The 57,671-nt window shown below is 35.3% G+C and carries 44 protein-coding genes and 2 pseudogenes (1 of these 46 running past the window's edge); 28 read left to right on the top strand and 18 right to left on the bottom strand.

The features are described 5' to 3' along the window. Positions 1-2, top strand: partial view of an RNA-guided endonuclease InsQ/TnpB family protein gene (locus SAGCYANO_RS26595; protein ID WP_375340001.1) — a 2-nt sliver only. 910 nt of this gene lie to the left of the window's left edge; a 2-nt sliver of its 912-nt coding sequence is all that appears in the window; its start codon lies off the left edge, out of view; the stop codon is cut by the window's left edge — 2 of its three bases fall inside, at positions 1-2. Between the two features lie 95 nt (positions 3-97). Then, positions 98-346, top strand: a complete 249-nt coding sequence (locus SAGCYANO_RS50695; RefSeq protein WP_375340000.1) for a zinc ribbon domain-containing protein — start codon at positions 98-100, stop codon at positions 344-346. A gap of 329 nt (positions 347-675) precedes the next feature. Here the strand turns inward: SAGCYANO_RS50695 and SAGCYANO_RS26590 are convergent, their stop codons facing one another. The 3 genes from SAGCYANO_RS26590 to SAGCYANO_RS26580 form a co-directional block, all read right to left on the bottom strand. Continuing rightward, a complete protein-coding gene (locus SAGCYANO_RS26590; protein WP_202222825.1) occupies positions 676-2,079 on the bottom strand; it encodes a carotenoid oxygenase family protein in 1,404 nt (467 codons plus the stop codon). A gap of 366 nt (positions 2,080-2,445) precedes the next feature. Continuing rightward, positions 2,446-3,702, bottom strand: coding sequence for an RNA-guided endonuclease TnpB family protein (locus SAGCYANO_RS26585; protein ID WP_202222824.1), 1,257 nt, complete (start codon positions 3,700-3,702; stop codon positions 2,446-2,448). 664 nt (positions 3,703-4,366) lie between these two features. Further along, positions 4,367-5,032: a class I SAM-dependent methyltransferase gene (locus SAGCYANO_RS26580; RefSeq protein WP_202222823.1), complete on the bottom strand. Its 666-nt coding sequence runs from the start codon at positions 5,030-5,032 to the stop codon at positions 4,367-4,369. A 543-nt stretch (positions 5,033-5,575) separates the two neighbouring features. Here SAGCYANO_RS26580 and SAGCYANO_RS45685 point away from each other — a divergent pair. The 4 genes and pseudogenes from SAGCYANO_RS45685 (at position 5,576) to trxB (ending at position 8,644) form a co-directional block, all read left to right on the top strand. Continuing rightward, positions 5,576-6,016, top strand: coding sequence for a transposase (locus tag SAGCYANO_RS45685; protein ID WP_237396717.1), 441 nt, complete (start codon positions 5,576-5,578; stop codon positions 6,014-6,016). A gap of 158 nt (positions 6,017-6,174) precedes the next feature. After that, positions 6,175-6,300, top strand: a complete 126-nt coding sequence (locus tag SAGCYANO_RS48085) for a hypothetical protein (RefSeq protein WP_255502715.1) — start codon at positions 6,175-6,177, stop codon at positions 6,298-6,300. A gap of 11 nt (positions 6,301-6,311) precedes the next feature. Then, a pseudogene (locus tag SAGCYANO_RS26570) lies at positions 6,312-7,040 on the top strand (IS1 family transposase); the annotation flags it as partial. Positions 7,041-7,294: 254 nt separating this feature from the next. Continuing rightward, a complete protein-coding gene (gene trxB / locus SAGCYANO_RS26565; protein WP_202222822.1) occupies positions 7,295-8,644 on the top strand; it encodes a thioredoxin-disulfide reductase in 1,350 nt (449 codons plus the stop codon). 902 nt (positions 8,645-9,546) lie between these two features. Here the strand turns inward: trxB and SAGCYANO_RS26560 are convergent. Together SAGCYANO_RS26560 and SAGCYANO_RS26555 are read right to left on the bottom strand one after the other, a co-directional pair. Next, positions 9,547-11,532 (bottom strand): ABC transporter ATP-binding protein/permease, encoded by a 1,986-nt coding sequence (locus SAGCYANO_RS26560; RefSeq protein WP_202222821.1) that lies wholly within the window; start codon positions 11,530-11,532, stop codon positions 9,547-9,549. 819 nt (positions 11,533-12,351) lie between these two features. Then, the gene (locus SAGCYANO_RS26555) at positions 12,352-13,179 is read right to left on the bottom strand and encodes a DUF1361 domain-containing protein (protein ID WP_202222820.1); all 828 of its coding nucleotides are present in this window, start codon (positions 13,177-13,179) and stop codon (positions 12,352-12,354) included. Positions 13,180-13,652: 473 nt separating this feature from the next. Between SAGCYANO_RS26555 and SAGCYANO_RS26550 the strand changes: the two genes are divergently transcribed. The 16 genes from SAGCYANO_RS26550 to SAGCYANO_RS26465 all read left to right on the top strand — a co-directional run bounded on the left by SAGCYANO_RS26550 (position 13,653) and on the right by SAGCYANO_RS26465 (position 30,859). Then, on the top strand, positions 13,653-15,050 hold the full coding sequence (locus SAGCYANO_RS26550; RefSeq protein ID WP_202222819.1) for a TldD/PmbA family protein: 1,398 nt from the start codon (positions 13,653-13,655) through the stop codon (positions 15,048-15,050). A gap of 3,571 nt (positions 15,051-18,621) precedes the next feature. Continuing rightward, on the top strand, positions 18,622-19,122 hold the full coding sequence (locus SAGCYANO_RS26545) for an AP2 domain-containing protein (protein WP_202222818.1): 501 nt from the start codon (positions 18,622-18,624) through the stop codon (positions 19,120-19,122). Positions 19,123-19,143: 21 nt separating this feature from the next. After that, positions 19,144-20,325, top strand: coding sequence for an aldo/keto reductase (locus SAGCYANO_RS26540; protein ID WP_202222853.1), 1,182 nt, complete (start codon positions 19,144-19,146; stop codon positions 20,323-20,325). Positions 20,326-21,127: 802 nt separating this feature from the next. Continuing rightward, complete coding sequence (locus SAGCYANO_RS26535; RefSeq protein ID WP_202222817.1) at positions 21,128-21,406, top strand: hypothetical protein; 279 nt, start codon at positions 21,128-21,130, stop codon at positions 21,404-21,406. Between the two features lie 283 nt (positions 21,407-21,689). Beyond that, positions 21,690-22,337, top strand: coding sequence for a tellurite resistance TerB family protein (locus SAGCYANO_RS26530; protein ID WP_202222816.1), 648 nt, complete (start codon positions 21,690-21,692; stop codon positions 22,335-22,337). A gap of 492 nt (positions 22,338-22,829) precedes the next feature. Continuing rightward, the gene (locus tag SAGCYANO_RS26525) at positions 22,830-23,408 is read left to right on the top strand and encodes a 5-formyltetrahydrofolate cyclo-ligase (RefSeq protein WP_202222815.1); all 579 of its coding nucleotides are present in this window, start codon (positions 22,830-22,832) and stop codon (positions 23,406-23,408) included. A gap of 584 nt (positions 23,409-23,992) precedes the next feature. After that, positions 23,993-24,532: a DUF2808 domain-containing protein gene (locus SAGCYANO_RS26520; protein WP_237396715.1), complete on the top strand. Its 540-nt coding sequence runs from the start codon at positions 23,993-23,995 to the stop codon at positions 24,530-24,532. 35 nt (positions 24,533-24,567) lie between these two features. Next, a complete protein-coding gene (queC, locus tag SAGCYANO_RS26515) occupies positions 24,568-25,239 on the top strand; it encodes a 7-cyano-7-deazaguanine synthase QueC (protein WP_202222814.1) in 672 nt (223 codons plus the stop codon). 322 nt (positions 25,240-25,561) lie between these two features. After that, positions 25,562-25,828, top strand: a complete 267-nt coding sequence (locus SAGCYANO_RS26510; RefSeq protein ID WP_202222813.1) for a hypothetical protein — start codon at positions 25,562-25,564, stop codon at positions 25,826-25,828. 358 nt (positions 25,829-26,186) lie between these two features. After that, positions 26,187-26,558, top strand: coding sequence for a hypothetical protein (locus tag SAGCYANO_RS26505; protein ID WP_202222812.1), 372 nt, complete (start codon positions 26,187-26,189; stop codon positions 26,556-26,558). Continuing rightward, positions 26,536-27,162, top strand: coding sequence for an IS200/IS605 family accessory protein TnpB-related protein (locus SAGCYANO_RS26500; protein ID WP_202222811.1), 627 nt, complete (start codon positions 26,536-26,538; stop codon positions 27,160-27,162). The genes SAGCYANO_RS26505 and SAGCYANO_RS26500 overlap by 23 nt, the downstream gene beginning before the upstream one ends. Before the next feature lie 2 nt (positions 27,163-27,164). Beyond that, positions 27,165-27,554, top strand: coding sequence for a transposase (locus tag SAGCYANO_RS26495; RefSeq protein ID WP_237396714.1), 390 nt, complete (start codon positions 27,165-27,167; stop codon positions 27,552-27,554). A 401-nt stretch (positions 27,555-27,955) separates the two neighbouring features. Continuing rightward, entirely contained in the window at positions 27,956-28,549 is a 594-nt protein-coding gene (locus tag SAGCYANO_RS26485) for an IS630 family transposase (protein WP_202222851.1), read from the top strand. Then, the gene (locus tag SAGCYANO_RS26480; RefSeq protein WP_307785972.1) at positions 28,506-28,787 is read left to right on the top strand and encodes a zinc ribbon domain-containing protein; all 282 of its coding nucleotides are present in this window, start codon (positions 28,506-28,508) and stop codon (positions 28,785-28,787) included. The genes SAGCYANO_RS26485 and SAGCYANO_RS26480 overlap by 44 nt, the downstream gene beginning before the upstream one ends. A gap of 663 nt (positions 28,788-29,450) precedes the next feature. Further along, positions 29,451-30,221 carry a DUF1350 family protein gene (locus tag SAGCYANO_RS26470; protein WP_202222808.1) on the top strand — a complete coding sequence of 257 codons (771 nt, stop codon included), beginning with the start codon at positions 29,451-29,453 and terminating at the stop codon, positions 30,219-30,221. Positions 30,222-30,556: 335 nt separating this feature from the next. Next, on the top strand, positions 30,557-30,859 hold the full coding sequence (locus SAGCYANO_RS26465) for a transposase (protein ID WP_237396712.1): 303 nt from the start codon (positions 30,557-30,559) through the stop codon (positions 30,857-30,859). On the opposite strand, the gene SAGCYANO_RS26460 is transcribed toward SAGCYANO_RS26465, so the two are convergent. After that, entirely contained in the window at positions 30,856-31,350 is a 495-nt protein-coding gene (locus SAGCYANO_RS26460; RefSeq protein WP_202222807.1) for an ATP-binding protein, read from the bottom strand. The genes SAGCYANO_RS26465 and SAGCYANO_RS26460 overlap by 4 nt on opposite strands. Positions 31,351-31,701: 351 nt before the next feature. On the opposite strand from SAGCYANO_RS26460, the gene SAGCYANO_RS26455 reads away from it, so the two are divergent. The 3 genes from SAGCYANO_RS26455 (at position 31,702) to SAGCYANO_RS26445 (ending at position 33,841) form a co-directional block, all read left to right on the top strand. After that, a complete protein-coding gene (locus tag SAGCYANO_RS26455; protein ID WP_202222850.1) occupies positions 31,702-32,835 on the top strand; it encodes a PP2C family protein-serine/threonine phosphatase in 1,134 nt (377 codons plus the stop codon). A gap of 136 nt (positions 32,836-32,971) precedes the next feature. Next, positions 32,972-33,244 carry a hypothetical protein gene (locus SAGCYANO_RS26450; RefSeq protein WP_202222806.1) on the top strand — a complete coding sequence of 91 codons (273 nt, stop codon included), beginning with the start codon at positions 32,972-32,974 and terminating at the stop codon, positions 33,242-33,244. Positions 33,245-33,400: 156 nt separating this feature from the next. Next, complete coding sequence (locus SAGCYANO_RS26445) at positions 33,401-33,841, top strand: hypothetical protein (RefSeq protein ID WP_202222805.1); 441 nt, start codon at positions 33,401-33,403, stop codon at positions 33,839-33,841. Positions 33,842-34,512: 671 nt separating this feature from the next. On the opposite strand, the gene SAGCYANO_RS26440 is transcribed toward SAGCYANO_RS26445, so the two are convergent. Together SAGCYANO_RS26440 and SAGCYANO_RS26435 are read right to left on the bottom strand one after the other, a co-directional pair. Then, positions 34,513-36,573, bottom strand: coding sequence for a cation:proton antiporter (locus tag SAGCYANO_RS26440; protein ID WP_237396711.1), 2,061 nt, complete (start codon positions 36,571-36,573; stop codon positions 34,513-34,515). 812 nt (positions 36,574-37,385) lie between these two features. Further along, the gene (locus tag SAGCYANO_RS26435; protein WP_237396710.1) at positions 37,386-39,464 is read right to left on the bottom strand and encodes a cation:proton antiporter; all 2,079 of its coding nucleotides are present in this window, start codon (positions 39,462-39,464) and stop codon (positions 37,386-37,388) included. A 1,785-nt stretch (positions 39,465-41,249) separates the two neighbouring features. Between SAGCYANO_RS26435 and SAGCYANO_RS26425 the strand changes: the two genes are divergently transcribed. After that, positions 41,250-42,332, top strand: a complete 1,083-nt coding sequence (locus tag SAGCYANO_RS26425; protein ID WP_375339999.1) for a formylglycine-generating enzyme family protein — start codon at positions 41,250-41,252, stop codon at positions 42,330-42,332. A 904-nt stretch (positions 42,333-43,236) separates the two neighbouring features. Here the strand turns inward: SAGCYANO_RS26425 and SAGCYANO_RS26420 are convergent. Next, positions 43,237-43,440 (bottom strand): hypothetical protein, encoded by a 204-nt coding sequence (locus tag SAGCYANO_RS26420; RefSeq protein ID WP_202222804.1) that lies wholly within the window; start codon positions 43,438-43,440, stop codon positions 43,237-43,239. 123 nt (positions 43,441-43,563) lie between these two features. Here SAGCYANO_RS26420 and SAGCYANO_RS26415 point away from each other — a divergent pair, with 123 nt between their 5' ends. Next, positions 43,564-43,872: a hypothetical protein gene (locus SAGCYANO_RS26415; RefSeq protein ID WP_202222803.1), complete on the top strand. Its 309-nt coding sequence runs from the start codon at positions 43,564-43,566 to the stop codon at positions 43,870-43,872. 116 nt (positions 43,873-43,988) lie between these two features. Here the strand turns inward: SAGCYANO_RS26415 and SAGCYANO_RS26410 are convergent, their stop codons facing one another. The 7 genes from SAGCYANO_RS26410 to SAGCYANO_RS48075 form a co-directional block, all read right to left on the bottom strand. Continuing rightward, positions 43,989-44,882 carry a hypothetical protein gene (locus SAGCYANO_RS26410; protein WP_202222802.1) on the bottom strand — a complete coding sequence of 298 codons (894 nt, stop codon included), beginning with the start codon at positions 44,880-44,882 and terminating at the stop codon, positions 43,989-43,991. Between the two features lie 368 nt (positions 44,883-45,250). Beyond that, a complete protein-coding gene (locus tag SAGCYANO_RS26405; RefSeq protein ID WP_237396709.1) occupies positions 45,251-46,600 on the bottom strand; it encodes a transposase in 1,350 nt (449 codons plus the stop codon). Positions 46,601-47,223: 623 nt separating this feature from the next. Further along, a complete protein-coding gene (locus tag SAGCYANO_RS26400; protein WP_202222801.1) occupies positions 47,224-48,840 on the bottom strand; it encodes a cyclic peptide export ABC transporter in 1,617 nt (538 codons plus the stop codon). A 391-nt stretch (positions 48,841-49,231) separates the two neighbouring features. Then, positions 49,232-50,098, bottom strand: a complete 867-nt coding sequence (locus SAGCYANO_RS50690) for a WD40 repeat domain-containing protein (protein WP_375340002.1) — start codon at positions 50,096-50,098, stop codon at positions 49,232-49,234. A 2-nt stretch (positions 50,099-50,100) separates the two neighbouring features. Then, positions 50,101-52,878, bottom strand: a complete 2,778-nt coding sequence (locus SAGCYANO_RS26390; protein ID WP_202222800.1) for a WD40 repeat domain-containing protein — start codon at positions 52,876-52,878, stop codon at positions 50,101-50,103. An 816-nt stretch (positions 52,879-53,694) separates the two neighbouring features. Continuing rightward, positions 53,695-53,817, bottom strand: coding sequence for a hypothetical protein (locus tag SAGCYANO_RS48080; protein ID WP_255502711.1), 123 nt, complete (start codon positions 53,815-53,817; stop codon positions 53,695-53,697). Between the two features lie 170 nt (positions 53,818-53,987). Continuing rightward, positions 53,988-54,119: a hypothetical protein gene (locus SAGCYANO_RS48075; protein WP_255502710.1), complete on the bottom strand. Its 132-nt coding sequence runs from the start codon at positions 54,117-54,119 to the stop codon at positions 53,988-53,990. A gap of 604 nt (positions 54,120-54,723) precedes the next feature. Here SAGCYANO_RS48075 and SAGCYANO_RS26385 point away from each other — a divergent pair. Beyond that, complete coding sequence (locus SAGCYANO_RS26385) at positions 54,724-55,536, top strand: SnoaL-like polyketide cyclase (protein ID WP_202222799.1); 813 nt, start codon at positions 54,724-54,726, stop codon at positions 55,534-55,536. 36 nt (positions 55,537-55,572) lie between these two features. Here SAGCYANO_RS26385 and SAGCYANO_RS26380 read toward each other — a convergent pair whose 3' ends face one another. Continuing rightward, entirely contained in the window at positions 55,573-56,793 is a 1,221-nt protein-coding gene (locus SAGCYANO_RS26380; RefSeq protein ID WP_202222798.1) for an RNA-guided endonuclease TnpB family protein, read from the bottom strand. A gap of 504 nt (positions 56,794-57,297) precedes the next feature. After that, a pseudogene (locus tag SAGCYANO_RS26375) lies at positions 57,298-57,671 on the bottom strand (ribosome biogenesis GTPase YlqF); the annotation flags it as partial.

Here is a 57,671-nt window from a genome sequence, read left to right as displayed (position 1 = left end):
AAAGGGCTAGCAAAGACTCGTTTGAGTAAATCAATTAATGATGCTGGCTGGGGACAATTTCTAACTATTTTAACTGTCAAAGCCGAAAATGCTGGAGGTGAAAACTATAGCAGTGAATCCTCAAAATACCAGCCAAGATTGCTCGAATTGCGGTGGAAAAGTCCCGAAAGAATTAAACATACGAACTCATTCTTGCCCACACTGCGGTATTGTCATAGACCGCGACTTAAATGCAGCAATAAATATAAAAAATAGGGCGGTAGGGCATTCCGTCCTTAAAGCTCGTGGAGCCCGACGGGATACCGGGGCTACGAAACGAGAAGCCCACACTATAGCGTCAGCTTAGTGTGGGAGTATGTCACGAAGGACGGAGAATTATAGAGTAGGTGGTAGGAAGAATTGTCAGAGTGATTTTTTGGCTCTTGTCTGCCTCAAATTAGGAGTCAGTAGCCAGAAGTCAGAATTGCTGAATTTAGGAGTCACTTTTGTAGAGCAGGGCTAATTCATTGTCGCCAGAAAATATTTAAAACTCTATCTTTTTGGTTAACTAACTCTAGCAAGATGTACGAAATTTCAAAATTTCAAAGGATACAATTTTTCTCCCTTGACGATAAATTGACCCCACTCCCCTACTCCCTCACTCCCCTAACTCCCCTACTCCTTAAAAAAACTTTTTCAACAAGCCCTATTTATCAATTGCATCTCAGATATCCAAGTGCCATGAAAACCATAAGGAACTCTCTGAGGTAACATAACTCGTGCCACAGGATCTTCTCTCATATTCTGAGCATCTATTACCAATAACTCAGAACGTTTATCTTTCTCATCATACACAAACGTTAGTAACCAACCATCATCCTCATCAATAGCACCTATTCTCGGCGCAAATGTTACAGCACCCCCGTAACGTTGTTCCTGAAAATCATGGGTTATTGACCTACCAGTATAAAAATCATACTTAATAATCCCATCAAACAAGGGTTGCAGTGAAGCCATCCTAGAAGTGTAACCATAACGCATCTCTCGTCCGACAAAACGATGATTAATAGAAGGAAACTCCGATGGTCTTTTATCTAACATTCCCTCTCTCACAGCACCAGTCTTGAGATTAAATGCCCAACCATACATTCGAGGAATATTCTCATCAGGGTCTCTACCTCTAAAGTTACTAGCATAGGAATGAGTTGAACTCATCCGACAACCATACAGTATTACCTCATCCCCATCTTCATAAGCATTCAAAACATGATTGATATAGCAAGGAAGAGCTTCAAACCATTGAATATCTTCATTATTTCCATACCGAGGCAAAATACCAAACCGACTTGGCACTCCCTTCTCAAAAATCCAACCAGGTAAACCTTGCTCTACTCGTTCTGGACGGAATCTCAATGGTAAATCTATCAAAATAGTATAATTTTTTGTAATGGCAAAGTCATGTGGCCCGCTGGCCACGGGTATATTAATAGGTACTATTTGTAGCAACTCACCATTACTAGAAATCACCCCATACTTTAAATAAGGAGGCGCATCAAGAGCGTAACCAAAAAATATTAATTCTCCAGTCATAGGATCGACTTTCGGATGAGAAGTGAAAGTAGAATCCAAGTAACCATCGCACAAATATGGACCAATTGTTTCTAAACTAGGAACTTCAACTGCGTAAGGCAACCCTGCTTCCCAAAAAGCTAATAATTTGCCATTGTGATAACTTACACTACTGTTAGATACATTTTTATACGGCCCGTAAGGATTACAAACTTGAGGCGGTTCTAATCTTCCACTCCAGACCGCATGACCCAAATCTCGTTCAACTTCAAAACCTCCTGTCCGCACATAACGATTTCTATATTCTGCCTTACCACCACTAATTCTCACTCCATGCAGCATTCCATCACCATCCATCCAGTCATATTTACCTAGAGGGGTAAATTGAGGGTTAGGGCCATTACGAACATACATTCCTGACAAATCTCTAGGAAGTTCGCCTTTGATTTCTAAGTTATCAGAGGTAATTTCTTCACTCACTGGGGCGAAGTTGCCCATCAGATAAGAATTAAACCTTGTAGTTGTGGTCATAATCTATTGCTCCTGTGGAAAAAATAAACTTGAAGGAATAAGGAAAAAGGAAGAAGGTTGAGTAACATACTCCCACACTAAGCTGGTGCTATGGTGTGGGCTTCTCATTTCATAGCCTTGCCATTGCATCGGGCAAGCGCTTGCTTTAAGGATGTCTGGGCTGTCGCCCTATTTTTTATATTGACCCCCAAATCGCATCGTTAATTGATTTACTCAAACTGGTCTTTGCTAGCCCTTTATTGAATGGGCATCGAACCAATTCAATTTGCTGCCGATTCATCTGATCGCCAAATCAAAGATTATGGCGTGAGGCTTTGAGGCGATTCAGCTAAATATTTCCAACTTCTGTCGTGACATACTCCCACACTAAGCTGGCGCTATACTGTGGGCTTCTCGTTTCGTAGCCCCGGTATTCCGTCGGGCTCCACGAGCTTTAAGAACGGAATGCCCTGCCGCCCTATTTTTTATATTTATCGCTGCATTCAAGTCGCGGTCTATCACAATACCGCAATGCGGACAAGAATGAGTTCGTATGTTTAATTTTTTGGGAACTTTTTCCCCACAGTTTGAGCAATTTTGGCTGGTATTTTTGGGGTTCACTGCTATAGTTTTCTGTCCAGCATTTCCGGCTTTGACAGTTAAAATAGACAGAAATTGTCCCCATCCTGCATCGTTAATTGATTTACTCAAATGAGTCTTTGCTAGCCCTTTTATATTTAAGTTTGCCTCCGGCACGCCGCGCTCCGCGTCTACATGGGCAATAACTTCGGCTTTTGATAACAATTCATTGGCTGTTTTGAAATGAAAATCTTTACGTTTATCGGCTACTTTTTTATGTTGTTTCGCTACAGCTAAAAGAGCTTTGAGCCACCTTTTACTTCCTTTCTTTTTACGAGATAAACGTTTCTGTAGAATCTTTAATCGCTGCTGAGATTTTCGATAGTATTGAGGGATGGGAATAGATTCTCCTTCACTTGTTACTAAGAATTCCTTCAACCCCATGTCAATTCCCAGAGTATTTTTTAATGTAGGTTCCACTTTAGTTGTTAAAGCTGGAACCGATCTGTCTTCTAGGGATAAAGTCACATAATAACCATCTGCTTTACGACTAATCGTAATAGTTTTTACTTGAAAATCATCCGGTAATGGTCGATGTTTAATTAACTTGATATTGCCTATTTTTGGCAAGTTGATCTTGTTTCCTTCCATGCAGTTTTGCTTGATTTGAGGATAAGTAAAACTGCGATAACGTCCAATTCCTTTAAATCTTGGTTTCCCTAATTTATGTCCATTTTTGTCTGCCTTAAACCACCTATCAAAGGCAAGTTTTACCCGTTTTATGCAATCTTGTAATACTTGAGAATGAATTAGCTTGTAGTCAGGAAACTTGTCTTTGGTATTGACCAAATCTCGTTTTTGAGAGTAATAATCTGGATTATCTCTTAGTTGAGGAATGGGCATCACCAAGGGGCAGGCGTTAACTGGACAACTGTTTTCTGACCACCACGAGAACCGCTCGCCTAACCTATAGTTGTACTGCCGACGCAACAATTCTAACCACATTTCTATTGTGGCTAACTGTTCTTTATTTGGCCTTAATTTATATTGGTAGGCAGTCCGCATGGTGGAAAATTTCCGGGGTTATTGCAAGATAATAATACAAGTTTTTCAACTAGGGCGAAAGCTTCTGCTGGGATGGCATGCAAATTGAATTGGCATCGAACCTATTCAATTGGCCACGAATTCATCTCACACCAAATTTAAAATTATGGTGTGAGGCTTATCGACGGTTTAGCTAAATTCCTTCCTTATGATTTTTTTAACCTTCTATTAACAGCTTATGATCACTTTTCAATTCTGTATAGTGTTATGACAGAAAATTTTTAATGAAAATCATGTATCTTAATTTTTCCAGAAAATCTACTACATACTGTGGCTTTGCTTTTTTATACCAATTTCCTAAACTTCGACTACAGATAATGCCTCAATAATGACATCATATCCTGCATATAGAAGCGATGTCTTTTTGACCGAATCCAGCTAATAGATATCTCAAGATTATTCGTCAGAAATCAAAGTAATCAAAGATACAATTTTTCAATATTTTTTGATTTATAAAAACATCTATCTATTTATAGGTAATGTTCTGAGTTATTTTAGAGTATTAAATTCAAGGTTATTAAATATAGGAATTAATCAGCTATTAAACTAACCTAATCCTCTTATTTTCAAGGAGAGATAATTCTAAATTCGCGCATTCTAAATTCTAAATTCTTGAAGGAGATATCTATTCTGTTTTTGACCATTTTCTTTCTGCAGTCCAATGCCTATCTGATGATTGATATATTTTTACTTCTTTAATACCAGCATCTTTAACTATTTTCTCTACTTCAACAATAGTCAGAGCAGCTTGCAAAGAATCTCTAAATAATTTCTGTTGATGTTGATTACAATCTCTAGCGTATTTGTCTACAAGTTCCTCTTTTAATTCTGGAGTTTCTGGACGAAGTAAGTCTCGTATAAATATTCCACCTTGAGGCTGCAAAACTCTTTTAACTTCTTGAAATAATAGTAATGGCTCTGATAAATGGTGAACAATACTGTTAGAAATTACCATCTCAAAACTATGTTCTGAATAGGGTAATTTTTTGGCATCTACTAACTCTAATTTGACCTGGGATTGTAATTGTGCTTTTTCAATATTTCTCTCTCCAATAGTCAGCATATTTTTTGATAAATCAATACCAATTATTTGCCATTCTGGTTGTTGCTGACATATTAATATCGGTATTCTGGCAGTACCAGTACCAACATCAAGAACCAATCCTTTTTTTGGGCCGATTTCTATAGAACTTTCTGCAAAGGCTTGATTGACTTCCAAAAAGTCCATTGAGTCATATTCTTCTGCTTCTTCCCATGTGTCCATGACTTCTGGTTCTAATATTCTTTCCATAATTTTTCTGTTTCATTGAAATTTCTACCAATAACCAAAACGAAAATACACAAATCTAGTTTTTTGTCAAATTTTCGGCTTTTATTGTTAAGCTGTCTCTAGAAAAATTGTTTTTTCCTCCAACAAATGAAAATTAAAATTACTTAACATAATACGATTTCAATATAGTTTCCAGAGTTTTTACAAATTAATTACACCAATCCTGTGACTTTAAAAATCATATCATGGACTGCAAATTAAGTAAATTCGTCAAATAATTGAGAATAATGTCAATAAATGCCAAATTTTACATTTATTCATAATTTACTTAACATGACAATTTTAAAATTATCTCTTCATAAATATTTGTTTTAATAATATAAACAACAGTAAGTCGGCAAAATTAAACGTAAACCAGAAAACATATAGCACTTTACGCTGGTCGTCAAAATAAGTACAAAAGACAGAGGTTAAACAAAAAAATTAATAGCTTGTTGATTAGGATAAAAAACCTCATAGATGAAGTCCATAAAAAAGTAGCAAAATGGTTAACAACTGAGTATCGTGTCATCTTTCTCCCTACTTTTGAGTCATCCCAAATGGTTGCCTAGTCAGGGAAAAAGAAACGCAAACTTAACTCGTGCGTCAGTTCGCCAAATGTTAAATTGGGCACATTACCGTTTCAAACAAACTCTTAAGTTTCAGGCTTTAAAACGAGGGGCAACCGTAATAGATGTAACTGAGGAATATACTTCCAAAACTTGTACTCATTGCGGTAATGTTCATCAAAACTTAGGAGGGTCAAAGCATTTTAAATGTCCGCATTGCGGTCATTCAATGCCGAGAGATTGGAATGGCGCTTTGGGCATTTTTCTCAAAGCATTGCGTAAGCGTTGCGGCGCGTTAGCGCGATACCGCCAATGTCGATGGTTCTGCCGTCACGTTGCTATGAACAGTTTTCCCGACTTTTGCCGGGAATTGCCGGGCTTGATGTATCTGCTATAGATTAAGATGTAAGTAGCTTTGCGTAAATTTGGTATAACTTCATGAGCAAGTATAGCAAAAGTTCTACATAGATATAATCATATAGAACCCCTGATCGTATCTTTTAGCTCTCTCCAGAAAAGAGGGAGTAGGGAGTAGGGAGTAGAGGGAAATAATTGATGACACGCTCTAGGATAATTGATTTTATTTTTAATGATTGGAGATGTCTTTTGAGGATAAAGGGCGTTGCTGAATTAGGGTATGATTTGGGAAAAGAGCGATCGCCAAAAAAGTCAACTTATTAGAATTCAAAATTATGCAATGTCCTGAATGTAAATCAGATCATATCAATAAAAATGGTCATAAAAAAGGAAAGCAAAACTATATTTGTGTCCATTGTGGCCGACAATTCATAGAATGTTATGAACCTGGTAGAGGTTACTCTCAAGCTCTTAAACAAGAATGTCTAAAAATGTATGTCAATGGTATGGGATGAGCGAGGTATTGAAAGAGTTAAGAAAGTGCATCATACCACAATTATTAATTGGGTCAAACAAGTAGGGAAACTCTTACCTGATTGTTATGATCCACTGGAAACTCCTGAAGTAGGAGAATTAGATGAATTAGAAACTATGGTATGCTCAAAAAAAACAAAATTTGGCACAGGAGCTGCAGTAGACCACTTTAAACAGGGTATTTTGGGATGGGTTTTAGGAGACCATAGTGCCAAAACTTTTGCTCCCAGGGTGGGAAGTTATTAGTAAATGGAAATGTTATTTTTATGTGACAGATGGATGGAAAGTTTACCCAAATTTTAAACAGTGATGGAGATCAAATTATTAGTAAAACATACATGGTTCGATTTTGTTGGTGAAAATACGCTTATTAAGACATGATTTAGCAAGGTTACATCGTCAAACTCTTTGCTATTCTAAGTCTGAAGAAATGCTCAAATATTCTATTCAATTATTAATTCACGCTTCTAAAATTTAGAGATGTGCCAACTCCTTATTCAAATAATATAAATTATTTTATAGTGAGCGCGATCGCTCTTTTTCCAAATCATACCTTAATTCAGCAACGCCCAAATTTTGTAGTAAGACGATTAAATAAAGCTTTTATCCTAAACTAAAAGTAATAGCTAATAGCTGACTGCTGAATGCTTATGCAAAGAGAGAAATTTTAACCAAGCTTTAGTACGATTGAACAAGCAAACAATGTCTACAAAAAATCAGGAACTTTTAACTGGAAGAAAGTACAGTACAAAAACGTTACTATCTACCACGAAATCTTAATATTATGACAAAACAAAGAATAGAAAACTTAGTAATTATAGGTTCAGGACCAGCAGGCTATACTGCGGCGATCTATGCAGGACGTGCTAACCTCAAACCAGTAGTCTTTGAAGGTTATCAAATAGGAGGTATACCAGGGGGTCAATTAATGACAACGACTGAAGTAGAGAACTTTCCTGGTTTTCCCGAAGGTATTACTGGACCGCAATTAATGGAACGAATGAAAAATCAAGCAGTTCGCTGGGGGACAGAACTATACACAGAAGATGTTACTTTTGTAGACCTAACTCAGTACCCATTTACTATTAAGTCAGAGGAACGAGAAATTAAAACTTATAGCATCATCATTGCTACTGGGGCGACTGCCAAGAAACTCAAACTACCTAGTGAAGAAAAATTTTGGAATAGTGGTATTTCTGCTTGTGCTGTCTGCGATGGAGCCAACCCAGCTTTTAAGGGAGTGGAATTAGCAGTTATTGGTGGTGGGGATACTGCAGCGGAGGAGTCTCTTTATTTAACTAAGTATGGTTCTCATATTCATTTATTGGTACGTCGAGACCGGATGCGGGCGAGTAAGACTATGCAGCAGAGAGTGTTAGAAAATCCGAAAATTACTGTTCATTGGCAAACTGAAGTTATAGATGTATATGGTAATGGTGTGTTGGAAGGTGTGAAACTGAGAAATAATCAGACTGGTACACAGCAGGACTTACCAGTGGAAGGTTTGTTTTATGCTATTGGTCATACCCCAAATACTCAAATTTTTCAAGGACAGTTGGAGTTGGATGAGAAGGGTTATGTGCTTACTCGAGATATGGTGAAAACTAGCGTTGAAGGTGTCTATGCTGTAGGTGATGTCCAAGATAGTGAGTTTCGTCAGGCAATAACTGCTGCTGGTAGTGGTTGTATGGGGGCAATGTTGGTAGAGAAATGGTTGTCGGAAAAAGGTTTGGTACAGGAGTTTGCTCAGGAAAAAGCAACTAAGAAGTCGGATGAGGAGATAGTTGTTGATACTGTTGAGAGTTTTGACCAGAATTCTACTCACCATCTTGGCGGTTATGCTTTGCGGAAACTCTACCACCAGAGCGATCGCCTAATTATAGTTAAGTATTCTGCTCCTACCTGTGCTCCATGTCATACTTTGAAGCCTATTTTGGAGAAGGTTCTACAAGAGTTTGAGGGAAAAATTCATTATGTAGAGATTGATATTGAGCAAGATCCCGAAATTGCTCAGAATGCAGGGGTAATGTCTACACCAACGATTCAGTTTTTTAAGAATAAGGGTTTGGTCGAACAGTTGAAAGGAGTGAAGCGTAAGAGTGAATATCGGCAAGTTATTCAAAATAATATATAGCGTTTTTACCTGGGATGTGGAGACCAAGTGGCATGAAAAATGTATGGAGGGAATAGTCATTTCAGTTAGCCTCCTTATTCCCCTGATTTAAATAAAAAGGACTATATAGCAATATGATTTGAGTTGTGAGATATTGAAAACTTTTAGGGAATAGGGAACAGGGAACAGAGAAGAATAAAAAAACGCATCATATGAATATAATAATTGCTATATTCTATACTTTTAAGGAACACCTCAATTCTCACAACTGATTCCTGATTGCTATATATTAATACTAACTATCTCTAAATATTAATACTAACTATCTCTAATAGACATCTCCAGAAAAGAGGGAATAGGTATGGAGGGAATAGGTATGGAGGGAATAGGGAATAGGTATGGAGGGGGAAATAATTGATAATTTCTGTAGTATAATTGATTTTATTTTTGATTTTTGGAGATGTCTAATATCTATGAGACTGTAGAAATTAACCATCTTGGTAGAATAGCGATCGCTCCTTAAAAGATAGTTATAGTATTTGTTTGACTATTTTCGGAGAAGTCTAATATCATGTTCGGTTGAATACTTATAATATCTGCGGACCGAAGGCAGAAGGCAGAGGGCAGAAGGCAGAAGGTTTTTTATAACTGATTATCCGAACATGATATAATAACTATCTCCAAAAATCAAAAATTACAGCAGTTTCGGAGTTAGTGAGGTACAAAATTTTAGGACTTTAGGCAACAGCTCCGGAAAGCAACAGGCAACAGAGAATTAATAAACTGTACCTCACCCTTCCTAAAAAGTGCTGTAAATCAATTATTATCCATTATTCCTCCTTCCTGTTCCCTATAACCTTTATCTGTCAATGCTTTGATAGTTAATCAGCAAGCCCTAATTATTAATTATTAATTATTAATTATTAATTATAAGAACTAGCTTCTGCTTGATAATCTTCTGCTGATAATACTCGCCAATTAGCATTACCTGTTAATTCTAAAACTTGTTGATGATATTTCAACAAACTTAAACGATGTCCTACACTTACAAATGTTGTTTGAGTTGCTTGTAATTTTTGATAAAGTTCCGCTTCATTTTGTAGGTCTAAAGCGCTGGTAGCTTCATCTAAAATTGCATAATTAGGCTTAATTAATAATAGTCTTGCAAAAGCTAAACGTTGTTGTTCCCCCAAAGATAAAACATTTTCCCATGGTAACTCCACATCAAAACCATCTAATCTATCTGGTAAATCTTCTAAGTTAACCAGTTTCAAAATTTTTCTTAATTCATACTCATCAAAATCTTGGTTAACTTGAGGGTATAACAACTGTTCTCGTAAACTTCCTAAAATCATATAAGGGCGCTGAGGTAGAAATAACATTTTCTCCAAATTAGGGCGTACTAAACGACCCGTACCCGATGTCCATAGACCTGCTATTGCTCTTAATAAAGAACTTTTTCCTGCTCCACTTTTTCCAACAATTAATAATCCTTGACCTGAATTTACTACTACTGATAAATTTTCTACCAAAGTCTTTTGACTTTCATTAATTTCTTCGTGGTTTAGAGGAGTATTTAAAGTAATCTTTTCTAAGGCTAATCTAGAACTTTCTGTGATGTCAATTTCCCTATTTCCTTCTTCTGATACTTTTGTGGTCTCTTCTAATGTTTCTCTAAATTTATCCAAACGGTTAATACCAGCCGCAAAATTAGTTAAGTTGTCAATTTGACTAACTACTAAAGAAAAAGCTCCTAAAACTTGACTAAAAGCAAAACCTGCCTGACTAATATCTCCAAATTTAATCTCACCTGCAAAGTAAATAGGAGCCATAATTAAAGAAGGCAAAATAATTACTGCATATCGATAACCTGTGGTAAAGTAATCTACATTTCTTTGCCAGCCAATCAGTAAATTAAAGTTATTAAAAACCTGAGTAAATCTTTGCCTAATTTGAGATAATTCTTGCTCTTCTCCTCGGTAAAAAGCAATTGATTCAGCATGGTCGCGGATATGAACTAATCCATAACGAAAATCTGCTTCTCGTTTGAGTTGGTAGAAATTTAAAGGAATTAATTTTCTGCCAAAAATTACTGCTACTAATGTTCCCGCTACAGCATAAATAATGAGAAATATTGAGAGTGGTATTGATATTGACCATAAAATTCCTGTGAAGGAAATAACGTCAATTATTGAATTGAGAATTGTGAGAAGAAAAAATAAACTTTGGTTAGTGAAAGATTTAATATCCTCTGCAATTCTTTGGTCTGGATTATCGATTGCACCTTTTGAGTCTATTTCATAATATGACCTATTTTTTAAGTAGTTATCTAGAAACTTATTTGTCATCCACTCTCGCCAGTACAGTCCTAATTTTTGCCTTGTATATGCGTAAATAACAACTATAGGAGTACCAATAATAAAAACCCCGGCATAAACAAATAAAAACCGCCAAAATGTAGGCTGGTCTTTTTCAGATAATGCAGTTGTAAAAAAGTTGCCTACATAGCTAATAATTACATTTAAACCACTAACTGATAGAGATAATAATAATAACAAACTTAATAATGCCCAAGGTTGCCAACGTGGGATAAGTTGTCTTTTATAGTACCAAAAACCAATGGCAGGAACTACAATCATTAAAGCAATAACAAATATCCAGTGCGAATTAATAATATTTTGAATTATATTGACTAAACCAGGAGCAATATTATTAAATGACTCGCCAAATATAGCTGCACTAACTATGCAAATCAAACTAACAACTAAAAAAACAGCAGCAAATAAAAATATCAAAAGTAGAAATAATAATCCTAAAAATACTTTGCTTCCTCCCGGTTCTAACGGGTAAAAATATGGTTGAGCAATCTGCAAAAAACTATTCCAAAGTTTACTGTTAAATTTATTCATTCTTGAATTTTCTAAAGGTCAACTAATATCAATCATAACCTATGATTTTTCATCTGTAAATATACGGTAATTATGCATATAAAAAAACATGATGATCGATAATTTTAACTATGTCCATCTATAGCTAATTCAAGCTACTGATATTTACTAAATAAGTAATGAAGTTTCCTAAAAGCAGATCGATATTTTTAAGTAGGGCAAGCTCAAAAAAAGACGTTGTTTTTTTAATCAAAAAAACAACCTAAAGGCAATTAATATAAACTTTTGAACTAATTTACAATCTGATACATAGTGCCCAAAATTTACTAATGGGACTTACACATTTTCTGGGCAGAAAAATGCTTGTTTGCACAGCATTCCGCAGGAAAAGTCACTCTAAGGCAAGGGAATTACGTCAAAGCCCTAAAAATGGCTAAAACCCTTGGTAATAAAGGAATTATACCTTTTCGACGTAAAAGCCTCTGGCTATCTATATTTGAGCCTATTTTTTGCTGCTTTTTTGTGTAAGTCCCGCTAATTAGAGTTTGCTGAATAAAGTCTTTTTGTTGAGGTAGGGAGTAGGGAGTAGGGAGTAGTTAAGAGTCATTTCAGTTATCAGTTATCAGTACCTCTGCCTGTTTGTGCAGCATTCCGGAGGAAAGTAAGAGGCTTGAAATATGGGCTCCATTCATGAGCGTGAAGGGATCAAAACCAGGTATTTCCAGCTAAAAAAGGCTAATACCTTTATATGTCAATGCCTTGAGATTTGATCGGTCACGCCCTAATTAATTATTAATTATTAATTATTAATTATTAATTATTAATTGTTGAAATATCTCACTAAAATTTTGGTGAAGCTCTAGAAATTTTTTCTGACTCTTCTTGATTTATTTGATATTGTTGCAGTAGAGCTAAAGTTACTAATTTCATTAGCCAATATAAACTCAAAATAACTATAAAAGTAATCAATATTACTAAAATAGGACGTCGGTCGAACAGGTCATTATAAACACTTTTTACCAAAGCATCAGGGTTAGTAACTATATCCCAACTATTAAAACGTTTGAACCTTCCCAAATAAATACCAATAGCAGAAAGACAATGAATAATTAACTCTATTCCCAGAATAAAATTACTCCAACCTTGTCGCTGTAAATAGTAGCCCAAATTAATTAAAGAAAGAACATAAGCTTCAAACCCAATAAACATAAATAACAAATATTGGGGAACTACTGCTAAAGTCAAAACCCATACAGAATTACTTTGACGAATATCTTGATAGAGATGAATAATATCAGTTAATACATAAGGAGCATTAGGTAAAAAAGCGATAAAAATTAATAAACCAAACCACCACAATAAAGAAGAATGCTGGGAACGACGTAATAAATATATACCTAAAACTATTAATACTAAAGTAATAGCGATCGCCGCCTCAATATTCAATTTACTGCCATAGGCCATAACTCTGTTTATATTTGGCAATAAACTAGCGCCCAGTAGTAATAACACTCCCCATCGTATAAAAATGGAGCGAGGTTTAGAAAACAACCAAAAACTCATGGCCAAAGGAAATAAAGCTAAAAATAAATTCCAAGACATGAATCTGCTATTACCTTCTAGAAATAGCCAAGCTGTGTTTATTAAATTGATTATTTCAGCTTTCATTTATAACTCAAAAATGTATATACAAGCATTCTACAATCCTAACTAAGATGAAATTAAGATTTTAAGATATTCTATAATTAGGTTCCATTGGTGTTCTATACAAACATTTATTATTATAAATAATCGCCGAACGAGCTACTATAAGCCAGAAGTAACATTTTCAAGTAAGAAAGTGAATAATAACTACAAATTTTCATCAAATTTATTTGATTCAATAACAACTAATATATAAGCATTCAGCTATTAGCAGTCAGCTCGAGCGCAATAAAAATGAATGAAGCAAGCACTTGCTTAACTTCTACTACTACATTTTTAAACAAAGAATTGAAGCAAAAGAATAACGAGCTTAAATTGTCCACTAAAGGTAATAAAGCTGTTTGCGCAGCATGACCTAGGAATAGCTGATAGCTGACCGCTGTTTGCGCAGCATTCCGCAGGAAATGCTTAAACTAATATCAGCATAACAATAGATAATGGCTATAAAACTCACAAAAAATAATTCTCTTCTAGAGCAATTACAAAATAAAATTTATAATTACCATAACCATGTCGATTATCTAGAAATTCGCCTAGAACAAAGTGAATCAACTACTATTTCATTTTATGGCCTACAATTAAATACAATTAACTCTCATTTTTCCCTTGCCGGAGGTATTCGCGCTTGCCACAAAGGAGGATGGAGCTTCGTTACTTTCAACAATATTTCAGAACTATCAAATAGAATCGAAGAAGCAATTTCTCACGCTTATTTAGTAGGAAAAAAAACTACTCAATTATCTCCCATTGAACCTATTCAAGATTATGTAGCAGTCAAATTTGGCCACGACCCCCGTGGCATATCTTTAGCAGAAAAACGACAATTAATTGAAACCTACAATCAGTTATTGCTAGATTTCGACCCTCGAATTCAGGCCACAAATGTCAATTATCGCGATCGCTTTGCCATTACTTATTTTGTGAATTCTATCGGCAGTTACATAGCACAAGAACGCCTAGATGTCAATGGCAAATTTAGAGCCATGACTTGTGGAGAAGGCAGTTTAGTTAAACAGGGCATCAAATCTATCAGTTCTCGTACAGATTATAACACTCTCTGCCACATTGACAAACAAGTTATCAGAGCAGCAGAACAGGCCATCCGTCAACTAGAGGCAAAACCCGTTAAAGGTGGACAATATACTGTTTTGTTAGACCCTCATCTGGCAGGTGTATTTATTCACGAAGCTTTTGGCCATCTTTCTGAGGCAGACTCTATTTATGAGAACTCCCAGATGGAAGAGTTACTGAAATTAGGTAAACCAATAGGTACAGAAAAGTTGAATGTAATAGATGATGCCACTATTGATGGTTTAAGTGGTTCTATCAAATATGATGATGAAGGTGTTCCTGGACAGCGCAAATATTTAATTAAAAATGGAGTATTAACAACTCATCTGCATAATCGAGAAACTTCTGGAAAAATGAGAGAAGCACCTACAGGAAATGCTAGAGCTATAAATGCAATGTATCCACCTATTGTCAGAATGACCAATACAGCTATTGAAACAGGCGATCGCCCTGTTGAGGAAATGATTAAAGATATCGATCGAGGGGTTTATGCCATAGGAAGTCTAGGTGGCCAAACCAACGGAGAAATGTTTACATTTGCTGCGGCAGAAGGTTATATGATTCGTAATGGAAAAATTGCAGAAGCTGTCAGTAATGTTACTTTGACAGGGAATGTATTTCAAACTCTCAAAGATATTGAAGCGATCGGTAATGATTTTACTTACAGTAGTGGTAGTTGTGGTAAAGCAGGTCAAGCACCTTTGCCTGTAAGTATTGGCAGTCCTCACTTGATGATTAAAAATGTAGTAGTTGGAGGACATTAGTCAAAAGTCAAAAGTCAAAAGTTAAAAGTCAAAAGTTAAAAGTTAAAAGTTATATTTTAGGTACTTAAAATCCACATTCCGTACTTCAATTTGCAACATCAAAAGTAGTATAAAAATACGTAGTTTGGTAGGTATTTATACTATATAAATTATCTTCATTTACCTAGATCGGGAGTCAAATGCTCAGATTACTTATGGCAGCATAAATACTTAAAGTTAAAAGTCAAAAGTTAAAAGTCAAAAGTTAAAAGTTAAAAGTTAAAAGTTATATTTTAGGTACTTAAAACCCACATTTCGTACTTCAATTTGCAACATCAAAAGTAGTATAAAAATACGTAGCTTGGTAGGTATTTATACTATATAAATTATCTTCATTTACCTAGATCGGGAGTCAAATTCTCAGATTACTTATGGCAGCATAAATACTTAAAGTTAAAAGTCAAAAGTTAAAAGTCAAAAGTCAAAAGTTAAAAGTTAAAAGTTATATTTTAGGTACTTAAAACCCACATTTCGTACTTCAATTTGCAACATCAAAAGTAGTATAAAAATACGTAGCTTGGTAGGTATTTATACTATATAAATTATCTTCATTTACCTAGATCGGGAGTCAAATTCTCAGATTACTTATGGCAGCATAAATACTTAAAGTTAAAAGTCAAAAGTTAAAAGTCAAAAGTCAAAAGTTAAAAGTTAAAAGTTATATTTTAGGTACTTAAAACCCACATTTCGTACTTCAATTTGCAACATCAAAAGTAGTATAAAAATACGTAGCTTGGTAGGTATTTATACTATATAAATTATCTTCATTTACCTAGATCGGGAGTCAAATTCTCAGATTACTTATGGCAGCATAAATACTTACTGAATCCTTGACTCCTATTGATCGCTATAATTTTCTTCTTATTTCTTATTTCTTATACCATTTCTCAAAAAGAATGCTATGTATGATGGGGTGGGGACCCACCCCTCGCCCCTCCTCCGCTGGAGGGGAAGTGTGGGAAGTGTGGGAGGTGGGGGAGGGGTTAAAAGTAGGAAAAATCTATACTAACCGATTAATAATTGTCAAAAAAAGACTTTGAATCTTGGCAAATATTTGACTGTTGAAGTAGAACTGAAGTATAGCATTGCTTTTGAGAATTGGTATTATTTCTTATTTCTTATTTCTTACTTCTTACTTCTTACTTTTAACTTCTTACTTTTAACTGACAGCAATTTCTCCAAATCGTAGATGAAAGTTACTACGTTGATATTGCAAAATTTATTCTACTTGGTTTCCTGTGATTAAACCAGCTTGTTGTAATAACTGTCCTATGGGTTTTGACAGTTCCTGTTTTTGAGAATATTTATTTGTACTCTGCTTTTTCATATAACTTGAAATTTTTTCAAATTAATAACTTTAATTCTTCTTATCTAATACCTTTTAGCAGCTACCACAGCTACAAAAAAATCATCTCTAAATTTACCTGACTTGGCTCATTATTTATTTTACTTACTAGATAACAAATTTAACCGAAATAAATATCAGACATTATTTATTGAGTAACACAAAAATATCAAAATCATGTGACAAATTTGCTGTATTTTACTATTATTCTGTATTTTTGATGTAAGCATTTCCTGCGGACTGCTGCGCAAACAGCTATTAGCTGTCAGCTATCAGCAACAAAATTTTCTCCTTAAGGACAGTGTTTAAATTAACAACTGACTTTAAGGGCAAGGGAAGTAATTTTTGTAGTAAGATAATTAAATATTGCTTTGATCCTAAACTAAAAGCAATAGCTGAAGTCCGCAGTTCCGACCATAGGAGGCTAGCTGATGGCTGACTGCTGAATGCTTACTTTTTGATAGGGTTAATCAAGTTTATTTTTTATTAAATTATAATAATTGCTAAATTTGCGTATTTTTCACAATTTTCTTTTTCATCAACTAATCAATATTGATTGCTATATCATCTGGTCAAACAAAAATAGTAAGCATTTCCTGTGGAATGCTGCGCAAACAGCTATTAGCACTCAGAAATCAGCTTTTTTTGTGAAGGAATTAAACACATTTATTATGGATAATTAAGGTTTTTATATTTGCTTTAACTAGCGATCGGTGCTTCAGCATTTGAGCTTTTTGCTTTTTGACCTTGGCTTTATACCCCGGCAACCCCAAGCGCCTGCTAGTTGAGTCGGGGTTGCTCATCTCCTCCTCAACGTCAAAAAAAGTCCTAATGCTAAGTGCTGAGTGCTGAGTGCTATTTCAACCATACTGAAGTAAGAATTTTAGGCGTTGGTGAAAAGAGGTATGATATCTTGTCCGGATAAGAGCGCGAACAAAAAACTCTCTCCTTCTACTACTCTTTCTTCTTCTGTCTTCTCTACTGACTCCTTAATAATTAAGGTTAATATCATACACGCGCTTCACCAACGCCGAATTTTAGTATTTCAATCTAATATCATGTTCGGATAATCAGTGATCAAAAAAATTTATCCCTTTTAACCTTTTCTTCCCTTCTGCCATCTGCCTCCAGCATAGCTGCCTTCCTTCCTACAAAGTGTAAGTATTCAACTGAACATGATATAACTTCCTGGATATAAACAAGCTCATGCCTGAAGTCCGCAGTTCCGACCACAGGAGGCTAGCTGACGGCTGGCAAGCTCCGCATTCCGCAGGAAATGCTTACCAAAAATATTAAATAAATTATGACATATCAAACAATATATAATTATGAGATTATTGATTACTCAACCTACCATATATATTAAACTCAATATTTTTCAGGAGATCGAGTATGAAGTTAAGGTTCATATTGAGCAAAAGTACTTAATCTCATAAATTTCAAAATTCATATTTTTTCATTTTTTAAAAAAATAACAAGTTAATTTTACAGTCAAAAACTTCAGGAAAAATGGGTTATAGATGGTTTAGTTAACCATAAAGTAATAGGCTTAACTACGTTTCATCCTTCTTATCTGTGCTATAGTATCTGAAGAATAATTTATGCAGCCTGATGGACAGTAGCCAACTGTAAACTTCTATTGATTTGACATCAATATAGAAAGGTGATAAGGACTATTAACAGAAGTTAGGATATTTCTACTTTTATGAAATATAATTCTATGAGTCCGCTAATTTACTTAATTTATATCTAGAAAGTGGCAAAAAAATTAAGGTGAGATTATCATTAATTTATAGATGAAGTCTTGATTAGTAGCACAAAATTATAGATAGTTTAAAAGGAGCTATAATTCGGGGGGTGATGAATAAAGAAAATCAAACTATACCTACTAAAGGATCGATAAACCAAGATTCAGTAGGCAAAAAAATTCACCATAAAAGTCATAACTTAACTTATCGACTTATAGCCATAGGCAATGAAAAAAATAAATCAACACAAATTGATTTATTAATAACAAATGGGGTGCAGTAAGACAGCTGTAGCTAGGAAGACAAAAAGTCAAATAAAACGTTCTAAAAAAACATGCATACTGTGTACTGGCCTCAAATGTTTTGCATTCTACTCTCTGATCTAAAAAAACAAGGGAGAATTATAACTTTAAATTGAAGTAATAAGAAGGCCACAAAAATGTCAAAAGAAATCTTGATTACTAGAGGGCAGATAGTAATAGTTGATGAACAAGACTATGAGGAATTATCAAAACATAAGTGGTACTTGATAGACGGGTTTGCTGCCAGAACAATTAAAAAAGATGGCAAAAGAACCACAGTTTATATGCACAGAGTGATTATGGATGCTCCCATAGGGGTATCTGTCTATCATATTAACCACAACAAGCTAGATAATCGACGAGAGAACTTACGCCTAGTCAAAGGAAGTGCGCGAATGCACAGGAGACCAAGCGTCAAACATTCATCTAAATATCGGGGAGTATACTGGTGTAAGGATAAACGAAAATGGATTGCTGAAATCAAAGTGTACAAAAAACAAATACGTTTAGGCCGCTTTGATGTAGAAAAAGATGCTGCTGTTGCTTATGACGAAGCAGCAAGAAAATATTACGGGTCCCTAGCCAGAACTAATTTTACTATGAATAATGTAGAAGTAGTAGAAGACCCCTCAATGTAAGTTCAGAAAGATTAATTAATGATGCAGTATCGACGCTTTGGGCGAACAGAATTACCAATGCCAGTATTTTCCTGCGGTGGAATGAGGTATCAATATAAATGGCAAGATGTTCCCAAAAATCAAATCCCACCAAATAATCAACAAAACTTAGAAAATACAATTCGCCGCTCCCTAGAATGCGGAATTAACCACATAGAAACTGCCCGTGGTTATGGTACATCCGAGATGCAGCTCGGAGAAATTTTACCCAAGCTACCAAGGGAAAAACTGATTGTCCAGACAAAAGTTAGCCCAAGCGCCGATCCTCAAGAATTCCAAAGTAAGTTTCAGCAGTCCCTCGAATTTTTACAACTAGAATATATAGATTTGCTAGGCATACATGGGATTAACACGTTAGAAATACTCCATCAGTCAATTAGGCCAGGAGGTTGTCTGGATGTAGCGAGAAAATTACAAAGGAAAGGCCAAGTCAGATTTGTTGGTTTTTCCACTCACGGGCCTACTGATGTCATAGTTAAAACTATAGAAACAAATGAATTTGATTATGTTAACTTACACTGGTACTACATTAATCAAAATAATTGGCCAGCAATAGAGGCCGCTAATCGTTTTGATATGGGAGTATTTATTATTAGCCCCTCTGATAAAGGAGGTAAATTGTATCAACCACCACAGAAATTAGTCGATTTATGCTATCCACTCAGCCCGATGGTGTTTAACGATCTATTTTGTTTGAGTCATCCTCAAGTGCATACATTGAGTTTAGGTGCATCACAACCAAAAGATTTTGACGAACATCTCAAAACAATCGAATTGTTAGATCGAGCTGATGAAATATTACCATCAATATTGGCAAGACTAGAGCAAGAAGCGATCGCTCAACTAGGAGAAAATTGGTTTAATACTTGGGACATTGGTTTGCCCTCTGTAGAAGAGACTCCTGGAAATATCAATATCCCTGTGATTTTATGGTTAAGCAATCTAGCGATCGCCTACGATATGCTCGAATACAGTAAAATGCGCTATAACTTACTAGGTAATGGTAGCCACTGGTTTCCTGGTGCAAATGCTGAACAATTAGAAAAATATGACCTGAGTAAATGTCTTGCCAATAGTCCCCATGCCGAAAAAATTCCAGATATTCTTCAAGATGCTCATCAACTATTAGGAGGAAAGCCAGTGGAACGTTTATCTAAAAGTTAGTCTATTTATTTTATTTATCAAACAGGATTGGGTCTAAAACCCCACTTTTTAAGACGAAATATTTTTGGAGGGTTGCTCAAAATAACCGTTACAAAAACAACTTCTGATTTCTGACTTCGTTAAAGCAGTCTATTTAGGTTGTGTAGAAAATGTTTTGGAATTAACAAACACTGAAGTAGGGAAAAGTGCTAATATTTTTAGACTTTAATTAGGGCTTGCTGAATAAATTTAAAAGCATTTACACGTAAAGGTTTTAGACTTTTTAGGTCTGAAATACCTTGGTTTTCAGCCCTTCATGCTCAAAGAAAGAGCGTATTTTGGGCGAGAGTAGGGCAAAAAATTCTCCCGTACGGACGCCCTTATGCAACGTCCCTACCCTACTCCCCTACTCCCCTTTTCCCCTCCTGGGAGGGGCGAGGGGTGGGTCCCCTACTCCTTAAAAAGACTTTTGAGCGCAAACCCTAATTAGTTATTAGTTATCTATAATTTTAAATTTTTGACCAAAAAGATGGTCTCAAGCCTCTCCTTTCCAGGCTATGAAAAAAGTAAACTTCAGTATTTTAAACCTCTGGCTTTAGTGGTCGGTACTGATAACTGAAATGACAGATTCTGTACTGATAACCGAATAATATCATGTCCGGATAATCAGTTATAAAAAACCTTTTCCCTTCTAATCTTTTCTTTCTTTCTGCCTCCAGCCTCCAGCATAGCTGCCTTACCTTCTCCAAAGTGTAAGTATTCAACCGGACATGATATAATTAAGGTTTAAAGCCCCTCATTTAAAGGAGAAACAAGCGGTCGTTTGCTTTTGCTTTTGCTTTTGCTTCGCAAAGCTGGCGCAACGCAAAGCTGGCGCAACGCAAAGCTGGCGCAACGCAACGCTGTCGCGTTTCGCGTCAGCGGAACGGAGTTCTATCTTCGTAGCTTCCCGAAGGATGGAATGGCGTTTTGCTCCGCAACATATAAAGCGTTTGCGGTAGCATTCCGTAAGGAAAGCAGCTATGTCACTCTTCAGGTATCGGAGTCATATCCATCAGACCAAGAGAAGAAAAAATTTTCCTTTAATATCATGTCCGGATAATTAGTTATAAAAAAACTTTTTCCTTCTTCTCCTGTTGTTCTTCTTTCTTCCCTCTTTCCTTCTGACTCCTGACTTCCCCTCCCCTCCACCGGAGGGGTTAGGGAGTGGGTTGACTCCTGAGGACTCCGTAGTTATTTATTTATCACTGTTTAAGCGGACACGATATAAGTCGATTCTCTCCTTTAAAAGAAGAGGTAATTATTAATTATTAATTATTAATTATTAATTATTAATTGTTGAATATATCCATATATAATTAAAATTTGATATTCTCAAAAAATCTATGTCGTATGAACATATTTTTAACAGTAAAGTAAAATGTTCAGAGGAATTAACCCCTAATGAAGCCATCTTTGCTATTGGTTTAATGGTCATGGCAGTTGATGGTGATATTGATATGAATGAAGTAGAAATTTTAGAAGGTTTTTTACTAAGAAAAGGATTCAATGCTAAAGAAGTAGATGCAGCTAGAGAAAAAGTTTTAAGAATTATTCGTACAGAAAAAAACGAAGCATTATTTTCTGCCGCTAAACAAGCACTTCAAGATGAAAAAGAAATAGAAAATGCTTTTGATTTAGCAGTAAAAATAGCCATAGCAGATGATAAAGTAACAGAAGAAGAAAATAGTTTTGTGATAGGGTTAGCCAGTACTCTAAAAATTAGTCAGGAAAAGGTGAATAAAATAGTTGCAGACGCAACAAAGTATTATCGTAATTCTGAAAAATTAATAGAAAAAATTGACGAAATTTTATCACAATTACCTATAGGCTCTAAATACGAAGGTTATATTAATTCAACCATAGGTTTAAGATCGCTAAATATAAAAATCCGCACCCCAGATAACGAGTTAGTCATACTTAATATTGATGAAACTCGAGATGAGGCTCAAATAGAAATGGAATTGGAACCAGCTCCCCCTTGGATGCTCTAAATAGGGAGTAGGGGAGTAGGGGAGTAGGGAGTAGGGGAGTAGGGGAGATAAAGACACCTAGAAATAAAAATTTATTGCACAGTTTTAGCTGTGTCAGTCTACTACCAATAACGTTCCGTAAGTCCTAATTAATATTTATCCACTTGAAGATTTTAAATTTAATTTAACCAAAAAATTCAGGTATAAAGCCTCTCCATTCATGGAGAAAAAAGCGGTCGAGGGATGGCGAGGGGACCTCGCCATATCCAATCGACCAAGACAGCGGTCGTTTTGCTTCGCATAACTACGTTAACGCTACGCGACATGTTTGCGCAGCATGACCTAGGAAAAAGCGGAGCTTCCCGTTAGGGTGGGATAGCGAGGAAACCTGCGCCATATCCATGAGACCAAGAGAAGAAAAAAAATCCTTTGATCCAATACTCTTATTTATAACAAGAGATAATTCTAAATTCTAAATTCTAAATTCTAAATTCTAAATTCTTGAATAGATTAATGCTCAAAAAAGAACTAAGAAGCTCGCTGTTGAAAAAACGTCAGTCTATGTCAGAAACTGAATGGAGAGAAAAGAGCGATCGCCTTTGCCATCACTTACAAAATTACTCCCTATTTCAAAAAGCTCAAACTGTTTTAGCTTACTTTAGTTTTCGTCAAGAAGTAGACCTTAGTTTATTATTTACAAATAATCGAGAAAATTCAACAGTTTCTAATAAAATTTGGGGACTTCCAAGGTGTGTAAAAAAAGATTTATTTTGGCATATTTGGCAACCTGAAAGTTCTTTACAAAAAGGCAAGTATGGTATTTTAGAACCAGAATCAAATGCACCATTATTACATTCATCAGAAGTAGATTTAATTTTAATTCCTGCTGTTGCTTGTGACCTAAATGGTTATCGTTTAGGCTATGGTGGTGGTTTTTATGACCGGATGTTAAGTTCTGAAGAATGGGCATCAAAACCTACTATAGGAATTGTATTTGAATTTGCTTACTTACAACAATTACCAATAGATCCTTGGGATAGACCTCTAACTGCCGTTTGTACAGAAAATGGCGTCATTTCAGTTATCAGTTAACAGTTATCAGTACCTCCGACTAAAGCTGGAGGCTTTAAATACTGAATTGAATATTTTTTCATTCCCTTAAAAGGGGAGGCTTTAGAAGTCATTTTTGGGGTTGCACATTATGGAATAATGCTGCAAAAAATTGGCTTGGACTTTGACTAAAAACTATTAACTAATCATTTTAGTAATTCACCAATTCCAAATTCAGGCATCCAAAATCTAGAATCATTCGTCACTGTGCAACGCCTCATTTTTTGGTAAAACAGATAATGTATAACAGGCAATAGACATTTTCATAAAAGAAGGAATAAGTAATAGGCAATAGGAGGAAATAATTGATAATTTATAAAAAAGAGTGCTTAACTTAGGTGACACTTCAATTATTAATAGGACTTATGCTGATGATGAACCTCAGACAGGGAAATATTTTTCCTCCTGTTCCCTCTCTTAGTGCGCGTTCCCTCTCTTGGTCGGCGTTCCCTCTCTTGGTCGGCGTTCCGCAAGCGAGCTGGCGTCGTCGCGGGTTCCGACCGCTTGCGTCTGACACCGACGCGGGGTCGCACCGCTGTTCCCTGTTCACTGTTCCCTGGTATAAATTGAAAATTGTCTCCTTCTTCTTTGTTCTTTGTTACTTCTTGGTGACTCCTACTTTAGCAATTCAGACAAAAGATGGTACAGTTTATTTTGCTCAACCACCTCGCTTACTTAAAGCAGTCACTACCCGCAGTGAAACCTATGTTTGGAGTGCAACCTATTACTTTACTCTCAGTTTATTGCCTGATGCTGGTGTGCCACTAGAACGAGTAACAATTACCGAAACTGAAGGATCTGGCAATATCCGATATAACCCAAAGAAAATTATTGCCTTTGAAGGAACCCATCGCCAGAAAGGACAGCAACTGGCAGTTGGGGAAGTGGCAGTCGATCAGGAAACTAATACTGTGTCAGTAACCTTTGACCCTCCAGTACCCCCAGGCAAAACTTTTACCATAGGTTTGCGTCCAGTGCGGACTCCTAAGTATGGGGGTATATATTTATTTGGAGTAACTGCTTTTCCGGTTGGAGAAAAATCATCTGGTCATTTTCTTGGCTATGGTAGACTTCATTTTTACGACAGTTCTAATAGTTATGATTAAAAGATATTACCATTACCAAAAAATATAGAAGAATAGTGAAAGCAGTTATTTTATTATCAGGAGGATTAGATTCCTCAACAGTTTTGTACCAAGCAAAAGCAGATGGTTGTGAATGTTATGCTATTTCCTTTGACTACCAACAACGCCATCGTCGAGAGTTAGACTCAGCCCAAAAAATTGCTGAAAGTGTGGGTGTAGTAGAACATCATGTTGTCAGTTTTGACCTCAGACTATGGGGAGGGTCCGCATTAACTGATAATCAAATTGATTTACCAAGCGATCGCTCTGTCGATGAAATGTCGCAAAATATCCCTATTACTTATGTTCCAGCGCGTAATACTATTTTTCTGAGTTTTGCCCTCGCTTATGCTGAAGCTGTCAATGCGAGTCGGGTTTATATTGGGGTAAATGCTTTAGACTATTCGGGTTATCCTGACTGTCGTCCAGACTATATTCAGGCAATGCAAGAAGTTTTTCGTTTGGGAACTAGACAGGGGAGAGAGGGAGAGGCGATCGCTATTGTTTCCCCACTTATTGATATGAAAAAAACCGAAATTATTCAACTGGGGAATAGTTTAGGAGTACCTTGGGAAAAAACTTGGTCATGTTATGCAGGTGAAGAAAAACCTTGTGGTATATGTGATTCTTGTCGGTTGCGGTTAGCTGCTTTCCAGGAGTTGGGATTAAAAGATCCATTGTCTTATTAAAAATCTTTGGTCATAAGGGTGAATATCTAGAGGAAATTTAAGTTTTTTTCAGACTTTTTAGCTCTCCTCCCTCTTCCCTCTTTCCCTTGATAAACCCTAAGACAGGAAAATGTTTTTCCTACTGTTGCTTGCTAACACCAAAAAATATGGACTATCCTAGACAAACATCTACAAAATGTCTAGGATATTACACAATGGCAAATAGGTAGAAAAATTAGGAACCAGACACGAAACTTGAGTTCATGTCAAAGCAAAGCGCAAATATTATTGACACAAAAAGACAAGCTGTGCTAACTTTGAGTAAAGTAATTCAATGTGAGTAATGGCCAAATCTCACGGTTCCTTGACAGGAATAGAAGCTAAAATTGAATACCATCCTGCATTTGAGGAACTCGGAGCATTATATGAATCCTGGAAACGTTCTGCTGTTAACTGGATGCAAACTGAGAAATTATCAGAATCAGAACTAGAAAAGCGTCTGATGAAGCAGTTTAACATTCAATGGGCATGGGCTGACTCAATCGCTACTGAAGCACGAACATGTTTAAACCAATTAAAAACAGCTAAAAAAACCATTATTCTAAATTAGAGTTACAAATCCAAGCTAAAACAACTGCGACAAAAAACTCATCATTAAACTAGAAAAAACATTAAAATTAGCAACAAAAAAAGGTTTTCCACATATACAAGCTCGAAAGAAATTTTGTCATCAATTACTGGGTTTAAAAAGTAAAATTCAGAAAATAGCTAGTCTGAAACGAAAATTAAAGAAGTTAAATTCTACAGAACGTTTACATATTTGTTTTGGTTCACAGAAATTATTTAACGCTCAACATAATTTAGCAGAAAATGGATATGAAACCCAAGAGGAATGGAGTGTAGATTGGAGTAAGAAACGGTCAGGCAGATTTTTCTGTGTGGGAAAATCTCAGCCAGGGGGTGGAACTATGATCAAAGTTTTCCCATTAAAAGAGGATGGGTTATATCAATTACAAGTTCAACTACCGAGACCATTACAGGATAAATATGGTCAAAAAATACAGTTAGAATTTTCTGTTTCAGATAGAAATGGCAGATATAGAGCAACAGATTTAGATTATGCCATAAATAGTTTAAAACCAATCACAATTTCTATTTTTCGTAGAGAACACAAACAGGATAATTGGTATGTACATCTTTCAACTTATGTACCAGAAATACCAGTAGTTCATACAAGAAAAAATGGTTGTCTTGGTATTGATTTTAATGCTGATTCAATTTCAGTTACTTATGTGAAGTGGGATGGTAACATTGAATATGCCCGAAGAAATTCCGTATAAATGGAAAAATCAAACTACAGGGCAACGACAAGCAACTATGAGGAATATTGTCGCGACTATTGTCAAATTAGCAGATTTTTTTGAGTGCGCTATTGCTATTGAGTCTCTGGATTTTACCAAGAAAAAAGCAAAGATGAGTGAGGAAAGTAAAATTTATAATGCAATGCTTTCCAACTTGTCTACAGGAATGTTTAGAGAAGCTTTAGAGTCACGTTGTAGAAGATTTGGAGTTGAATTAATAAAAGTTAACCCTGCTTTTACTAGCGTGATAGGAATGATTAATTACATGGCTAAATATGGCCTGAATAGTGGCACTGCTGCAGCTTTAGTAATTGGCCGTAGAGCCTTAAAGTTATCAGAAAAAATCCCGCAGTGTTTGTTGAGACCGGAGGATGTCAACAAACATGATTGGAGTCATTGGAGGCGAGTTGCTAGTTTTATGAAACTACATCGTATTCGCCGGACTCAACTTTTTCAAGGTCGGAAAGCCCTTGAGGGTATCCTAACCCATAGCTTGTGGGTGGAACATCAACTTTCACAGCAAGTACACATTGAAACGGGTGAGCCACGAAATCATTTGCACTCACCGATGGCAAATGTCTAGCTTTGTCTAGTTTTCAAGAAGGTGTTCCCTTACAAGCGTATCAAAAATTTGAAGCCAAGTTGTCTAGGCTGCAATACCTAAATCGTCATAAACAGGTGGGCTCTGCTAATTGGAGAAAAGCACAACTTAAGATAGCTAGGTTGCATAGAAAAGTAGCAAACATCCGTCAAGACGCACTTCATAAACTGACAACATATTTAGCCAAGAACCACAACCCACCCCCATCCCCTCCCGGGAGGGGAGCTAGAGGGGTGGGTGAAGATTTGAATGTCAGAGGAATTTTAGCTAATCATAAACTAGCTAAATCAATAGCCAACCAAGGATTTTATGAATTTCACCAGACAGCTTACAGCGCTTTTCAGATGAGTGAACCACAAAAGTGTAAAATGTAACTAAAGACAAAATAGTTATCTAGAGCGATCGCCAAACGAAAAAATGGCCAGACCATATTCACCAGATTTACGTCTTCGTGTGATTAGAGCCTATCAAAACAAAGAAGGTTCTCAACGTCAAATAGCACAAAGATTTCAAGTTAGTTTGACTTTTGTCCGTAATTTCAGAGCGGCATTATCGAAACACAGGAACTGTGAATCCAAAACAACATGGAGGAGGACCCAAGACTAAAATTGAAAATTATTTTGATTTTTTAATGAGCGCAGAAAATTCAACAAAAACCAGATATTTTACTTTGTGAATTATGCCAGTATTTTCAAAGTAAGACAGGAGTAAAAGTTAGTGTATCAACAATGTATCGAACGCGTGAAAAAACTCAATATAACTAGAAAAAAAAAGTATTTGTGCTTCGGAACAAGAGAGAGAAGATATTAAGCAAAAACGCTACGAATATCGAAAATGGTTGGATTTAATAGATATACATAATTTAGTATTTGTTGATGAATCAGGGGTTAATTTAGGCATGACTCGTGCTTATGGCAGAGGAACAAGAGGAGAAAGAGTAGTCACAAATACTCCTAGAAATCGAGGTCGCAATACAAGTGTATTAGGGGCATTAAGTATAGATGGTTTAATTGCATCAATGACAGTAATTGGCAGTACAAATAAAAAAATATTTGAAGTATATATTGAACAAATTTTAGTACCTCAATTATGGCCTGGAGCAATTGTATTGATGGATAATTTAAGTATTCATAAAGGGCCAAGAATTGAAGAATTAATTAACTCAGCAGGAGCAAAATTAATATTTTTACCAGCTTACTCTCCAGATTTGTCACCTATAGAATTATGCTGGTCAAAATTTAAAAATTTCCTCCGTTCTTATGAGGCCCGAACTTCAGAACAATTGGATCGAGTTATTAGTTTAGCGATCGCTCAAATAACTGAAGATGATGCCGTGGGTTGGTTTGAACATTGTGGTTTATTCATATGAAAACCGCTGTAAATACAAGTGCCAATGGTACGGTTGTAAGCTAGTAGTAGTAGATAGATTCTTTCCATCATCAAAGACTTGTTCTAACTGTGGTCATGTTCAAGACATGCCCTTGCATCTGAGAACTTATGACTGCAAGAAGTGTGGGTTGTCAATCTTATTGAGATTTAAACGCCAGTATAAATTTAAGAAATGCGGTCGGCTCGACCGTGAATGCCTGTGCATGAATGCCTGTTGATGAGTAACCGCCGACGGCCTCACAAGAAGCAGGAAGTAAACAGTCTCCTAGGTCGGAGCTACGCTATCGGGTTGTTAGGTTATGTAACGCTTTGTATCAGTTTTATGGAGCAGTCGGTAGTTTTGTTGCGAATGTCGCAATAGAAGTTTTTACTTAGGGCTTGCTGATTAACTATCAAAAGATTGACAGATAAAGGTTTCAGCCTTATTAGATTGCAAAAAAGTGCCAGCTTTTCGGTCAAGAAAGCTCAAAAAGTTAAAATTTTGTGCAAGAGTTGGGCAGAAAAATTAAGGGATAATTCTTCCAACTACATCTTTTGTAATTCCCATTCATTCTGACTCCTGACTCCTGACTCCTGACTCCTCCCTTTTCCAAAAGACTTTTTCAGCAAACCCTACTTAGGAATTTCCCAGAAATCAATTATCTGAGAGTATTTAAAAATAAAAATTAAAAATAAATATACGGATTAACTAATTAAACCTGTCAAATCCTACCAATTTCCCTTAAAATTTTATTAATGGCTATTACAATTTTATAAAAAAATAATACCGTTTTAGATTTTTGTGTTCTAATTTTTTTCTTTTAAACACAAAATAATGCTTCAACTTTATTATCACTAAATATTGTAATTGTCAAGAAAAAAAACTTTTATAGTTTTGAATTATGGAATGGCAAGAAAATTCTGGTAATTGGGTACTAATACCTTCTCGCCCCAAAGCAGTCATACATTTTTTGGGGGGAGCGTTTGTTGCAACTGCACCCAATGTAACTTATCGGTGGTTATTGGAAATGCTAGCAAATCAAGGATATGCAGTAATAGCCACTCCTTTTGTCAATACTTTAGATCATTTAGCAATGGCTAAAAATGTTCTTAGCAGTTTTGATAACTGTCTCAATCTTATTTATGCTCAAAGAATACTGCGAAAAAAAAGTCTACCTATATATGGCATTGGGCATAGCATGGGATGTAAGTTACATTTACTAATAGGTAGCTTATTTTCTCTAGAAAGAGCTGGAAATATTTTGATATCCTTTAATAATTCCGCAGCTCGTGATGCAATACCCTTGGTGGAGCAGATATCTCCTGTTATGAAAGTAGAATTTACTCCATCTCCTAAGATCACAAACCGCCTAATTCAAAAGCGTTATCAAATTCGGCGTAATTTATTGATTAAATTTAAAGACGATGATATAGATCAAACTCTTCGTTTGAGTGATTTGTTAAGATTACGTTTTCCCGATATGGTGACAGTTAAAAGATTAAATGGAAACCATTTAACACCTTTGGGTCAAGATATAAGTTGGCCTGTCGGAAAAATATATACTCCTGTAGATGCGATCGGTCAATGGCTAAAACAAGAAATTTATCGAGACCTCAATCAACTTAAACATGAAATTTTGCTTTGGCTGAACCCATTGGCACAAATATCATAGCTTTACCGAAAAATTGTGGGTATGCGCCTCCCCTTTTAAGCTTTCCCCGATCAGGAACTCCTGAAAACCCTGTAGGGATTGTGGGAGGTGTGGGGAGTCAGAATCTTGTCTACAGTTCTCAAAAAATGTATTTTTCATACACTTTTCTCAAGAAAAAGCCTTTCAAAGACTTATACATAACTTGTCTATTTTGTCAAATTTTATGTTAAGAAAGATGTTTATAAAGCCTCCCCTTTTAAGGGGATAAAAAGCGGTCGAGAGATGGCGTTAGTAGAGCTGCTCTGTCAAGAGCGGTACTGATAAAAGATGCAGGATGGGGACAATTCCTTTCTATTTTGACTGTCAAAGCCGGAAATGCTGGAGGTGAAAACTATAGGGTGAAACCCAAAAATACTAGCCAAGATTGCTCAAATTGTGGTGAAAAAGTCGATAAAGAATTAAATATACGAACTCATTCTTGCCCACATTGCGGTGTTGGGATTGACCGCGATGTTAACGCGGCAATAAATATAAAGAATAGGGCGGTAGGGCATTCCGTTCTTAAAGCACGCCCTTGCCCGATGCAATGGCAGGGCTACGAAACGAGAAGCCCACACTATAATAGTGCCAACGAACGTGTGGGAGTATGTCATATTTAGCTGTCACTATCAGAAGTTTCATTTTTTTCTTTGGGATATGGCCAATAACTTTTACTGATTAACAAACAATTCCGATTTTCGGAAGTACTCCGGGTATAACTAATATTGTCTGCTATCGCATACATAAGTTTTATACCCCGTCCACCAGGAGCAAATATATCTGTTTGAGCTGGTTGTGCTTTTAACCATTCTGCTAAGTCAAAAGGCAGACCAAAATCCCAAATTCTAATTTCTATGTGGTCGCTGAACATTGTAACTTCAATGTCTATAAGTGTTTCTCTAGATAAATCTTTATGGGCATGACGGGCTGCATTAGTAAAACCTTCAGCCAAAGCCAGCTCACACTGTAGCCAAACTGTTTTCGGAATAGTTGGTTGATACAATTGCTCAAACCATGACAAAACTTTGTCGTTTTCTCTAAGGTCTGAACTAACTTGTAAAAAAGCACTACGTTTCGTAGGTAATTTATCAGATCTTTTTACTTTATCCACACTTACTTTCTTAAATTTATTACATAATATTTTAGGTATATCCTAAGCTATATTGTAAAGTATATGTATAAAATTTATGTAAATAATTTAAAAGAAGGAAGAAGGTCGATCAAAAAAGGGATTCGATCCCAATGTAAGATTGAAGACCACCAATTTTTAAAAGGCGTGGGAGAATTAAACCCAATATCTGCAAAATGAAGGAAGTAAGAAAAGAAAAAAATATTAACACTTTACTTATATCCTTCCTCCTGCTGCTTTTGAACGAAGCGAGTTGAAATAAAAACTCCTGTTGGTCTACTCACTTTTATGTTGGCTTTAGCCGAAACAGTGAATTGTTTAACTGAGTGCATGATGTATAAAATTTTGGTTATTGATGATGATATTGCCATTCAGGAATTGCTCAAAAGAGCTCTCCAGAAACAGGGTTATGAAGTGACAGTAGCAAGTAATGGTGAAGATGGTTTTCAACAGGCACAAAATTTACAACCTGCTTTGATTATCTGTGACTGGATCATGCCAATACTCACAGGAATAGAAGTATGCAGCCGAGTTAAAGCAGATTCTGAGCTATCTACTACTTTCTTCATTTTATTAACTTCTTTAGGAACGGTTCAAGATCAAGTTAAAGGTTTGGACGCAGGTGCTGATGATTTTATTTCTAAACCAATAGAAATGAGTGAATTGACAGCCAGAGTCAGAGCTGGGTTGCGATTACATCAGCTATCTCAAGACTTACAAACCCAAAAGCAACTACTAGAAGCAGAATTAGCTGAAGCTGCTGATTATGTGCGCTCCCTTCTGCCAGAACCTTTAATGGAACCAGTAAAAGTTGAATCACAGTTTATTCCTTCTCGCAAATTAGGAGGAGACTGCTTTGATTATTATTGGTTGGACGAAAATTACTTGGCTGTGTATTTACTGGATGTAGCAGGACATGGTTTACGGGCCGCACTTCCTTCTGTTTCAGTTTTGAATTTATTAAGATCGAAGGCAATACCGAATATAGATTACCATCAACCTAGTGATGTACTTAGAGCTTTAAATAACACTTACCAGATGACTTATCAAAATGATAAATACTTTACAATCTGGTATGGGGTATATAATCGCTCTGAGAATCAACTGGTATATGCAAGTGCTGGTCATCCTCCGGCTGTTTTAATTTTAGGTAATGGTCAGCTTAGTCAAGTGAATAAGTTGAAAACTCCAGGAATGCCTATTGGTATGTTTCCAGATGTGACTTATGTCGATCATTCTTGTGTAGTTGAGAAGTTTAGTTCTCTGTATATCTTTAGTGATGGTGTTTATGAAATTCCTCAACCAGGAGGAGAAATCTGGGGTATAGATAACTTTATCAATCTAATTTTAGAGTACCATAAATACGGTTATTTTCATCTAGATAAGATCTTAAACTATGTGCGAGATTTGAATTGTGGTAATGCTTTTAGTGATGATTTTTCTTTACTGAAAGTGATTTTTGGTTAGCTTGCTGATATAAGCTAGGATGCTTTTAGATTTTATGTTTTTTGTTAAGGGTTCCCTTTGACAAATTCTATTACTATTAACTTAGCGATCGCGAGATGATTTGCAGATGTGCCCTCAGCAAAATTAGTCTTTAATTATGTCTTTTTATGTAGAAACATCTGATTTTTTTGTCAACATCTGCCGAAGGCCAAATGGTCAATTAATTTATATTCGTGGGCAAAAAAATCGTCCTGAAAATGCTATTAAGATACCTGTAATAACTGAAGAGGGAACTGGATATGTTGCTGAAGACGGAAATACTACCTATCTTGTAACAGGTGCTACTTTAAGTATTGCAGAAAATGGTAGGACTATCAATGAAGAACAAGTAACATACATGTGTAGTGAATTTTCTGAAAAAGTATGTTAATAGAGGTAGTAGCTCTATTGATTTTTATTTCCAGAAAGTTTAACTTACTTCCCTTGCCAGAGATGCTTTTTATTTAATTAGAAAAATTTAATAATTAAATTTTGCTTTTATGTTGTATCATGTAAGCCATTAATTTATTTATCGGAGGACTAAACTGTGAATTTTGTTAAGACTAATCAACAGCTCTTAAAGTTAGGACTGTTAACAATGACTACATTCTTTTTATATACATTTTCAGCAAAAGTTCTAGCATATAGCAACAATCTAGAAACAGAACAAGGAACTATATTATTAGCTGAACTGCCCCGGAATAATCGGCGTATTTGTCTTCAACGTGGAGACAACTGGTCTGAAGTAAATTATTTTGAATCCAAGAACTATTTTGCTAACATTTGTCGTCTACCAAATGGTCAATTAATGTTAATTGCAGGTAGAAAATCTAATCCGAATCAAGTTTTAGAGTTACCTGTAGAATTTGATCGAGGATATGCTGCAATTGATGGTAATAAAACTTTCAGAGTGAATGATGGTTCTTTTAGTCTAGCAATCAATGGTATGGTCGTGAAGAGAGAAGAAATTACTTATCAAGAACAATAAAACGAGGTATTGTTTATTTGTGATTGAAGCAAAAATTAAAAATCATATCTTAGAGTAATTACTTCCTCAATTCATTATGGTAAATTAATACAAATAAATCTAATATATTTCAAGCATTTATTCTTAATAAAGTTAAAATTTTGAAGTCTAAATACATATAAATAGGATAAGGTTTACTTTTGCAGCTATTTGATATATCACTGTAATGGAATCTAGCTGATTTTCTGAATCGGCTAGATACTGTATTAATATCTTGAATAAACTTCCAGCAATTAATATTACTCACATTAATCTGGGAGTTTGAGCTAATACAAATGCTTGTCAATCTAATTACCCTACAAAATGAGTAAAAAAAACTTTGACTAAAATGCTAAATATTGTGAGTTCGTCATAAATTACTTCTCAAAAGTCAAATTTTCAGTTAAATATTAAGCATAAATACTTACTGAATTATTGACTCCTATTGACCACTATAATTTTCTTCTTAATTCTTACTTCTTAATTCTTAATGCATGACTTTTGACTTTTGACTTTTGACTTATATTTTTATGCTGCATTTTGTCGTGCGGAATGTAGGTTTAATCTCCCCCACTTCCCTACTCCCCTACTGTAGAAAAGTTTTTAAGAAATGGTAGTACTTCTTCCCTCTTCCTTCTTCCTTCTTCCTTAACTTAAGAATGAGGTTCACCAAACAACACTAAAGAACAATTTAACTCTTTCAAAACCTCATTAGTCACATCACTAACAGCCAAACCACCAGCAGTACGGCGACGCATAGAACGCAAAATAACTAAATCAAAAGACCTAGCCATTCTAACAATTACTTGAGCAACATTATCATTGGCAATAACTTTGATTTTCAATTTAACCTCAGATTCATCAACAGAAATAATCTCTGAAAGTTTAGACTTAAATTCATCAATTTGTTCTGGAGAACTAATACTAGAACATATATGTAATAAAGTCACATAAGCTTGATTAGTATCAGCAAAAAGTTGCGCAAAACGTACAGTTCGTAATGCTTGAGGAGTAATATTTTTTACTGGTACTAAAATTTTATGAATATCAATCGGATCATCCAGTAATCTTGTCACTGCTACCGGACAATGAGAAGACCAAAAAACACTATCAATAATACTTCCAAATAAACGTGCCCGTAAACCACTTTGTTGACTCCAACCCAGAATAATTAAACTAGCATTTTTTTCTCTAGCAGTGCAGCTTATTCCTTGAGAAATATCATTATAAATTCGTAGTTCTGGTTGAGCTTCAACATTAAATTGTTGAGTAATTTCTTGGGTTCGTTTTAGCTGTCGTTCGCTATGGTGAATTGCTGTACTTAAAACTGGTTCATCCAAATGAAAATTAGCTTTAACAATTGATAAAGGAACAACTAATCCAGACTCATGTTTGGCTAACATTGCTCCCATTTCTAGCAAATAATTTTCAGTTACAGGATTATATATAGAAACTAAAACAGTAAACTTATGTTCATCACTTTCTGCCTCCAATTCTTGTTCGTGAGTTTCCCACCAAATTCCTGATTTATTACCACCATTAAATAGACTCAAAGGTTGGGATAATAAGGGAGCAAATCTGGCTGTAGTTAAAGGTCCGAGTATAGAAGTTACTAACATTAAAACAATTACGCCATTGAAAAATGGTTCTGTTAATATTCCTTCCTGAAGACCAACTAAAGCTTCGACCAAAGTAGCAGCAACATGAGGCAAAGTTAGAGACCACATTGTCAAAGTTTCTGGAAAATTATAGTTGTATAATCGTTGAGCTAATAAAGCTGCAATAAATTTACTAATAATTACTCCAACAATAATAGCTAAAGTCATTACAAATTCGGAAGTTATTGTTGAAACAAAAGCCGGAACATCTAAAATTAATCCCATATCTACAAAGAAAAAAGGAATAAACAATGTACTGCCAATAAATTCCACTTTTTCCTTAACAGGACCATTTCCCACAACTTCATTCACAGCAATACCAGCTAGGAAAGCTCCAACAATAATATCAACATGAATTATTTGTGCTTCTACACTAGCAATAAATACAACTAACATTATGAATAAAAATTGATTTCCCTCTTCGTCCCCAGTCCGACGGAAATATTGTTCCCCTAACCATTTAAAACCAAATAAAACAACTACTGCATAAATAGCCAATTCTCCTAACTGAATAATCAGACTAACAACAGAAAATTCTCCCGCATTAACCGACACACAAATTGCCAGAACTAATAAAGCAGCAATATCAGTAAATATTGTCGCCCCAATAGTCACAGTAACCGCTTCATTAGCAACTACACCTAATCTATTAACAATGGGATAACCTAAAAGAGTATGAGGTGCAAATAGAGAACCAATTAAAATCGAAGCATTCCAGCCAAAACCAAAAATTCTACCAACTAAAATACCTGCAATAATAGGGATAAAAAAAGTGATAAAGCCAAAACCAATGGAGCGATTTCTAGTTTTATTAAATTGTCCTAAATCAATTTCTAAAGCTATGACAAACATCAGATATATTTTGCCAATATCTGATAGTAACTTCATAGTTTCTGTTTCACTATTGAGAAGCTGTAAACCATGAGGACCTAGTACGACTCCTCCTACTAATAATCCCACTAAACCAGGTAGTCGGAGACGTTCAAAAATTGGTGGAATGGTTAAAATAACCAGTAGAAGAATAGTGAAGGCAACAATTGGAGTATTGGGCAGCAACTTAATTACCTCTGATTAAAATTTTCATTATATTAGCAAACCGTTCTACATTTTGCACAAAAATTTAAGTTAGTCCGTTCAGCTTACAAATCATCTCTTAATCCTATACTTAGGTAACACTTAAGTTATTCAGTAATTAACACTGGTATTATTACCTTTTTACTAATAATTAGCAAATTAATGCTAATTACTCTTATTTTTACCGAATAATTAAGGTTTAAAATCTCTCCTTTAAAGGAGAAAAAGGAAAAAAAATTCACGCTCCGCGTTAATCCTCCCCTTGAAAAGAAGAGGTAATATCATGTCTGATTGAACAGTTATAAATAAACTACTCAGAATTCTGAATTCAGAATTTCCTACGGAATGCTCCGCAAACAGAATTCAGGAGGGAAGAAAGAAGAAAATAAGGAGAAAGTTTTTTTATCACTAATTATCCGGACATGATATAATTATTAATTATTAATTGTTTACCGAAAAATTAAGGTATAAAGCCTCTCCATTCATGGAGAAAAAAGCGGTTGAGGGATGGATGGGTTTCCTCACCATATCCAATCGACCAAGAGAAGAAAGAAATTCCTTTTAACCCAATCCTCTTCTTTTCAAGGAAAGTTCATTAATTGATAATTGATAATGGATAATTGATAATTACCTCTGGTGAAAACCGTTACGGAATTGAATATAAGGAAATATTATTTCTTTTTTCCCCTTAAAAGGGAGGCTTTAAACCAGAATTATTTAATTATTAATTATTAATTATTCGGTAATTCTAAATTCTAAATTCTAAATTCTAAATTCTTGAATATTCCCTAAAACTAAGAATAAGGTTCTCCAAATATAACAACTGAACAAGTAATTTCTGACAAAACTTTAGTAGTAACATCACTAACAGATAATCCTGCCGCAGTACGTCGTCGCATCGAACGTAATACTACTAATTGATATGATTTTGCTGCCTTACTAATTACAGGAGCAACATCATCATAACGAATAATTTTAATTCTCGACTTTACCTCGTTTTTTCCCTGAGAAATAAGCTGAGAAAGTTGGGAATGAAACTTAGTAATTTGTTCCTTAGAAGTCTGGCGATCGCATACATGAAGTAGAGTTACAGAAGCTTGATTAGCATCAGCAAAAAGTTGAGCAAAACGTACAGTTCTTAATGCTTGGGGAGTAATATTTTTAACTGGTACTAAAATCCGATGAATATTAATCGGTTTTTCCAACAAACGTACCACAGCTACCGGGCAATGAGCAGACCAAAATACCCGGTCTATTATACTTCCAAATAAACGGGCTTTAATACCAGTAGTATCGTGCCAACCCATCACAATCAAACTAGAATTTTTTTCCCGTGCTGTACGACTAACACCTTTAGCAAAATCATCATAAATTCTGATTTCTGGAGTAGCATCAACTTCAAAACTTTGGCTAATTTCTAAAACAGAATCTAACCTTTCACTACTCTGTTGTAAAGCCAAATTTAACTCAGGAGCATCCATATTTAGATAACCTTTTACTATAGATAAAGGAATCATTAAACCACCCTCATGCTTTGCCAACATTACTGCCATTTCAATTAAATATTTTGTTTGTTCTGGAGAAAAATATACAGGCACTAATACAACAAACTTATGATTAAAAATTCCATCAACCCTCTCCGTAAAACTATCTGGAACTTGCTGATGAGTTTCCCACCAAATCAAAGAATTATCCGACGAAAAATCCACCTCGGGCACAGAAATTTTACTCGCAAACCTAGCAGTCAAAATCGGACCTAAAATGGATGTCACTAACATCAAAAAAATTACACTATTAAATATTACCTCCGGCAAAATTCCTACTTGCAAACCCACCAATGCAGCAGCCAAAGTAGCAGCCACCTGTGGCATAGATAAAGACCACATACTCATCGTTTCATGCCAATTATATTTATAAATCTTTTTTGCCAAAAACGCAGCCAAAAATTTACTCCCAAGCAAACCCAAAATAATAGATAAAGTTAATTCAAAACTAGTCAAAAAAGTATTTACAAAAGCCGACATATCCAGCAATAATCCCATATCAACAAAAAAACAAGGAATAAATAAAACACTCCCAACAAACTCTATTTTTTCCTTAACCGGACTTTTACCCACCACATCATTAATCGCTAAACCTGCCAGAAAAGCACCAACAATTTGATCGACATTAATCAATGTTGCACCCAAAGCAGCAATAAACACAACCAACAAAACAAACAAAAATTGATTACTTTCTTGATTAGTAGTTCGTCGGAAAAATTGCTTACCCACCCATTGAAAACCCCAAAGAATTATCCCCGCATAAATAGCCAAACTTCCCAATTGAATTGCCAAACTAATCACCGAAAAATTACCAGCATTAATCGACACACAAATTGCCAGAACTAATAAAGCAGCAATATCAGTAAAAATAGTCGCCCCAATAGTAACAGTAATTGCTTGATTTCCCACTACACCCAACTGCTGAACAATGGGATAACCTAAAAGAGTATGAGAAGCCAGTAAAGAACCTGTTAAAATTGCACCATTCCAACCCAAACCAAATATTTTGGCAATTAATGTACCAGTAATAAGTGGGAATAAAAATGTGGCAATGCCAAAACCAAGAGAGCGGTCTTGATTTTTTTTAAATTCTATTAAATCAATTTCTAATCCCGCGACAAACATCAGATAAACCTTACCAATATCTGATAATAACTTCATAGTTTCTGTTTCGGGATCGAGTAATTTTAATCCATCTCCACCTAAAACAATTCCTGCCACTAATAAACCCACTAATCCTGGAAGTCTGAGACGCTCAAATAGAGGTGGAAGAGTGAGAATTACTAATAAAAGAATCGTAAATGTAACAATCGGATTTTGTGAAAGCAACTTTGTTATCCCCTATTAACGAAGTAAGAAGTTAGAAGTCAGAAGTCAGAAGTTAACCCACCCCTAACTCCTCCCAGGAGGGGAAATAGGGGATTTAAACCCCACTCCAAAAATATTTCCCCTTAAAAGACGGGGTTTTAAACCCATATTATTTTGATAAAAAATATCCTATTATCTCTACTTTATAGTAAAGAGTAACAATTGAAGAAGGAAGAAGAAAGAAGGAAGAAGGAATAAGGAAGAAAGTAAACATTCAGCTATCAGCTATTGCTTTTAGTTTTAGATAAAAGCTTTACTAATTGTTGAAATCTCCTTTGTCTGTAGTAGAGCTTTAGCACATTAAATATTGATTTTATTACTCAAGTCCTACTACTAACTGGATACTGATAACTGATAACTGATAACTGAAAAAAGGGGGGTTGACAAAAAAACTTGACATGATATTATAAATATAATGGAAAAGGTGCGCTCATATATACTCAAATAAATTAGGCCAAAAAAACAATATTTCCCTAATTTAACAGCAAAATTAACTAGCTATCAGCTTTTATCAAAATAATTGGGTCGCGCAACCCCGCCTTTTAAGGCGAAATATTTTTGGAGACTTGCTCAAATCCCCGTTACAAAAATAACTTCTGACTTCGTTAAAGCTCTCGGTCATTTCAGTTATCAGTTAGCCTCCTGTGGTCGGAGCTACGCTATCAGTTAGCCTCCTCCGGAGGAACTGCGGACTTCAGTTATCAGTACCGACCACTAAAGACGGAGGCTTGAAATACTGAACTGAATATTCTTTCATCCCCTTAAAAGGGGACACTTTAGACCTCATGTTTTGGTGAAAATCCCCGGCTTCTTATTTCCTAACGGAATGTTCCATAAACGAGGGTGCCTCACAAAAAGTCTACTGAAAACTGACCGCTGACTGCTTCTTTAAATTACACAAAGCTAGGCAGTTTACAAAGAAATCTGATAACTGATAACTGATAACTGATAACTGATAACTGAAAAAAGGGGGGTTGACAAAAAAACTTGACATGATATTATAAATATAATGGAAAAGGTGCGCTCATATATACTCAAATAAATTAGGCCAAAAAAACAATATTTCCCTAACTTAACAGCAAAATTAACTAGCTATCAGCTTTTATCAAAATAATTGGGTCGCACAACCCCGCCTTTTAAGGCAAAATATTTTTGGAGGCTTGCTCAAATGCGTTACAAAAATAACTTCTGACTTAGTTAAAGCTCTGGGTAAAAATCCCCGGCTTCTTATCTCCTAACAGAATGTTACATAAACGAGGGTGTCCCACAAAAAGTATACTGAAAACTGACCGCTAACTACTTCTTTAAATTACACAAAGCTAGGCAGTTTACAAAGAAATTTGATAACTGAATAACTGAACAACTGATAACTGAAAAGTAATGATACAGTCTGGAAAAATTCTGAGACAACGATACAAAATAATAGACACTCTAGGAAGTCGAGGATTCGGAGATACCTACTTAGTGGGACTTACACATTTTCAGAACAGAAAAATGCTTGTTTGCGCAGCATGACCCAGGAAAAGTCAGTCTAGGCAAGGGAATTACGTCAAAACCCTAAAAATTGCTAGAACCCTTGCCAATAAAGGAATTATATCTTTTCCACGTAAAATCCTCTAGCTGTCTATATTTGAGGCTATTTTTTGCTGCTTTTTTGTGTAAGTCCCGTTAGCTGAAGATTTAGACTTACCAGGCAAACCAAAATGTGTAGTCAAACATCTATCACCCAAAAGCTCAGACCCAGGAGTGTTAGCTATTGCCCAAAGATTATTTGAAACAGAAGCAGAAACCCTATACAAACGAGGCAAAGACTCAGACCAAATACCAAAACTATTTGCCCATTTTCAAGAAGGAACAGTATTAGCAGTTCCTTCTCCTCAACAACAACCTCTACCCATACTAAAACCCACACCCATACCAATGACAAAACCAGCAAAAACAATATTGGCATCTGCCTCTACTAAAAATATTTCCATTCAAAAATTTAAGACTGTGACAGTAAATACCAGAGGAGAAATAATCAGTCGCCGTCAACATCAAGCAGAAGTAATGACAGAAAACCTCGGTAATGGAGTCACCCTAGAAATGGTAAAAATTCCCGCAGGTAGATTTCTCATGGGGTCTCCAGAGACAGAAGCAAAGAGAAGGGATAGTGAAAGTCCACAACATTATGTAGATGTACCAGAATTTTTCATGGGAAAGTATCTAGTCACTCAAGCACAGTGGCAAGCAGTTATGGGAAAAAAGAATTTTTGGCAGGTGATTATGAGAACTAGAAATGAAAATAATCCTTCTAGGTTTAAAGGTACAAACCGTCCTGTAGAAAGAGTAAGTTGGAACAACGCCACAAAATTTTGTCAGAAACTCTCGCAAATAACAGGTAAAAAATATAGTTTACCAACTGAGAGTCAGTGGGAATATGCTTGTCGAGCTAGAACTTCCACACCATTTTATTTTGGCAAAACTATAACGTCTGAGTTAGCTAACTTTAATGGCAACTATACTTATGCTGATGAACCGGAAGGAAAATATCGTCAAGAAACAACAGATGTGGGAATTTTTCCACCCAATAGTTTTGGTTTATACGATATGCACGGCAATGTCTGGGAATGGTGTGCTGATGATTGGCACGATAACTATGAAGGTGCACCTACAGATGGAAGTGTTTGGTTAGATGGAAATGATTCTTATCCTCTGCTGCGGGGCGGTTCCTGGATCAGCTATCCTTATTACTGCCGTTCCGCGTATCGCAGCTACGACGTTAGGCGCGACGACCTCGGCAACTATATTGGTTTTCGTATTGTGTGTTCAGGCGGGATAACTCTGTAGCCCTTTTCTCTTTTCCTCTTTTGCCCCTTTAGTCTATTTTTCTTTTTTCTTTCCCTCTCCTGGAGCGGGAAAATTTTTTTTAGAGTGGGAGAAGTCAGGGCAAGACAAGGATTTTGCCACGGATGCACAGATGATTAATCTGATTCTGCATTCTGTGAAGCACCAAAAAAAACGGCAGGATATTCCCCTTGCATCCCTAAAAAAATCATGGTAGTATGTAATCATTGGGGGTCGTTCGTACCTACACATGACTTTTTATTCAACGCAAAAACAGCATTTTACAAGTGAGTAGTATATATAGAGACTCAAAAGCGTACGCCAACAATCACATCAGAAGCCAAAATCATTGTGTGAAGCACCAAAAGAAAAGATTTCTCCCATAGAGACTTTGATAAATAAACTCACAGAGCGATCGCTACCATCACAAACCAATCACTCATTCTGTGAAGCACCAAAAAAATAGGCAGGATATTCCCCTTGCATCCCTAAAAAAATCATAGTAGTATGTAATTATTGGGGGTTGCTCGTACCTACACATGACTTTTTATTCAACATAAAAACAGCATTTAATAAACTAAGTATATATAGAGACTCAAAAGCGTACGCCGATAATCACATCAGAAGCCAAAATCATTGTGTGAAGCACCAAAAGAAAAGATTTCTCCCATAGAGACTTTGATAAATAAACTCACAGAGCGATCGCTGCCATCACAAACCAATTATTCATTCTGTGAAGCACCAAAAAAAACGGCAGGATATTCCCCTTGCATCCCTAAAAAAATCATAGTAGTATGTAATTATTGGGGTTAGCTCGTACCTACGCATGACTTTTTATTCAACATAAAAACAGCATTTAATAAACTAAGTATATATAGAGACTCAAAAGCGTACGCCAACAATCACATCAGAAGCCAAAATCATTGTGTGAAGCACCAAAAGAAAAGATTTCTCCCATAGAGACTTTAATAAATAAACTCACAGAGCGATCGCTACCATCACAAACCAATAACTCATTCTGTGAAGCACCAAAACCGTAGTAATATCCCCTTGCATCGGGAAAAAAATCATAGTAGTATGTAATTATTGGGGGTTGCTCGTACCTACGCATGACTTTTTATTCAACGCAAAAGCAAGATAGAGATTTTGCCACAGATGTACGGATGATTTGTAAGCTAGTAGAAGCGATAGAACTCCGTTCCGCTGTCGCGATCGCTTAAATATATTTCATTCTGTGAAGCACCAAAGAAGAAAATTAACGACAGACAAGAATTTTGCCACAAATGCAAGAATTAGAAAATCTGCATTTTGTGGAGCTACAAAAAAGTCGGCGATGGAAGGAAAAATACCTTGCATCGGGAAAAAAATCATAGTAGTATGTAATTATTGGGGGTTGCTCGTACCTACGCATGACTTTTTATTCAACAGCAAAACAGCATTTTATCAACTAAGCATATATATAGAGACTCAAAAGCGATCGCCAACAATTAAAGGAGAAAAAAAGTGGTCGAGGGATGACGAGGTCTCAGAGTCATATCCATGAGACCACATATCCAATCGACCAAGAGAAGAAAAAATTTTCCCTACCGCATCAATCCTCTTCTTTTCAAGGAGATGTATTTATTAATTATTAATTATTAATTATTAATTATTAATTGTTCAAACTTCCTCAGCCGCTTGCAAAATCAAACGACGAGCAACAGTTTGAGTACCAGTATGTTCAAAATAATTAGTAGTCAAATCAAGAAAAGCCGCCAAATAATCCAACTTATCATCAGCAATGTCAACAAAACCTTGTAAATGATCGATAATCATTTGAGGGTCTAATCCTTGCGATGAAACTAAATTACTCATCCAACCCCTAACCGAATCAAAACTATTACCAATAAAATCAAGCTTACCCTGGGTACTATCACCAGGAATCAAATTATTTACCTTCTGAAACAAAGGATTTTGTTGCAAACCAGCAGAACTCATTCCCCCAATAATATCTCCCACGCGATCGACAAAATCAGGTCCCAAAGGAATCAACCCATCAAAACACACCAAAGCAACCATTCGCATCAAAGAAGGTCCACTATATTCTTCTGCCAAAGCTGCCGAAAAATCTCCTAAACTTTCTCTAGTTGGCATTCCATTTAATTTGCAGAAAGCAACCAACTCACCCACCACCTTAATCGCTAAATCAACTGCCTGAGTTTTATCTGCTGATGGGGTTAATTTATTCAGGAAACTGAGGAAAGAGATTTTTTCACCAATTTTGTTGGCCATTGCTGCGGCACCCATAGCAGCATCAGCTTTATCCAGGGTTTGGTAGGCCCAGATAGCGCCCTGATAACCTTGAGATTCGTCATTATATATCCACAAAGCACGCTCACTGATTTTTTGAATCCTTTCTAAGTCTTCTTCGCCAGTTACTTTACGAACAGTATTTCTAAAACCTACTAAATTGTTCCATTCTCCAGGTACGATGAAATCTAGAGCGCGTAATGCTGAAACTGTAATCCCACCATTGGGTAGGTCATCTACTAATGTGATAATTGAATTGTTCATAATTTATTTGTCTGTGTTAATTTTTTCTCCATTACAATTTATCTTGGTTCCGGAGACGATATTTCTATCTTATTTGCATTGAGCAAATCTTCCGATAAGTAGTTCAAATACAATAATTCTACTTTTACTATTCCTACAAGAGTTTATAAAGTAAAGGAAAATATCATTCTGTGAAGCACTAGAAAAAATCGGCGGCGCAGGGAGATTTTCCCTTGCATCCTCAAAAAAATTGTGATACTGTGTATTTAATGGGAGTTCTTCGTACCCATGCATGACTATTTATTCAACACAAAAACAGCATTTTACAAGCTAAGTATATATAAGGACTCAAAAGCGATCGCCAACAATACAGTAAGGTTAGAAAAAAATTATTCCATGAAGCATCCAAAGAAAAGATTTCTGCCATAGAGACTTTGAGCATTGACATCCTCCCGACGCTGCACTTGCGTGACAGCGCGGGATTCCCTAGCATTGCTGTTAGGGGCTTTCTGCCTCATAGCACCCGCCCTCCGAGTAATCTCTTCAGGTCTTACAGTCGCTCCGCAGACTGACACTGCGAGTCCCGCAGCCTTCTTGGTGGGCGTTCCCTTGCGTCTGACGCCGACGCGGGTTCCCATCCGCAAAATATTTATTGCAGCGTTAAGATCACGATCATGGTGAGCTGCACATTCTGGGCATTCCCACTCTCTAATATTTAGAGGTAATTTCTCCAATACATGACCACAATTAGAACAACGCTTAGAACTGGGAAAATATCTATCAATTTTGATTAATTCCCGTCCATACCATTTAGCCTTATAATCTAATTGCCTGACTAACTCGGACCAATTAGCATCACTTATTGCCCTAGCTAACTTATGGTTTTTGACCATATTTTTTACTGCTAAATCCTCAACCACAACAGTTTGATTTTCTCTGATTAGTTGAGTGGTCAGCTTATGGGTGTAGTCAAGTCTTGAATCTTTAATTCGGGCGTGTATCTTAGCTACTTTCAGCCTGGCTTTGTAATAGTTATTAGAACCCTTAGTTTTTCTAGATAGGGACTTTTGAGCTAATCTCAGTTTTTTGTGTAGCTTCTGAAGATTCTTTGGGTTCTCTACCTTTTCTCCATCACTGGTAGTTAATAGCCTAGTGATTCCTAAGTCAATACCTACTTGTTTGGTTACTGGCTTGAGAGTTAAATCTCTGGTGTCATTAACTCTCAAAGATACAGACCACCTACCACAAGGGTCAAGTTTAACCGTTATCGTAGTTGGCACACAACCCTTAGGCAATTGTCTACTCCACCTAATAGGCAATGGCTCTGGACACTTAGCTAGGTAGACTTGACCATCTTTCCACTTAAAAGCAGATTTTGTAAACTCTGCACTACCACCATTGCGTTTTTTCTTAAAGTTGGGGTATTTGGCGCGTCCACTAAAAAAGTTCGTGTTTGCGCAGCATTCCGAAGGAAAAGCAGTTTGCAAATGTCTCAAACCTTGCTGCAATGGAACACTGCTGACTTCTTTTAGAAAATCTAGGTCATCCTGTTTTTTCCAGGAGGTAAGCATAGCTGAAGTCTGAGCAAATCCTACTCGCTCTTGGAGTTTATACCAAGCTTGAGTTCTAGCAGCTAAGGCTTTGTTGTAGATTAGTCGAACACAGCCCAAAGTCCTCCGTAACAAGCTTTCTTGTTCTGGAGTAGGATAGAACCTGAATTTGTACGCCTTTTCAACCATCTGCTGTTAGCCGATTAACTTTTCATAGTTTAACACATTGTGCGTAAGATATCAACATTGATTGTTTTTCCCATACGACGCTCCCGACGAGGAGAGCGCGGGTCTTCAACCAACGTTGAGATCAAATCACACCGCGATCGCCACCATCATCAACCGAGTTGTCATTGTGTTAAGCACTAAAAAAATCGGCGGCGCAGGGAGATTTTCCCTTGAATCCTCAAAAAAATTGTGATACTGTGTATTTAATGGGGGTTGTTCGTACCTACGCATGACTTTTTATTCAACTTAAAAATTCTAATTTTATTTGACAAATACTCTTTAAAACCTACCACCTAAGGGCGTAATTCTTAAACTGTAATCCCACCATTGGGTAGGTCATCTACTAATGTGATAATTGAATTGTTCATAATTTATTTGTGTGTGTTAATTTTTTCTCCATTACAATTTATCTTCGTTCCGGAGACGATATTCCTATCCTCATTTGCAATGTTATGAAGTCAACTTCAAGAAACCTTTATAAAAGCTGGATAGCATCCAACTTTTATAAATAATAGTTTCGATTCAACTGCTTAAAGATATTTATTCATCTGTCACAATTTTAGTCTTTTTTAAGGTAAATATGATTAATTAATAACTTTTCCTTTTTCAAGTTTGATAATTCGGTCTGCTAGAGCGAAATATTGATCATCATGGCTAATTACCAGTATAGTTTTGCCTCGCCTCTTTAATTCTGGTAGCAGTTCAGTATAGAAAATTTTCTTAAATTTATAATCTTGCTCGGAAGCCCATTCATCGAATAAATATATTGGTCTGTCTTCGAGATAAGCAACTAATAAAGCAAGGCGTTTACGCTGTCCAGTTGATAGATCCATATTAGATAGAACACCGTTTTTTACTTTAACCTTGTCGTCTAATTGTAGTTTTTCTAAATAAAAGTTTATTTTGTTATCCAAGTCACATTTTTTTTCTATACTCGATAAAGGATAAAATAGATGGAAATCAGAAAAAATAGCAGAAAATTGTTGGCAATACCACTCTCTATTTTGAGAATCTATAAGATTATTATCTAGATAAATTTCCCCACTTTTAGGAGTGTAAAGTCCGGTAATTAATTTAGCGAGGGTAGATTTACCACTACCATTACCGCCAATAATAAAAACCAGTTCCCCTGGATAAAATGTCAAGTCAATCGGACCAATAATAGGTTTTTTTTCTTCAAGTTTTCTATCATATTCATGGGTGACACCGATGAATTTTAAACATTGCCAAGAAACCACTGATTCTAATAAATTGGGAGAGTGTTCTTGCTGGGAATTAACTGGTTCGGATAACTCTAAATCATCAATATTTTTTAGAGAAACTATAGTCTTACTTAATCTAGGAAGATAGCCAATCACATGTTCTAGAGGGGCCATAACATAAATAAAAACTAGAGTATAGTGAGATATAATAGCAGAATTGATACTAATTAATCTGGGCAGAGCAAATAGAAAGATACCAATGACAATAAAGAATAGTATCTGTCCCCAACTAATCATACCAGCAAAGATATTTTCACCACGAATATTATAATCTTTATAAGATACAGCAGTAGTTTCAAAATACTGTTTCAGAAATAATTTACATCGTTGATAATTTAGTTTGAGTTCTTTATTACCCTTAATTATGGTATGGAAGTGGCGAATTAGTTTATCTTTCTGCTCTCGAGCTAACTGAAAGCAGGACTCGGCTTTTTTCTTTAATAAGTAATAGCTACATAACCCTAAAATAAAAAGGCATAAACCAATCAAAAATACGGTAGGAGATAGCCAAATAACATAGATTCCACAACCGAATAAAATGGCAATGTCAATCAAGACAATAGGAAGAATAGAAGTTGTGTCGGCGATCTTTTCAATATCTTCAGTAAAAGTAGCTAAAAGACGAGGTACTCCTATTTCTTCTAATTGACGTAGGGGAGATGCTAAAATTTTACGAACTAAATCCATTTGTAAATGGAAGGTAGAATCTTCTAAAAGAGAGATGAAAAAAAATCTAGAGGCAAAATTGGTAATAACTCGAAGGAGACAGAGACTTACAAAAAGCCAAGCCAGAGTAGTTGTTGATGAATAGCTCTGACTTAATGCGTTGTTGATTAAAATAATTAGACCTGTTGCACTAGCACCACTAAGGATACCTGACAATACTGCCAAAGCAAAATTTTTAGGGGAATAGCTGAGTAAAAGTTTAATAAGATTCATTGTGAGTTGTATTAGTTTTGATGGCTAATATTTTGAGTATATCTAAAGATTAAAATTATAGCTTGATACATATCTATTAAAACTGCTAAAACCGCTAAATCACGCAGGATAAATTACGTACTTGCTTACTGAATAATTAATAATTAATAATTAAATAATTCAGGTTTAAAGCCTCCCCTTTTAAAGGGAAAAAAGCGGTCGTTTGCGCAGCATTCCGTAGGATGGGATGGCGTTTGCTATCGCAAAGCTGCGCTAAAAGCGGAGCGGCTCTGATAAGAGCGGGTCTCCTCGCCATATCCAATCGACCAAGAGAAAAGAAAATATTCCTTATATTCAATCAAGAAAGGTTTTAACCAGAGGTAATTATCAATTATCCATTATCCATTATCAATTAATGAAAATTATATGCTCCTAATTCTTTTAAATTAGTAATAGTTGAATTTGACAAACCTGTTACTCCTGAAATATCAATATTTTCATAAGGTCTGTCACCCTGAAAATAATTAACTATTTTACCCGCATTAATATCCCAAACTTGAAAATTTTCTCTATCTCTACCTATAACTAAAAAATTGGAATATGAACTAAAAGCAAGAGACCAAATTGAGGAAAATTTTTCTTGTAATATTTCGATTAATTGACTATTTTTAACATCCCAAATATTTACAATTCCATCGTAAGTACCATAAGCAATAAATTTACCATCATAACTACAAGCCATAGAAATAATTGGTTTACCAAATTTGCCTAAAGTCTCAATACATTCTCCAGTAACTACATCCCAAAGTTTAACTATTCCAGTAGTTTGCCCACTAACTAAAATTAAGCCATTAAAATTAAATCTAATAATATAAGAAGCTTTTTCTTGTATAGTTCTCTGACATTCCCCAGTTACTATATCCCAAAATTTAATAATTGAATGACCGCCACAACTTGCAATTGTTTTTCCATCAGGACTAAAAGCAACAGAAAGTATCGGGCGAGAATGACCGTAGAAAGTTTTTAAACATTCTCCTGTTTGAGAACTCCAAATTTTTACAGTTCTGTCGCTACTACCACTAACTATTTTTGTACTATCTGGGCTAAAAGCAATCGACCAGATACTATCATTATGTCCTTGTAATATTTTGTGAGATATTTGATGATTAGTAATTTCCTGAATATTATTTTTAGTAAAGTTATCTATCTGCCAAACTCGGATAATATTATTTCTATTACCAACATTTGCACAAGCTATAAATTTTTCATCAGGACTAATAATTAATGAAGAAAGCCAATCTTTATGTTCAAAAAAGTAGATAGAAATTGATTAGTATTTACATCCCAAAATTTAATTGTATGTTGACTGCCACTAACAATGATTTGACTTTTATTAGTAAATACAACTGAATGAACAAAATCTGCACGACCCTGTAAAGTTTTCAGACATTTACCTGTAGTTATATCCCAGATTTTTACTGTTCTATCAACACTTGCGGTGGCTAATATATTTTGACTACCAAAAGTTATAGCGTTAATTTCTGAAAGATGTCCTTCTAAACTTTGTAAAAATAAACCTGTCTGAATATTCCATACTTTAACAATTTTTTCTCCACTACCAGTCGCCAAATTTTCACCATTAATACTAATATCAATCAAGGAAATATGATAGCTCTGAGATTTGAATGTATTTAAACATTTACAATTATGTATATCCCAAATTTTTACAGTTTTATTTTCTAAACTAGAAGCTAAAATCTGATTATTATCGATAATCTTGACTGATAAAATTACGCCACTGTTCGTGTTAAAACTATTGGTAACTGTTTTTGTGTTGATATCCCACAAATAAACCACACCATTTTCACAACCAAAAGTTAAAAGACCTGTTTTAGAGGAAAGACTTAAGGCAGAAATACGACTCTCTGATTCAATCAATATATTTGAATTACCAGTTTCGAAATTCCAAGATATTATTTGTTTTTCTGAGTAACCAAATAACTGACTTCCATCGAAATTAAAAACAATATTTTTGACTATTTGATTGTTCGGTGAATTTAAAGTAAAAATACATTTTCCTGTAGCAACATCCCAGATTTTTATATTTCTATCTCTACTAGAACTAGCTATTTTTTGACTATCGGGACTAAAAGTAATAGAATCAACTATAGTTGTATGTTCTTGATGTTTAAAAATTTGTCTATTTTCTTGCCATTTCCACAAACAAACCTCACCATCAATACTTCCCGTAACTAAAAATTCTCCACTCGGACTAAAAGCCAGACTAAAAATAATACCAAAGGTATCAGTGAAAGTTGTTTTGGCAAAATTACTATTCGTAAAATTAACATTGTTTAAAGTTATCCCCTGTAAATTTCCTTGGCAAATACTTAGATAGGAGAAATCTTTGTCACTGATTTTTACAGATAAATTAGATAGTATATTCAGAATATTTCCCCCAACATATCCAGTAAAAGATGTAGACTTTTTGCGGAAGCGATCGAGCATTTTCATCAAATAACTCTCAATTTCCTCCTTACTACCTAAAGTCATTTCTAAACGTTCAATAATTGGTGTAATAATTAGACGTTTTTGTATTTCTTGAATATAATCCGATGCCGTAGCTTTGAGCAAAGCATGACTTTGAAATAGTAAAATTTCACCACAGATAATTTCGTGAGATATTCTTTCAATTAAATTTATAGTTACATATTCCATAACTACTGGTTGTAGAGAAAATTTCGAGCTATTGTGAATATCATCTCTAGTTTTTTCAATTAGGGAACGACGATGTAATGAATCTAATATTTCTAGTAAACTAAATTGATTAATCGATCTTAATTCCAGAGTTGATTCATTCTTACGTTCAAACTTAGGTAACAATAAATCATCTTTTAATTCAGTTATAGCCACAGCATCTCTATTGATAGCCAACCAATATAATACAGATTTTTCTAATTGTGATAAATGCTGAAATTGTCGATTAATAAGATTACAAATATCACCAAATACCGTTGTACTTTGAGCCAGAAAATCATCAACATTACCATCGAATAAATCCAATATAGTAGTTGCGATAACTTTAATATATAAAGGATTACCACCATAATTATTAATCAACTCTTGTAAATCTGAATCTCTAGCATCAACAATTCCTTTAGCTTTAAAAATTTCCTTGATTTCTGAAATACCCAAACCGCTAATTTGTAATGAACGAACAGGTAACTCTTTACCTTCAATAGCAGCAATTTCCTTTGGCTTCTCTCTAGAAGTAATTAGCAAACAACTTTGATGATTTGTTTCCCCTACTTTTTGAAAAAAATCACCATAACCCTCATATCCTGCCAGATAATTACCAGCATAATTACCCTCCGAAAAAATAGCATCAACATTATCCAAAATTAATAAACAACGTCGATTTTTCAGATATCCAATTAACTTATTAATTATCAGAGTAATATCTTTCCCTAAATCTGTTTCTTCTCCATTAGATAAAACCTGTAATAAATTAGTAATAATTTCTAAAAGTGGTGGTGCATTCCGTAAAGAAAACCAAATTGAACACTCAAAATATTGACTCAAATTTTGAGTAACTTTCGCGGATAAAGTAGTTTTCCCAATTCCACCAATTCCAATTAATGTAATCAAACGACAACCATCATCTACAACCCATTCTTTGAGTATATTTAACTCTTCAGAACGACCATAAAAAATCGAAACATCTGGAGCTTCATCACAAAAATAATTATTTCGTTTATTATCCCTTGGTTTTTCAACCTTATTATTTACTACATCTAATTTTGTATAATCACTAAGATTTAACTCCAAAGCAAAACCACGAAAAAACCGCTCTAAAGTACGTTTATCAACACCAACTTCTCGACGTAAAACCTTAGAAATAGTCGTCGGATCGAGTCTAGTTATTTCACTCAAATTTTCAATAGTATAAGGTTTGACAGAATTTTCTTTACTTTCTTGAATTTGTTGAGCATTATTTAGTTTATGCCATCCCTCATTTGTCAGAATCACTCCTCGTTTACCTCTGCTTCGTCCAGCCATAGTAGAATTACCTATTACTTACCTCTTATTCTTCCTAATCATAAAGATCGTCAATCTGGAAGTTATGGATTTTTATGGAAGTTTTATATTTTTATTGAATTTTTTATTGACTAAAAAACGAGGTCTCAAGCCTTCCCTTTTAACAGGGTGAAAAAAAAATTCTATTCAGTATTTTAAACCTTCGACTAATGCCAATCTGATAAGTATTTACTACAAATAGTTAGGGTACTTATTAGGAATTAATTAACCCCTAATTCCTCCCAATATAGCAAGTCATGGGTCAAGAATAAGGAGTCTAAATAAATAGGTTTTATATATTTTTCGTATTTTCAATCATCTTTATTTGTCAAATACAAATTTTATATAAAACCTTTTAATAGTGCTTATTACTTGTAATACTTTTTTTCAAAATGGTATAAAACCAGAGCTACTGATAACTGATAACTGTTAACGTTTGCGTAGCATTCCGTAGGAAAGTTCCTCTGAAAGAGGCTAACTGAAATGACCAAACTTTTGTCACAAAAATATTAAATTGTTAGGGTTCATAAAATTTTATGCTGAAATATACAAATAATTTTTATAACTTCCCGAACTTCCCTGGTGTTAATAATTAACAGATGCAATCATACTTACAGATGGAATTACAAAGAGATGCAAATTTTCCAGTTAATAGTTATTTTTGCAATCTACTTTATCTGTATTAACTGGTATTGGTGAAATCAGGTATTAAATTTCTATCAGAATCAGATGAATAGTCAGGAAAAAACTGTTTTAACTACTGACTATTAACTACTAAAAACTAAAAATTTTTTCCAGTTAATAGTTATTTTGGCAATCTATTTCTATTTCTGTATTAACTGGTATTGGTGACATAAAGTATGAAATTTCTATCAGAATCAGATGAATAGTCAGGAAAAAAACTGTTTTAACTACTGACAACTAAAAATTTTTTCCAGTTAATGACTATTTTGGCAATCTATTTCTATTTCTGTATTAACTGGTATTGGTGAAATCAGGTATTAAATTTCTATCAGAATCAGATGAATAGTCAGGAAAAAAACTGTTTTAACCACTGACTACTGACTACTGACAACTAAAAATTTTTCCAGTTAATGATTATTTTGCCAATCTATTTCTGTATTAACTGGTATTGGTGACATAAAGTATGAAATTTCTATCACAATCAGATGAATAGTCAGGAAAAAAAACTGTTTTAACCACTGACTACTGACTACTGACAACTAAAAATTTTTTCCAGTTAATGATTATTTTGCCAATCTATTTCTGTATTAACTGGTATTAGTGACATAAAGTATGAAATTTCTATCAGAATCAGATGAATAGTCAGGAAAAACTGTTTTAGCTACTGACAACTAAAAATATTTTCCAGTTAATGATTATTTTGGCAATCTATTTCTGTATTAACTGGTCTTGGTGAAATCAGGTATGAAATTTCTATCAGAATCAGATGAATAGTCAGGAAAAAAACTGTTTTAACTACTGACTATTAACTACTAACTACTGTACGGGCAATTCGTGACCCTACTAAAAATAATACAATCATTCACCAACACCAATTAACTAATAGTTAACCAATAGATAATTGATAATTAATCAATTCAGCTTTATTGCCTCTTTTTACCAATAGCGAAATTGATAATTTACAATTGATAATTAGAAATAGCTTTTATTAATCAATAATTGAGATTTTCGTGATATTTTTCATTATCAATTTGAAAAAAATCCCTATATTCAATTCCGTTACAGTTTTAATGAGAGGTAATTATCAATTATTCATTATTCATTATCCATTATCCATTATCAATTAATGAAACGAGGTACATAATGACTCAAATTAACACCGATAATCTACCATTATGGGTTCAAGATAGAGAGAAAGTATTACAATCCAGTCAGAATGTAAAATGGCGTAATGGAGCAGCACCAAATTACACTACTTCTACTAAAAATCTAGCCAAAGAAAGTAAATATAACCACCCAGAAAACTCTCTTGAATCAATTGTACAAAACTTAGTAAGAACATTCGATATTGAAGCAAATTTCAAAACAAATCCTCAAGACTGGTTAACTGTAGTTCAAGATAAATTCCGTATGAGTACAAACGGTGGAACTAATTATCAATTACAAGATTTAATCAACTCAGGTACTTACAAATTATTGATAGGTAATACTCAACATTACAAAGCCTCAGAAGAAAGTTTTGAGACTTCCACAAATCTCTTTCATACAGCATTTCCCGAAGGTTTTTTATGGGAAGTCGTAGAAGTTTACTCTCCACCACCAACAATTGTTGTTAAATGGAGACATTGGGGACATTTTCGAGGAAATTATAAAGATTATGTTTCCACAGGAGAGACAATTGAAGTTATTGGAATAAGTATTGTCAAAGTTGATGAGGATTTAAAGATTCTTTCATTAGAACACTATTATGACAATACAAAATTTTTAGATAGTCTAACATCCGGTGGTAAAGCTATTGCTGAAAAGCAACAAAAATCATCTGGAGGAACACAAACTTCTAATCCCTTACAACAGAAATTTATGGGTTTTATCAAAAACTTTTTGCCGTTGAAAAAAAATCAAAAAGTCTCTAATTCACCAGTAAGTCGCTGTCCTTTTGCAGCTTTTATGCATTGACATCCTCCCCTGCCTAAAGGCGAGTGGATTCCCACATCACTGCGGGACTTTCCTCTTTCCTCGAGTCGGCTTACTTGCCTGAGTTTCCTCAACCAAGCAGAGGTCGTTCTCTCCAGAGGCGTGACTTTCCCTGTGCCCCAGGGTAGTTGCTAATTCTCTTAATGCTGATTGGAGTATATTGATAGCTGCATTCTCGTCCCTGTCGGCAACATAACCACAGTGTGGACATTGATGAGTCCTAGTGCTGAGGGTCTTCACAACTTTCTCACCGCAACTTGAACAATTTACAGAAGTATATGCAGGTTCTACTGTTACTACAGGCACACCATAGACTCTGCCAAAATACTCCAACCATTCTCTAAACCTGTACCATGCTGCATCTGCTATGGACTTCGCTAACTTATGGTTTTTCATCATGTTACGCACTTTCAGGTTTTCTATCGCTACCAAATCGTTAGATTGTATGACGCGCTGCGCTAATTTAACTGCCCAGTCGTTACGTCTGCGTGAAACCTTTAGATGCGCTCTACCTAACCTATTCCTAGCTTTACTCCTATTTTGACTACCCTTTTGAGTACGAGAAAGGCGACGTTGTAGTTTCTTGATTTTACGTTCACCTTGTCTCAAAAATCTCGGATTATCTACTTTTTCACCAGCTGAGTCAGTGTAGAAATGATTTAAACCTAAGTCTATTCCTAACTGAGTTCCTGTAAGATTTTTCTTCTCCTCTCTAGTATGGTCGATTGAGAATTGAGCATAGTAGCCATCATACCTTCTGACAACTCTGACTCGTTTGATTTGATTGATTTGATAGAAATGAAGGTTTCGACTACCCCAAAGCTTAAAAGTACCTGCTTTGAAGCCATCAGTAAAAGTTAAATAGCGTCTATCTTCTGATAGTTTCCATCCGCTAGTTTTGTATTCTACTGAGTCTCTAATTTGGTATTTTTTAAACTTGGGAAAACCCTTCTTACCAGCAACATTAGCTTTACAGTTTTGATAGAATCTTTCTATTGCTGCCCATGCTCTCTCAGCATGAGCTTGTCTTGCCATGGAGTTAAGTTGCTTGGCCCAGGGAAATTTAGGATTGTGTGCTAGTTTTGTGCAGTATTTGTAGGCATCGTTACGACTTTTAACTTCTCTGTCTATCCATGCTCGGATAATGCTATTGCGCACAAATCGACCAGTCCTAATGGCTGAGTCTAGCTGATTATACTGGCCTTGTGTGCCTTGCAACTTCATTTCATAGATGAGCATAGAAATGTTTTATCTTTTAATGCTACGATAAAAATGTAGCACACAGTTCAGCATATCTGCAACTAATATATACATTAAAAAGTCCCCCTCAAAGGGGGAGGCACCTACCCCAATTTTCCGGTAATATTGTTTCTAGTAGGGCTAAAGCCCTATCTAAGACTTGCTGATTAACTTTCAAAGCCTTTATCTGTAAATATTTTAGCCTCTTTAGAGTAAAAATATGATTGTGTAGATTGGAAAAACTGGAGTATTTTTCAATCGTAAGCATTCAGCTGTCAGCCATCAGCTATCAGCTATTACTTTTAATTTAGGATAAAAGCTTTATTAATTGTCTGACTACAAAAGTTGCCTCCCTTGCTCTTAAAGTCAGTTGTTAATTTAAACACTGTCCTTAAGAAGAAGGTCTTGTTGCTGAAGGCCACAGTTCCTCCGTAGGAGGCTAGCTGACAGCGAGCTAGCTGAATGCTTGCTTTCAATCTTTTTCCCATATTGCCTCTGTAGCTTTTAACTTTTAACTTTTGACTTTTGACTTGCCCTTGGTGGTAACTCCAAAGATATTTGCCCTAATAAACCCTTACGAAAATCATCCAAAATACGTCTAGCAGTACGCTCAACATCTCCTTGATAAAGTTGATTTGCCACCTCATGTAAATAACCTTCACCTGTATAATTATTAACTTTTAACCCATAACGAGACTCTAAACAAGAAGCAGAAAACAAACCATTACTATCAACCTCTAAAGACATCAACAAATCAATCAAACTAGCAACAATTCGCTGATTATCATAAGCAGCATCGCCAATATCCTCACAAATAGCCAACTTAATCGCATCTTCTGGATTTTTAATCCTACTAGGAATTACCCCAGGAGCATCCA

The sequence above is a fragment of the Okeania sp. KiyG1 genome (genome assembly GCF_014132355.1).
Classification (GTDB): domain Bacteria; phylum Cyanobacteriota; class Cyanobacteriia; order Cyanobacteriales; family Microcoleaceae; genus Okeania.
This window is presented reverse-complemented; position numbering and strand designations above follow the sequence as displayed.

Excerpts from the sequence above, each read along its gene's own strand:
- SAGCYANO_RS26590 (WP_202222825.1), bottom strand. The coding sequence starts at position 2,079 with ATGACCACAACTACAAGGTTTAATTCTTATCTGATGGGCAACTTCGCC.
- SAGCYANO_RS26585 (WP_202222824.1), bottom strand. The coding sequence starts at position 3,702 with ATGCGGACTGCCTACCAATATAAATTAAGGCCAAATAAAGAACAGTTA.
- SAGCYANO_RS26580 (WP_202222823.1), bottom strand. The coding sequence starts at position 5,032 with ATGGAAAGAATATTAGAACCAGAAGTCATGGACACATGGGAAGAAGCA.
- SAGCYANO_RS48085 (WP_255502715.1), top strand. The coding sequence starts at position 6,175 with ATGACACGCTCTAGGATAATTGATTTTATTTTTAATGATTGGAGATGT.
- trxB (WP_202222822.1), top strand. The coding sequence starts at position 7,295 with ATGACAAAACAAAGAATAGAAAACTTAGTAATTATAGGTTCAGGACCA.
- SAGCYANO_RS26560 (WP_202222821.1), bottom strand. The coding sequence starts at position 11,532 with ATGAATAAATTTAACAGTAAACTTTGGAATAGTTTTTTGCAGATTGCT.
- SAGCYANO_RS26555 (WP_202222820.1), bottom strand. The coding sequence starts at position 13,179 with ATGAAAGCTGAAATAATCAATTTAATAAACACAGCTTGGCTATTTCTA.
- SAGCYANO_RS26550 (WP_202222819.1), top strand. The coding sequence starts at position 13,653 with ATGGCTATAAAACTCACAAAAAATAATTCTCTTCTAGAGCAATTACAA.
- SAGCYANO_RS26545 (WP_202222818.1), top strand. The coding sequence starts at position 18,622 with ATGTCAAAAGAAATCTTGATTACTAGAGGGCAGATAGTAATAGTTGAT.
- SAGCYANO_RS26540 (WP_202222853.1), top strand. The coding sequence starts at position 19,144 with ATGCAGTATCGACGCTTTGGGCGAACAGAATTACCAATGCCAGTATTT.
- SAGCYANO_RS26530 (WP_202222816.1), top strand. The coding sequence starts at position 21,690 with ATGTCGTATGAACATATTTTTAACAGTAAAGTAAAATGTTCAGAGGAA.
- SAGCYANO_RS26525 (WP_202222815.1), top strand. The coding sequence starts at position 22,830 with ATGCTCAAAAAAGAACTAAGAAGCTCGCTGTTGAAAAAACGTCAGTCT.
- SAGCYANO_RS26510 (WP_202222813.1), top strand. The coding sequence starts at position 25,562 with ATGGCCAAATCTCACGGTTCCTTGACAGGAATAGAAGCTAAAATTGAA.
- SAGCYANO_RS26505 (WP_202222812.1), top strand. The coding sequence starts at position 26,187 with ATGATCAAAGTTTTCCCATTAAAAGAGGATGGGTTATATCAATTACAA.
- SAGCYANO_RS26500 (WP_202222811.1), top strand. The coding sequence starts at position 26,536 with ATGCCCGAAGAAATTCCGTATAAATGGAAAAATCAAACTACAGGGCAA.
- SAGCYANO_RS26480 (WP_307785972.1), top strand. The coding sequence starts at position 28,506 with ATGATGCCGTGGGTTGGTTTGAACATTGTGGTTTATTCATATGAAAAC.
- SAGCYANO_RS26470 (WP_202222808.1), top strand. The coding sequence starts at position 29,451 with ATGGAATGGCAAGAAAATTCTGGTAATTGGGTACTAATACCTTCTCGC.
- SAGCYANO_RS26455 (WP_202222850.1), top strand. The coding sequence starts at position 31,702 with ATGTATAAAATTTTGGTTATTGATGATGATATTGCCATTCAGGAATTG.
- SAGCYANO_RS26450 (WP_202222806.1), top strand. The coding sequence starts at position 32,972 with ATGTCTTTTTATGTAGAAACATCTGATTTTTTTGTCAACATCTGCCGA.
- SAGCYANO_RS26420 (WP_202222804.1), bottom strand. The coding sequence starts at position 43,440 with ATGCGTAGGTACGAGCAACCCCCAATAATTACATACTACTATGATTTT.
- SAGCYANO_RS26410 (WP_202222802.1), bottom strand. The coding sequence starts at position 44,882 with ATGAACAATTCAATTATCACATTAGTAGATGACCTACCCAATGGTGGG.
- SAGCYANO_RS26405 (WP_237396709.1), bottom strand. The coding sequence starts at position 46,600 with ATGGTTGAAAAGGCGTACAAATTCAGGTTCTATCCTACTCCAGAACAA.
- SAGCYANO_RS26400 (WP_202222801.1), bottom strand. The coding sequence starts at position 48,840 with ATGAATCTTATTAAACTTTTACTCAGCTATTCCCCTAAAAATTTTGCT.
- SAGCYANO_RS26390 (WP_202222800.1), bottom strand. The coding sequence starts at position 52,878 with ATGGCTGGACGAAGCAGAGGTAAACGAGGAGTGATTCTGACAAATGAG.
- SAGCYANO_RS26385 (WP_202222799.1), top strand. The coding sequence starts at position 54,724 with ATGACTCAAATTAACACCGATAATCTACCATTATGGGTTCAAGATAGA.
- SAGCYANO_RS26380 (WP_202222798.1), bottom strand. The coding sequence starts at position 56,793 with ATGCTCATCTATGAAATGAAGTTGCAAGGCACACAAGGCCAGTATAAT.